Annotated in this window: 48 protein-coding genes (1 of these 48 only partly in view); 40 read left to right on the top strand and 8 right to left on the bottom strand. The window is 36.8% G+C overall.

Annotated elements, in window-relative coordinates; translation table 11 throughout:
- The first annotated feature begins 162 nt into the window (after positions 1–162).
- The 6 genes from ACK4M9_RS11495 (at position 163) to ACK4M9_RS11520 (ending at position 5,982) form a co-directional block, all read left to right on the top strand.
- Positions 163–1,620, top strand: a complete 1,458-nt coding sequence (locus ACK4M9_RS11495) for an ABC transporter permease (protein WP_409850512.1) — start codon at positions 163–165, stop codon at positions 1,618–1,620.
- Between the two features lie 16 nt (positions 1,621–1,636).
- Positions 1,637–2,308: an ABC transporter ATP-binding protein gene (locus ACK4M9_RS11500; protein ID WP_409850514.1), complete on the top strand. Its 672-nt coding sequence runs from the start codon at positions 1,637–1,639 to the stop codon at positions 2,306–2,308.
- Entirely contained in the window at positions 2,301–3,752 is a 1,452-nt protein-coding gene (locus tag ACK4M9_RS11505; RefSeq protein ID WP_409850516.1) for a PASTA domain-containing protein, read from the top strand. The genes ACK4M9_RS11500 and ACK4M9_RS11505 overlap by 8 nt, the downstream gene beginning before the upstream one ends.
- 116 nt (positions 3,753–3,868) lie before the next feature.
- The gene (locus ACK4M9_RS11510; protein WP_409850518.1) at positions 3,869–4,216 is read left to right on the top strand and encodes a PadR family transcriptional regulator; all 348 of its coding nucleotides are present in this window, start codon (positions 3,869–3,871) and stop codon (positions 4,214–4,216) included.
- On the top strand, positions 4,194–4,883 hold the full coding sequence (locus tag ACK4M9_RS11515) for a DUF1129 family protein (RefSeq protein ID WP_409850520.1): 690 nt from the start codon (positions 4,194–4,196) through the stop codon (positions 4,881–4,883). Before ACK4M9_RS11510 ends, ACK4M9_RS11515 begins: the two co-directional genes overlap by 23 nt.
- A gap of 325 nt (positions 4,884–5,208) precedes the next feature.
- Positions 5,209–5,982 carry an alpha/beta hydrolase family protein gene (locus ACK4M9_RS11520; protein ID WP_409850521.1) on the top strand — a complete coding sequence of 258 codons (774 nt, stop codon included), beginning with the start codon at positions 5,209–5,211 and terminating at the stop codon, positions 5,980–5,982.
- A gap of 176 nt (positions 5,983–6,158) precedes the next feature.
- Here the strand turns inward: ACK4M9_RS11520 and ACK4M9_RS11525 are convergent, their stop codons facing one another.
- Positions 6,159–6,881: a SurA N-terminal domain-containing protein gene (locus ACK4M9_RS11525; RefSeq protein WP_409850523.1), complete on the bottom strand. Its 723-nt coding sequence runs from the start codon at positions 6,879–6,881 to the stop codon at positions 6,159–6,161.
- Between the two features lie 196 nt (positions 6,882–7,077).
- On the opposite strand from ACK4M9_RS11525, the gene ACK4M9_RS11530 reads away from it, so the two are divergent.
- Positions 7,078–7,590, top strand: a complete 513-nt coding sequence (locus tag ACK4M9_RS11530; RefSeq protein ID WP_409850525.1) for a zinc ribbon domain-containing protein — start codon at positions 7,078–7,080, stop codon at positions 7,588–7,590.
- Positions 7,591–7,706: 116 nt separating this feature from the next.
- Positions 7,707–8,126, top strand: coding sequence for a DUF1801 domain-containing protein (locus tag ACK4M9_RS11535; RefSeq protein ID WP_409850527.1), 420 nt, complete (start codon positions 7,707–7,709; stop codon positions 8,124–8,126).
- Positions 8,127–8,221: 95 nt separating this feature from the next.
- Here ACK4M9_RS11535 and ACK4M9_RS11540 read toward each other — a convergent pair whose 3' ends face one another.
- Positions 8,222–8,971: an AraC family transcriptional regulator gene (locus tag ACK4M9_RS11540; RefSeq protein WP_409850529.1), complete on the bottom strand. Its 750-nt coding sequence runs from the start codon at positions 8,969–8,971 to the stop codon at positions 8,222–8,224.
- Positions 8,972–9,297: 326 nt separating this feature from the next.
- Here ACK4M9_RS11540 and ACK4M9_RS11545 point away from each other — a divergent pair, with 326 nt between their 5' ends.
- The 7 genes from ACK4M9_RS11545 (at position 9,298) to ACK4M9_RS11575 (ending at position 16,153) form a co-directional block, all read left to right on the top strand.
- Entirely contained in the window at positions 9,298–11,577 is a 2,280-nt protein-coding gene (locus tag ACK4M9_RS11545; RefSeq protein ID WP_409850531.1) for a glycoside hydrolase family 65 protein, read from the top strand.
- Between the two features lie 161 nt (positions 11,578–11,738).
- Positions 11,739–12,305, top strand: a complete 567-nt coding sequence (locus ACK4M9_RS11550; RefSeq protein ID WP_409850533.1) for a GNAT family N-acetyltransferase — start codon at positions 11,739–11,741, stop codon at positions 12,303–12,305.
- A 262-nt stretch (positions 12,306–12,567) separates the two neighbouring features.
- A complete protein-coding gene (locus tag ACK4M9_RS11555) occupies positions 12,568–13,143 on the top strand; it encodes an RNA polymerase sigma factor (protein ID WP_409850534.1) in 576 nt (191 codons plus the stop codon).
- Complete coding sequence (locus ACK4M9_RS11560; RefSeq protein WP_409850536.1) at positions 13,140–13,571, top strand: anti-sigma factor family protein; 432 nt, start codon at positions 13,140–13,142, stop codon at positions 13,569–13,571. Before ACK4M9_RS11555 ends, ACK4M9_RS11560 begins: the two co-directional genes overlap by 4 nt.
- Positions 13,572–13,584: 13 nt before the next feature.
- Positions 13,585–14,670, top strand: coding sequence for a hypothetical protein (locus ACK4M9_RS11565; protein WP_409850538.1), 1,086 nt, complete (start codon positions 13,585–13,587; stop codon positions 14,668–14,670).
- Positions 14,667–15,581, top strand: a complete 915-nt coding sequence (locus tag ACK4M9_RS11570; protein ID WP_409850540.1) for a LiaI-LiaF-like domain-containing protein — start codon at positions 14,667–14,669, stop codon at positions 15,579–15,581. Before ACK4M9_RS11565 ends, ACK4M9_RS11570 begins: the two co-directional genes overlap by 4 nt.
- Positions 15,582–15,868: 287 nt before the next feature.
- Positions 15,869–16,153, top strand: coding sequence for a DUF6407 family protein (locus ACK4M9_RS11575; RefSeq protein ID WP_409850542.1), 285 nt, complete (start codon positions 15,869–15,871; stop codon positions 16,151–16,153).
- Between the two features lie 168 nt (positions 16,154–16,321).
- On the opposite strand, the gene ACK4M9_RS11580 is transcribed toward ACK4M9_RS11575, so the two are convergent.
- Positions 16,322–17,362: a D-alanyl-D-alanine carboxypeptidase family protein gene (locus ACK4M9_RS11580; protein ID WP_409850544.1), complete on the bottom strand. Its 1,041-nt coding sequence runs from the start codon at positions 17,360–17,362 to the stop codon at positions 16,322–16,324.
- Between the two features lie 272 nt (positions 17,363–17,634).
- Here ACK4M9_RS11580 and ACK4M9_RS11585 point away from each other — a divergent pair, with 272 nt between their 5' ends.
- The 7 genes from ACK4M9_RS11585 to ACK4M9_RS11615 all read left to right on the top strand — a co-directional run bounded on the left by ACK4M9_RS11585 (position 17,635) and on the right by ACK4M9_RS11615 (position 28,304).
- Positions 17,635–17,850 carry a hypothetical protein gene (locus tag ACK4M9_RS11585; protein ID WP_409850546.1) on the top strand — a complete coding sequence of 72 codons (216 nt, stop codon included), beginning with the start codon at positions 17,635–17,637 and terminating at the stop codon, positions 17,848–17,850.
- A 184-nt stretch (positions 17,851–18,034) separates the two neighbouring features.
- Positions 18,035–18,724, top strand: a complete 690-nt coding sequence (locus ACK4M9_RS11590) for a response regulator transcription factor (protein ID WP_409850548.1) — start codon at positions 18,035–18,037, stop codon at positions 18,722–18,724.
- A complete protein-coding gene (locus tag ACK4M9_RS11595; protein WP_409850550.1) occupies positions 18,724–20,151 on the top strand; it encodes a sensor histidine kinase in 1,428 nt (475 codons plus the stop codon). The genes ACK4M9_RS11590 and ACK4M9_RS11595 overlap by 1 nt, the downstream gene beginning before the upstream one ends.
- Before the next feature lie 304 nt (positions 20,152–20,455).
- On the top strand, positions 20,456–22,216 hold the full coding sequence (locus ACK4M9_RS11600) for a GAF domain-containing sensor histidine kinase (RefSeq protein ID WP_409850552.1): 1,761 nt from the start codon (positions 20,456–20,458) through the stop codon (positions 22,214–22,216).
- A 20-nt stretch (positions 22,217–22,236) separates the two neighbouring features.
- On the top strand, positions 22,237–22,881 hold the full coding sequence (locus tag ACK4M9_RS11605) for a response regulator (protein ID WP_409850554.1): 645 nt from the start codon (positions 22,237–22,239) through the stop codon (positions 22,879–22,881).
- A gap of 134 nt (positions 22,882–23,015) precedes the next feature.
- Entirely contained in the window at positions 23,016–25,451 is a 2,436-nt protein-coding gene (locus tag ACK4M9_RS11610; protein WP_409850556.1) for a S8 family serine peptidase, read from the top strand.
- 363 nt (positions 25,452–25,814) lie between these two features.
- On the top strand, positions 25,815–28,304 hold the full coding sequence (locus tag ACK4M9_RS11615; protein WP_409850558.1) for a S8 family serine peptidase: 2,490 nt from the start codon (positions 25,815–25,817) through the stop codon (positions 28,302–28,304).
- 172 nt (positions 28,305–28,476) lie between these two features.
- On the opposite strand, the gene ACK4M9_RS11620 is transcribed toward ACK4M9_RS11615, so the two are convergent.
- Positions 28,477–28,680: a hypothetical protein gene (locus ACK4M9_RS11620; RefSeq protein WP_409850560.1), complete on the bottom strand. Its 204-nt coding sequence runs from the start codon at positions 28,678–28,680 to the stop codon at positions 28,477–28,479.
- Positions 28,681–29,062: 382 nt separating this feature from the next.
- Between ACK4M9_RS11620 and ACK4M9_RS11625 the strand changes: the two genes are divergently transcribed.
- The 4 genes from ACK4M9_RS11625 (at position 29,063) to ACK4M9_RS11640 (ending at position 32,489) form a co-directional block, all read left to right on the top strand.
- Positions 29,063–30,049, top strand: a complete 987-nt coding sequence (locus ACK4M9_RS11625; protein WP_409850562.1) for a CAP domain-containing protein — start codon at positions 29,063–29,065, stop codon at positions 30,047–30,049.
- Positions 30,050–30,298: 249 nt separating this feature from the next.
- The gene (locus ACK4M9_RS11630) at positions 30,299–30,769 is read left to right on the top strand and encodes a hypothetical protein (protein WP_409850564.1); all 471 of its coding nucleotides are present in this window, start codon (positions 30,299–30,301) and stop codon (positions 30,767–30,769) included.
- Positions 30,770–30,872: 103 nt separating this feature from the next.
- Entirely contained in the window at positions 30,873–31,922 is a 1,050-nt protein-coding gene (gene rlmN / locus ACK4M9_RS11635) for a dual-specificity RNA methyltransferase RlmN (protein WP_409850566.1), read from the top strand.
- Positions 31,923–32,087: 165 nt separating this feature from the next.
- Complete coding sequence (locus ACK4M9_RS11640) at positions 32,088–32,489, top strand: hypothetical protein (RefSeq protein ID WP_409850568.1); 402 nt, start codon at positions 32,088–32,090, stop codon at positions 32,487–32,489.
- 23 nt (positions 32,490–32,512) lie between these two features.
- Here ACK4M9_RS11640 and ACK4M9_RS11645 read toward each other — a convergent pair whose 3' ends face one another.
- Positions 32,513–33,238, bottom strand: a complete 726-nt coding sequence (locus tag ACK4M9_RS11645) for a DUF421 domain-containing protein (protein WP_409850570.1) — start codon at positions 33,236–33,238, stop codon at positions 32,513–32,515.
- 360 nt (positions 33,239–33,598) lie between these two features.
- The gene (locus tag ACK4M9_RS11650) at positions 33,599–34,849 is read right to left on the bottom strand and encodes an erythromycin esterase family protein (RefSeq protein ID WP_409850572.1); all 1,251 of its coding nucleotides are present in this window, start codon (positions 34,847–34,849) and stop codon (positions 33,599–33,601) included.
- A 142-nt stretch (positions 34,850–34,991) separates the two neighbouring features.
- On the opposite strand from ACK4M9_RS11650, the gene ACK4M9_RS11655 reads away from it, so the two are divergent.
- The 11 genes from ACK4M9_RS11655 to ACK4M9_RS11705 all read left to right on the top strand — a co-directional run bounded on the left by ACK4M9_RS11655 (position 34,992) and on the right by ACK4M9_RS11705 (position 54,138).
- On the top strand, positions 34,992–35,108 hold the full coding sequence (locus ACK4M9_RS11655) for a DUF6254 family protein (RefSeq protein WP_409850574.1): 117 nt from the start codon (positions 34,992–34,994) through the stop codon (positions 35,106–35,108).
- A gap of 480 nt (positions 35,109–35,588) precedes the next feature.
- A complete protein-coding gene (locus tag ACK4M9_RS11660) occupies positions 35,589–39,821 on the top strand; it encodes a tetratricopeptide repeat protein (protein ID WP_409850576.1) in 4,233 nt (1,410 codons plus the stop codon).
- A 535-nt stretch (positions 39,822–40,356) separates the two neighbouring features.
- The gene (locus ACK4M9_RS11665) at positions 40,357–41,757 is read left to right on the top strand and encodes a Na+/H+ antiporter NhaC family protein (protein WP_409850578.1); all 1,401 of its coding nucleotides are present in this window, start codon (positions 40,357–40,359) and stop codon (positions 41,755–41,757) included.
- 1,139 nt (positions 41,758–42,896) lie between these two features.
- Entirely contained in the window at positions 42,897–43,346 is a 450-nt protein-coding gene (hutP, locus tag ACK4M9_RS11670) for a histidine utilization transcription antiterminator HutP (RefSeq protein ID WP_409850580.1), read from the top strand.
- 198 nt (positions 43,347–43,544) lie between these two features.
- The gene (gene hutH / locus ACK4M9_RS11675) at positions 43,545–45,062 is read left to right on the top strand and encodes a histidine ammonia-lyase (RefSeq protein WP_409850582.1); all 1,518 of its coding nucleotides are present in this window, start codon (positions 43,545–43,547) and stop codon (positions 45,060–45,062) included.
- Positions 45,063–45,076: 14 nt separating this feature from the next.
- Positions 45,077–46,741, top strand: a complete 1,665-nt coding sequence (hutU, locus tag ACK4M9_RS11680) for a urocanate hydratase (protein WP_409850584.1) — start codon at positions 45,077–45,079, stop codon at positions 46,739–46,741.
- A gap of 2 nt (positions 46,742–46,743) precedes the next feature.
- Positions 46,744–48,000, top strand: a complete 1,257-nt coding sequence (gene hutI / locus ACK4M9_RS11685) for an imidazolonepropionase (protein ID WP_409850585.1) — start codon at positions 46,744–46,746, stop codon at positions 47,998–48,000.
- A complete protein-coding gene (gene hutG / locus ACK4M9_RS11690) occupies positions 47,993–48,952 on the top strand; it encodes a formimidoylglutamase (RefSeq protein WP_409850587.1) in 960 nt (319 codons plus the stop codon). The genes hutI and hutG overlap by 8 nt, the downstream gene beginning before the upstream one ends.
- Positions 48,953–49,276: 324 nt before the next feature.
- Complete coding sequence (locus tag ACK4M9_RS11695; protein ID WP_409850589.1) at positions 49,277–51,616, top strand: bifunctional diguanylate cyclase/phosphodiesterase; 2,340 nt, start codon at positions 49,277–49,279, stop codon at positions 51,614–51,616.
- A 290-nt stretch (positions 51,617–51,906) separates the two neighbouring features.
- Positions 51,907–53,463, top strand: coding sequence for a tetratricopeptide repeat protein (locus ACK4M9_RS11700; RefSeq protein ID WP_409850591.1), 1,557 nt, complete (start codon positions 51,907–51,909; stop codon positions 53,461–53,463).
- Between the two features lie 12 nt (positions 53,464–53,475).
- On the top strand, positions 53,476–54,138 hold the full coding sequence (locus ACK4M9_RS11705) for a GGDEF domain-containing protein (RefSeq protein WP_409850593.1): 663 nt from the start codon (positions 53,476–53,478) through the stop codon (positions 54,136–54,138).
- A 323-nt stretch (positions 54,139–54,461) separates the two neighbouring features.
- Here ACK4M9_RS11705 and ACK4M9_RS11710 read toward each other — a convergent pair whose 3' ends face one another.
- Positions 54,462–54,656 carry an alpha/beta-type small acid-soluble spore protein gene (locus tag ACK4M9_RS11710; RefSeq protein WP_409850594.1) on the bottom strand — a complete coding sequence of 65 codons (195 nt, stop codon included), beginning with the start codon at positions 54,654–54,656 and terminating at the stop codon, positions 54,462–54,464.
- 190 nt (positions 54,657–54,846) lie between these two features.
- A complete protein-coding gene (locus ACK4M9_RS11715) occupies positions 54,847–55,041 on the bottom strand; it encodes an alpha/beta-type small acid-soluble spore protein (RefSeq protein ID WP_409850595.1) in 195 nt (64 codons plus the stop codon).
- Positions 55,042–55,374: 333 nt separating this feature from the next.
- On the opposite strand from ACK4M9_RS11715, the gene ACK4M9_RS11720 reads away from it, so the two are divergent.
- From ACK4M9_RS11720 to ACK4M9_RS11730, 3 genes are all read left to right on the top strand, one after another.
- Positions 55,375–56,364: a sodium-dependent bicarbonate transport family permease gene (locus ACK4M9_RS11720; protein WP_409850597.1), complete on the top strand. Its 990-nt coding sequence runs from the start codon at positions 55,375–55,377 to the stop codon at positions 56,362–56,364.
- Positions 56,365–56,517: 153 nt separating this feature from the next.
- Complete coding sequence (locus tag ACK4M9_RS11725) at positions 56,518–57,447, top strand: histidine kinase dimerization/phospho-acceptor domain-containing protein (RefSeq protein ID WP_409850599.1); 930 nt, start codon at positions 56,518–56,520, stop codon at positions 57,445–57,447.
- Between the two features lie 10 nt (positions 57,448–57,457).
- Positions 57,458–57,671, top strand: partial view of an ATP-binding protein gene (locus ACK4M9_RS11730; RefSeq protein WP_409850601.1) — the start only. 269 nt of this gene lie beyond the right edge of the window; the window shows 214 of its 483 coding nt (coding positions 1–214); its start codon is at positions 57,458–57,460; its stop codon lies beyond the right edge, outside the window.

A 57,671-nucleotide genomic window follows, 5' to 3' on the forward strand; every position in this document is an offset into this window, starting at 1 on the left:
TGCTAAGGGTATGGTTGTAACACTATAATGAATTAATAAAAGATTAAGAGAATAATAGAACATATTAATAATAGTTGAAGTTGTTTCGGTACTTAGTATAAAAGTACTCGTACATACATAAAAACTTAGTATTGGTATGGATTTATTAAGAGGAGGATTGTGATGAATTTTATTAAACGAGGCTTGTTAAGTGTAGTAAGGAAAAAAGGGAAATCATTAATTTTGCTAGCTGTCATCTTTATTTTAGGGAATTTGATTTCAGGGGCAATCTCTATTCAACAAGCAACAGGTAATGTTGAAAAAACGGTCAAAGAGAGGCTTGGAGCTACGGCAACTCTTGAAATCGATTATGAGGCTTGGGAAAAGCTTCCCGAGGAAGAACGATGGGAATTTGAGTTTAAACCTTTAGAACTTGACGTGATTAAACAAGTTGGTGAGCTATCATATGTAAAATATTATGATTACAACACGATCACACACTTAGGTTCTGATAGTTTAAAAAGCTATCAGGGCGAGGGTGTTGAATACGAGGTTCATGGACCGAGTATGGATTTTATGTTAAAAGGAATTAATTATCCTGCTGTTCTAGATATTGAGGAACAAAAGGCTAAATTAGTTGATGGCCGCGTCTTCACCACAGAAGAAATAGAAAATGGTACACTCACTGCTATCATCTCGAAGAAATTAGCAGATAAAAATAATCTTCTTGTTGGCGATACATTTGCATTAACAAACGCTGTCTACGATTATCGAGAATATGATGGTACTGAAGACAAACTATTTGCTTCACGTGATCTTGTCTTAGAAATTATTGGATTGTTTGAACCGACAACACTTAAAAAGGAAGATGGTGAACAGTCGCAAGATGGCATGTTTGATTATATGGATATCCAACTTCAAAATACTGTCTACGTGTCAAATGATGTTGTCTTAAGCGAAATGAAGTATCAGTTTGAACAATGGGCGAAGCTTGATGATGAATTCAGAGAACGAATGGAAAGTGAAGAGTATCCAAATTATTATACTCCAATGTATGTGTTGAATAATCCCGAAAATGGTGAAGCATTCAAGGAAGAAGTAGTTCCATTGTTACCAGAACTTTACACAGTTCGTTTAGCGACAGATCAATATGATAGTATTGCTGGACCAATGAAGTCGATGTCTAAGTTGTCTGGGTATGTATTACTAGTTTCTGTCATTGCAACGATATTGATTATTGGCTTAGTAGTATTATTGTTCTTACGTGACCGCAAACGTGAACTAGGCATTTACTTATCATTAGGTGAACGCCGTGGACGTGTTGTTGGACAGATTCTTATTGAAGTAATGGTTATCGCCGTAATTGGGATTACACTTTCCTTGGTTACAGGGAACTTATTAGCACAAGCGGTATCAGGGACAATGATTGAGTCTCAAAGTGATGATTTCAATGATCCATATAGATATTATGACCCTTCAATTACTGTGACAACAGATGATGTTGTCGAATCGTTCGAAGTTAAACTTGATGGAAAATATATCTTAATGTTCTTTGGAGTGGGCCTTTTAACAATCCTAATATCAACCATAATTCCGTTAATTTATATTGTACGCTTAAATCCAAGGAAAATAATGATGTAATAGAGAGGTGATAAAGATGATCTTAGAGGCAAAAGATTTAAACTACTACTATCAAGACGGTGAAAGCCGACGTTACGTCTTAAAAGATACAAGTGTTGCTTTTGAAAAGGGTAAATTTTACACGATTTTAGGTCAATCTGGTTCTGGTAAAACAACGTTACTCGCTTTATTGAGTGCACTAGATACTCCACAAAGTGGAACGGTATTGTTTGATGGCAAAGATATAAAGCAAATTGGCTATGAGAATTATCGCCGCAATAATGTCGGAATTATTTTTCAAAGCTATAACTTAATTCCGACGTTTACTGCAGTAGAGAACGTATTACTCCCAATGTCGATTACCGAAAATGAGCTTCCGGAGGATAAGAAGTCTGTTGCGTATAACTTACTAGATTACATCGGTATTGGAAAAAGCAAAGCAGATCGCTTAGTCAATAAACTATCCGGGGGGGAACAACAACGTGTTGCGATTGCCCGAGCTTTAGCAACGAATGTTGAGTTAATTCTTGCGGACGAACCTACTGGGAACCTTGATGAGGAAATGGAACAAGAAATTATCGAGATTTTCAAAAAGTTAGCATACGAACATCAAAAATGTGTAATTGTCGTAACCCATTCCAATGAAATTGCTCAACAATCTGATCAAACCTTCAGTCTTAAGAAAGGAAGTTTGACTCCATATGAGTGATTTTTTATCAAAATTTAACAAAGATAAATACAACGATTTGGTTGACGATAAAAAAACTGGGTCAAGCGAAAAAGAAAAGCCTGAAACGAACCAACAAGCTGACCTTGATAATGTTCAGCAAGGATCACTTGAGGGAAATAGTACTAATGGAGTGGCATCTACTGAAACTAGGTATTCGCCTACAAGTGGAAGTCGTCGAATTGAAACGACAGAAGAAGTAGAAATAGATCCAACATACCAAAAGAAGAAGCGTCGTAAATTATTGCTAACTATTATTGGAGCGCTTTTAGCGATTGTTGTAATCTACTTCATTTACCATAATATGGTTCATGTTGAGGTGCCAGATTTCACGGATCAACCGGTATCTGAGGCACGTTCTTGGGCTAAGGATCATAAACTAGAACTAGAATTAACACAAGAATTTAGTACAGAATATGAAGCAAATCGAATTTTTTCTCAAAGTATAACTGCAGGTGAAAAAATTCGTAAAGGTAAAACGATCAGTATTGTTAGTAGTAAAGGTCCTGATCCAGAAGAAATGCTTCCACTTCCAGATTTTTCAGCAATGAATCGATACGAGATTGAGAGTTGGATCCAGGAAAATAAGGCAAACAATATCAGTTTTATTTCAGAATATAGCGATGAAATTCAAGAAGGAGAATTTATTCGCTTAGTATTTAGAGATAGCAGTGTCACTGAGGCTGAATATCGTCGAAGAGACAATGCAACGATATATTTTTCAAGGGGGAAAGAAGTCTTTGAAAAAAATATTACGGTGCCTAATTTTGTAGGTAAGTCAAGAGCAGAGGTAGAGCAATGGGCAGAAACGAACTCTATCGAAATGACCTACGAAGAAGAAAACTCTAGTAGTGTTGATGCTGAGACGATTATGAGCCAAAGCGTATCTCCTGACGAAAAAGTTGCAAAAATGGATAAGATGAAAGTTGTTGTCTCTTTAGGAAGAGCGATTATTGTTCCGAATTTTGGATCGCTTTCAATGGATGAAGCGATGGCCCAAGAAGATTTAATGGTGACAGTTAAAAAGCAATTCCATTCACAAGTCCCTTATGGTGGTCTTATCTCGCAATCTATTAGTGCAGGTACGAAGCTAACGGATAAAGATAGTACTAATATTACTGTCATCTATTCAGAAGGACGTCCGTATTTAAAGGATTTCCGCGGCCAACTGGAAGGAGACTTACCAAGCTTGTTTTATGACGAGTATCAATCAAAAGGCGCCAATATTAAATACACCGTTAAGGTTGTTGACTCTTCTGAGACAAAAGGAACTGTAGTCGGAATGAGCAAATACAATGAATTTGTTCCGATGAATTATACAGTTGAAATTAGAATTAGTAATAATAAAGCTCAACCACCAGCTCAACCGGAACCACCTGTAACTGAGGAACCTACTGAAGAAGAACCGGTTGATACTGACAAATAATCAAAAGCTTAACTTGTAGCTACTGCAAGTTAAGCTTTTTTACTTTTTACTATTATGCATTGCAAGGTAGGGTTTTTTTTGGTATGCTATTTTGTATAACAAGGTAGGTGTTGAAGTTGTCGATACGAAGTCAATTATTAAAAGGAATTCTAGAAGGATGTATTCTTGCCATCATTTCACGTCAAAGTGTTTACGGCTATGAACTTTCAATGAAACTTCAAAATTATGGACTTGATGTTAGTGAAGGATCTATATACCCAATATTATTAAGGCTTCAAAAAGAAAAACTGATCAGAGGAGAAGTAATCAAGTCACAAACTGGACCGGATCGTAAATATTACTTTCTTACGGAGAAAGGAATAAACGCGCTAGAGGAGTTCCAAGTCCATTGGACCGAAATTAAAAAACCAGTTGATCTGTTATTAAAAAAGGAGGATGAAAATGAATGTAAAAGAGATGATTGAAATAAATAATGCGAAACGCAAGCAGTTATCAGAAGAAAATCGTAAATATTATGAAGAGATGTTGGTCTATATACGTCTCTCTTATAATAAATCCGAAGTTGAAACGGAAGAGATCTTATCAGATATGCTTAACCATTTATTAGAGGCACAGCTAGAGGGAAAGAACGCGACAGATGTTTTTGAGGATAATCCGAAAGCATATGCTGATGAAATTATTGGAGAACTTCCAAAAATGATTACGAAAGAACGATTTCTCCTTAGTACCATGGGAATTTTATATTTTATTGGGGTTAGTACGTTCTTATCGGGAGTATTTAGTATCATTAGCCATTATGTCTTTAACTTTGGCGCGATATATAGAGAATTTCATCTCGTATCAGTAATAATTAAAACGATCGTTTCAATCCCGATCGCGTTTATTTTACTGTATATCATTCTACAATATTTACGTTGGGCTTGCTTTAAGAAGGTTAATAAAATAGCAGAATTTTTTTTCTTTTGGGTATACGGGATGTTATCTATTGGTATGTTTCTCGTAATTTTTTTAGTAACTCCTGATGTAGGTCGTGTTGTTGAGATTTCAATGTTCGTTATTATTGTGATAGGTATCGTTTTGTATCTGTTTGCAAATATGATTAAGAATAAGTTAGACAACGAAGAAGTTTAAAATAATTACTAATTATTGAAAAAAGGCGTTATACCACTTGAAGAGTCCTTGCCTCCTCGTGTGATATAACGCCTTGCCTATTATTATAGTAACGTATTTAGTAGAGTCAACTCAAGTTTTTGAAGATTCCAATATATGGAATTATTTTGATTAGTCAAGTGAGAGCTGAAAAAATTATATATAAATTTTCTAGCAATCTTCATGCTTTTGACAAAAATTTGAAGGGGTATAGCGATAAAAGTAAATTATAATCAATGTAATTATGAAATTTTTTACATTTAATAATCCTAAAAATGAATGTAAGTATAAAGGAGAGAAGTATAAGATGGTGGAAATTATTACAGAAGTCAATCGTTTGGGAGAAATTCCCTATATGTTTTATTACTCCAAAGCTGATGATGCCGCTAAACGGCCGCTAGTTATTTATAGTCATGGCTTTAATTGCAATCAATACTCGGGTGCATCATTAGCATTGCAGCTCGCTCAAAAGGGGTTTTGTGTTGTCACTTATGATCTTAGTGAACACGGTGCACGTTATAACGGATTTATGGAACGTATTGAAAGTGACACAGATATTGGAAATTCTATCTTCAGAATTTTGGAGTCATCATATTTAGATTTAGAGTCACTCATCGAACACTTTTCCGACGATCCAAGAATTGACGCTTCAAGAATTGGGATCACTGGTGGGTCTCTAGGAGCGAAGATTTGTTATTATGCATTAACAAGAAATCGTTCAGTGAAAGTTGCCGTTCCAATCATTGGGTCACCTAATTTCGTCGAGCAAATAATATACAGTATGGAGAAAGAAAATGAACTACAATTTGAAACACTAGCTGAGTTGGCACTTTTAGAAACTGCGAAACGGTTAGATCCATTCGAGAGTTTAGTTGCAACGGAAAACAGACCGCTCCTTATGATCAATGCGTCTAAGGATGACGATGTGCCCTATCAGTATGCTGAAGGGTTGTATGAACGTTTGAAAGAAAGGTATCATCAAAGTGGCACTCCGCTTGAATTTTATGTTGCGGATGAATTTCATTTTTTCAGTGATGACATGATAGAACGTGCCATCGGGTGGTTTGAGAAGTATCTTTAGGAGTTTTTGTGAACGAAATAATATAGGATTTGCAGTTTTAATTAAACGTTTGATTAACATTATAAAGACCATCGTTTTAGCCTACAAAATGATGGTCTTTTTTGATTACATTATTAATATTTGCGAAAGGCAACATAACTGTGTAGTGTAATGGACTCGCTTTTATGGAGAAGTGCTTATATTAGAATATTGATCTCACTTGCTTGTTTTAGCTTATCAACAAGCTCTCCAATGGAGGCTTGATTTTTCTCTTGTTTAATCTCTTCGGCAAGTAGTCCTTCTACTTCTTCAAGCTCAGGCATCTCATCAGTTTGTTGTTTATATTGCTCATACCTTTCGATGATTTCTTCTTGAGAAACGGAAGGTTCTTTAATTTCACTTTCTAAATATTGATTGATAGTTAATTGTATCTTAACTTCTTCTTCGAGTTTAGCTAGAGTTAAATTGTTCTGTTCAAGAATTTCATTCAATTCTTCCTCACTACCGTACTGCTCTTTTATCTGATCTAATTGTTCTTGGACTTCTTCATTTGAAGGTGAAAATCCGCCCTTTTCAGCAGCCTGTAGTATTAGTGTTGTATTTACTAGTTGATCAAGTACATAGTTTTTAATAACGACTTCGTTTTCTCTATCAATCTCCACACCTTGTTGTAGGTAGGAAAGTTTTATTTGTTCATATTGATCGGTCAATTCTTGTTGCAAAATTTCTTTACCATTAACTATTGCAACAGGCTCATGCGGTTCGAGGTCCATCATTGAGTCTTCATTTTCTACTAAATTTTCAGTGTCTTCGCCTACTGGCATTTTCTCTTCTTGCGCCTCATCATTCCCGCTACAAGCAGCTAGTCCAAGCGAGAGAAGTAAAACAGAACTGAATAGGGTCAACTTTTTAATTAACAAAATACCACTCCTTTTTTTGAATTCAAAGGTAATTGTAACAAACACAATTTCACATGTAAAACGGTAAAATAGCAAAGCTAACTTCTCCTAAATTAGAAAATTAACTGTCACTTATCGGTACAGTAACTTAAATTATGAAACTAATAATAGTATAGGAACGTATATTTTATTAGTAATGACAGAAAGGATGACATTGATGGGACAAGAAAAATTTATACCTGAGCAACACTTAAAAAAGCGTTCACTCTTTCGTTTTCTGGGACCTATATTTCTTCTTATTGGACTAGGTTGTATGATTATCGCCTTTATAGACTTTTTTACACTGCAAGGTTTTGAGGAACCGAAATACTTTTGGTTATTTTTTGTAGGTATGCCGTTTCTTTTTGTTGGATTTAGCATGTCAGGTCTTGGCTATGGTAGTTCTGTTGCGAAATATCAGAGCAGAGAATATGCGCCTGTTGTAAAAGATACGTTTAATTATTTGGCAAAGGAGACGACTTCAGGAGTGGTGGAAGTCTCTAAAGCCATACAGCAGGGAAGCAGCTTTACACAATCAACAATCTGTCATAGCTGTCATCAACAAAATGACATTCATGCAAAATTTTGCGTTGAATGTGGCGAAAAGTTGGCTAAAGTTTGCAGTAGGTGCAAAAAAGTAAATATAAATGAAGCACGTTTTTGTAATGAATGTGGGAACTCAATAGAATAACGCTACTTACTGTATAACTAACAGATAACTGTTTTGAGTAAAAAATCATCGAAGTAAATGTATATACAGCTTGATTTTGACAATAAAGTTACTAGTATAAAAAAAGGTGGAATTCTATGTATGAATTAAAAACAAAAGAAACTGATCATAGTGTTGTTGAGTTTATTGAACAAGTTGAAAATCCTAAAAAGCGAGAAGATGCATATAAACTATTAGATATTTTTACTGAAACTACAAGTTTTAAAGCGAAGATGTGGGGAACGAGTATCATCGGGTTTGGAAGCTATCATTATAAGTATGAATCGGGGCACGAAGGTGATGCTCCTCTAGTTGGTTTCTCTCCCCGTAAAGCAAAAATTAGTTTGTATTTCGCAACTGGTGATACTAAACGAGAAGAACTACTAAAAACCTTCGGAAAACACACGACAGGAAAAGCTTGTGTATATATCAATAAGTTAGCCGATATTGATGTTGATGTGTTAAAGGAGTTAATTAACCAATCGGTTATATTCTTAAAAGAAACCTATCCAAATTAGGAAGAGTTTGAATTAGGAACCAAGCCTTATAGGCTTTGGTTCTTTTCTTTTAGGGTGCCAGGCACCTCACACAAAAGGTGCCAGGCACTTCTTGGTTATGATGATACTGAAAATTTGTTAATTCTTCGAAATTCTTTCGGTGTGAGCCCGATGTAGCGTTTAAATGTAGCTGTGTAGTAGCTCTGATTGCAGAAACGGAACAAAATAGCAATATTAGAAATTGGTGTATTCGTATGCAGCAAGAAATACTTTGAATCTTCGACTCTTTTTTTATTGATGAATGTTGTTAGACACATACCGACTTCTTTTTTGAAAATCTGAGATAAATAGTTTGGATTAACATAAACGTGTTCAGCAATGATTTCTAACGATAAATCATCAATAATATGTTCATGGATGTAGGTAATTGCTTGTTGGATCGTGTGTTTATATGTTTGCTTAACTTCTTCGTTTAATGCTGTAATAAAATGATGAAGCATTTGATATTCAAGTTCTGCTAATTGTTTCATATCATCACTTTTTTCAATTTGATTAATATAGACGTCACTTAAATTGAAGGCTATTTCTGGAGGCATTCCTCCTTGAATGATTGCTCTAGTAAACAATGTACATAGGCAAATATAAGAATTCTTTAAAGAACGAAGTGGTGTTTCTGCTAATGTCGGACGATCGATCTGATTAATCTCATTTAAATACATTGTTGCCTTCTCAATGTTCCGTTCACTAATAGCACTTAAAACTTTTTGTTCTAGAAAAAAAGGCGGATGAAGATAAAACTCGGATTGGTTCTTAATCCGCTCTAAAAAAAATTGTTTAATCATTAAAGGGTTAATTGAATTAGACATTTTAAAATCATTCCTTAAAATTTTAATAGGAATCTGAAAATATTAATATAAATGGCTGTAAACGGTTGTTAGAATGTTGCTAAAGATAGGTTGTTATTAAAATCTGCTTTTAAAAATAAATAATATCGTTTTAAAAATCATCAACATAAATATACTGTAAATTCGTTGTAAATGCTTGAATAATATTGTAGTTTCCATTTTTGTACAAATGATTGTTAGCACACATGTACATAATATCTTTGTTAGCGTCACTAACCGATTGTATGATCAAATGCAACTATGGCTTACTTCTGCTGTTAGATATGATAAAAATATGAGGTGAAGAAATGACTTGGAAAATACGAAATAATGAACTTGGGGAACAACAGCTTCTTGTTAATGAAAGTCTATTCTTTAACGGAAACGGCTATTTAGGTGTGCGCGGTAACTTTGAAGAGGGATATAATGAAGACTTGAAATCAATTAGAGGGACGTATATAAATGCGTTCCATGACATCATTGATATTACATATGGAGAAAAGTTGCATGCGTTCCCTGAAACGCAGCAAAAACTGTTAAACGTTATCGATGCTCAAAGCATTGAACTGCGATTAGGAGATGACCAAGAACCTTTCTCTCTATTTACTGGCGAAGTCCTATCATACGAGCGAACGTTGCATATGGATAAAGGATATAGTGAGCGCATAGTCCATTGGCGTTCTCCAAAAGGCAAGGAAGTAAAACTGACGATTAGAAGGTTAGTTTCATTCGTTCACCCTGAATTATTTACGATTGACTATAAAATTACTCCTGTCAACTTTCATGGGAAGCTGACAATCATTTCAACCGTTAATGGTGATGTTTCAAACTTTGTTGATCCGAATGATCCCCGTGTAGCTTCGGGTCATGCAAAACGCTTAAAAACTTGTTTCATTGAACAAAATGGCGAGTTTTCTGCGATTGTAAATGAAGCCCAACGATCTAGGTTAAGGGTAGCATGTGTGACAAACTATCTTTTACCAAAAGATATAAAAAGAGAAGACGAGGTAACTGAACGAGCAATTAAAACGATTTTGACAACCAACCTAATAGAAGAAATTAACGTAACGAAGGTTAACATCTTAACAGATACGCTAAGACATGAAGATGTTATTACAAGTGCTTACAATATCCATGAGCAAATCGCTAATCAAAATTTTGAAACGATGCTTGCTGAGCAAAAACACTATTTAGATGACTTTTGGAAATATGCTGATATTGAAATCAATGGTGATGAAGCACTTCAACAAGGAATTCGTTTTAACCTTTATCACTTATTGCAATCAGTTGGAAAAGACCGCTATAGCAATATTGCAGCAAAAGGGTTGTCTGGTGAAGGATATGAAGGACATTATTTTTGGGACACGGAGATTTATATTTTCCCAGTGTTCTTAATGACCAATCCAAGTTTGGCGAAAAATCTACTCCTTTACCGCTATTCAATTTTAGATGGGGCACGTGCGCGTGCAAAGGAAATGGGACATAGTAAGGGCGCGTTATTTCCGTGGCGAACGATTTCGGGTACCGAGTGCTCTGCTTATTACCCTGCTGGAACAGCTCAATATCATATCAGTGCTGATATTGCTTATAGTTATATCCAATATTATTTAGCGACGAAGGACGAAAAGTTTCTCCAACAGTTTGGTGCTGAAGTATTATTTGAAACTGCAAGGCTTTGGATCGATGTTGGCCATTATTATAATGGACAATTTAGAATTGATGCGGTCACAGGCCCTGATGAATATACGTGTATCGTAAATAATAATTATTATACAAACGTTATGGCCAAGTATAACTTACACTGGGCAGGGAAGGTCTTTGAGCTATTGCAAGAGCAGGCACCTGATGTTTTTGCTGCTTTGAGTGAGAAGTTACAGCTATCTGAATCAGAACATACAGAATGGATTAATGCTAGTTCTTTAATGTATCTACCATATAACAGTGAGCTTGACCTCAATCCTCAAGATGATACATTTCTCCAAAAAGCTGTTTGGGATTTTGAGCAAACGAAGGAAGATCAATATCCGTTATTGTTGCATTATCATCCATTAACTTTGTATCGCTATCAAGTATGTAAACAAGCAGATACAGTGTTAGCTCACTTCTTATTGGAAGATGAGCAAAGTATTGAGACGATTAGAAATTCATATCATTATTATGAAAAAATTACGACACATGATTCCTCATTATCTTCTTGTGTCTTTAGTATCATGGCAGCAAAATTAAATGAACAAGAAAAGGCTTATGATTATTTCACCGAGACGGCACGATTAGATATTGATAATACCCATGGTAATACAAAGGACGGCTTACATATGGCTAACATGGGTGGAACATGGCTTGCAATTGTGTATGGCTTTGCAGGGGTCCGTTTAAAAGAAGCTGGTCTGTTTTTAGCGCCTAGTTTACCGACTGCTTGGAGCGGTTATTGCTTCTCGATGTACTACCAAGGTAGTGGTCTTAAAATAAGTATTGATGCCGAACTTGTCGAGATCGAATTGATTGAGGGAAGCGAGGTTACTGTTCATCTTTATGATAACGAAGTAACAGTAACAACAGAACCAATTAAAGTACAATTAAGACGGTAAATTAAATAAGCATAAGACTCCGCGTAGGTTAGTTACACCTTGCGGAGTTTTTGTATATTTAGGTACATATTCAAAAAAATGTAATCACGTGCTATTAACTATGATAAAATCAAATTGAAATTACTAGAAACTTAGTATATTAGAGGAGAGGGAATGTCCTGATGAATGAGTGTTTTGCATCGTTTCCTAGATTAGAAACAGAAAGATTAAGTCTCAGCCAGGTTCAGTATAAAGATACCGATCAGTTATATGAAATCCTAAGTGATCCAGAGGTAGCAATGTTCGATTACTTTTATCCAGTTACATCAAAGGCAGAAGTGACTAAATTTATCGATAGATACAAGAAAGAATATGAGAAAAATGAAGAGATTACATGGGGGATTAACCTAAAGGAAACAGATCAATTGATTGGAATATGTTGCTTAGGATCTTTTGATGAAGGTGCTAGAAGAGCGGAATTAGGTTATGACATTGCCCAAGCAAAATGGGGCAAAGGATATGCAACAGAAGCGATAAGAGCTGTTATTGATTTTGGGTTTAATAGTATGATGTTAAATAGAATTGAAGCTACAATAACTCCAGGGAACGATGCATCTGTTCAAGTATTGAAAAAACTTAACTTCATTCAAGAAGGAGTGTTCAGAGAAAGAGATTTAATCAAAGGTAAGCTAGAGGATGGTATATTAATGTCAATCCTTAAGAGAGATTACATAAACGAAACGCCTTAAACAGACTGTCCCATAAGTGTCAGCATGTCTCGAAGTGATACTATTTATAGGAGTGTATGGGTACACATTCTATTTCTAGTAGATGAGGTGACTGATACTTTGCTTTTGGGGCAGTCTTTTTTCGTTTTTTTGTTCATTCTAGTACAGAAAAACGAAGCGTAGCCTTCAAAAATCAGCGGCCAAACTGTATACAGATTAATTTTGAAAAAAATAATTTTTTTTTATATTAGTGTAATCTTTAGTTGATGAAGTGTCGTCTATTATGCAGAGACGAAAAAAGGAGGGGAGAGAGATTAACGATGAAGCATTGCTTAAACAAGTGCTGCGTGGAAATAACCATGCCTTTCGTTTATTCATTGAGAAGTATCGAAACGACATTTTTAAAGTAGCTTACTCAGTGTTACGAAATGAAAAGGATGCAGAAGATGCAGCTCAGGAAATTTTTGTGAAAATTTATTACTCTCTCCCTAAGTATGAAGGTAAAGGCTTGAAGACATGGATGACCCGGATTGCAGTCAATCATTCGATTGACATCAAACGTAAAAAAGAACGCAGACGTGAAGAGGTCACAGAAGATCTCAGTTTGCAGCTAAAGCCTACCAACTTCGAAGGCGTTGAGGGAGAGCTAATTAAAAAAGAGAAGCTACATCTTGTGCAAAGAAGGGTAAATGAGTTGCCTGAGAATTATCGAGCTGTTGTCCATGGCTATTACATACAAGAAAAAAGCTCGCAACAGTTAGCAGTGGAATTGGATGTACAGGAAAAAACGATTTTAGTAAAGTTGCACCGTGCTAGAAACTGGATGAAGAAACGTTGGAAGGAGGAGGATTTTGAATGAAGCATATTTCTAGTGAAGAATGGATGCGCTATGTAAAGGGTGAGTTAACAGATGAACTACGTGACAGCTATGAAGCGCATTTATACGAGTGTGAGGAATGTATGAATTCATATCTCAAAGCGATGGAAGCTTCTGAGTCCTCTTTACCACTATTAAGCGAAGGTAGCCAATTGACAGATACAATTATGAAACAAATTGGTGAAGTCGATTTAACGAGAGGTGCAACGAACCAGCGCCCATTTTATCAACATACGTTGTTTCATTATGTAATTGCTGCAGCCATGACGCTTGTTCTGATGTTTTCTGGAGTGTTTCACTCAATTACTACCTATGTTGATGATGTTCAGAGTACAACATTGTCACAACAAACGTCTATTACTGAAAAAATATTAGAAACTAAATTCACGAAAATAAATGATGAGAAATAAGGAGGCGAAAACAATGAATAACCATAGACATCCATTAGTTGGATTTATGCTCTCGGTGTTTCCTGGAGGTGGGCAATTTTATTATGGAAATACGTATCGTGGAGTTTTTTATTTAATGGCCACAATCGTACCAGTTATATTGGCTTTTATCCTAACAATCTTAAGCGGAGATGAGGGGTTTTTACTATTCGCACTAGTAGGGTTATTCTTTTATCTCGTTAGTTTTATCGATACGATTATCGTTGGTGCACGAAGACCACGAGAAATTATCGTTCAAAGTAATGAACTACCACAAGCAAGTAGAAATGTAGAGTCTGAACGCTTTTTCACAATTGTATTGTCATTTATTCCGGGCGTCGGTCATTTTCAGCTAGGACTAATGAATCGAGGTTTTACATTTTTAACAGCGTTTTTAGGTACAGGGATCATGATCTTTTTTACGGCTGTGATGTTAAGACAAGATGCGTTTCTCATTTTTATGGCATTTTTACCAGTCGTTTGGGTGTACAGCTTTTTTGATGCTATCCAGCAATTAAATAAAAAGCAACGTGGCGAAGAACTTGATGACCGTTCTATTCTCGATGATTTAGAAAAAAGTCGTGAAGATGGTCGTAAAAGTAAAGCAATTGCTACATTATTATCAATTTTCCCTGGTGCTGGGCATCTTTATTTAGGATACCAACGCCGTGGAATTCAATTGATGGCAGCATTCTTGTTTGCCCTCTATATTTTAGATGTGCTTCGCTTAGGGATCTTCTTGTTTTTAATCCCAATCATTTGGTTTTATAGCTTTTTTGACGGCTTACAAAAGGCGAGTAGACATAATGGAGATGAATTAATCGAAGATGTGCCTGTGATCAATTACCTTGTTAATCATCAGCGTTGGGTTGGAATAGGGCTTATTGTCTTAGGAGCATATTATATGCTTGACCAGGTGTTTATCCCATCAATCGCTCCAAAACTGACAGAATTTCTGCAAGTTGACATTCGACGGTTTTATTACGATTATTTTCAAACGATTATCGTCTGTATTCTACTAATTGGTGGTGGCTTTAAGTTAATGATGGGAAGCAAAGCGAAAGGAGAAGATGCCTCGTGAGGACATGGAGAGTAGGAACTGTATCGATGGGAGCAGCCCTTGTTCTACTTGGAGTATTGCTGCTTTTATCTAGAGTGTTTGCATTTGATATTTACACGATTATGCTGTCATGGTGGCCGGCTATTTTAATTGTTTTAGGAATTGAAATTATCGTCTTTCTTTTCATAACTGGAAAAGAGAAAGCTGTAGTTAAATATGATATTTTTAGCATTATCTTCATCGGGTTTATTGGAACCGTTGGAATTGCCTTTGCTTTAGTAAGTTCATTGGGAATCGTTGATGAAGTAAAAGATCAATTCACACGGCAGGAAGAAACGAGAGATTTACCAATGTTGCTAGAGCAGCTTCCAACTAGCGTTACAAGAGTTGTAATTGAAGCTGACCGTACCCCGTTAGTCATTGAAGAAACTACGTCTCGTGAGTATTCGATTTTTGGAACGTACAGAACACAATTTTCCAAAAACGATACTCAGATTCTTAAAATGACTGAGGAATATGTTACTACTCACCAAAAGGGAGAAACACTATATGTAACCTTAAAGCGGTTGCCTGAACGAAATAACTGGAATTATAGTTATTCGACGATGGCAGTAACGATGCTTGTGCCATCTAACGTGAATGTCGAGGTCAGAAAATCGCAAGAGGTCGTATTACGTCCTCGTACGATCAATGCCGATTTCCTGATAGAACAGGTGTCTGACGTAATAGTCCATTTACCGGTTGCCGCCAGTGATGTACTACTACAAGCAATAAATGTTCACCAGTTAAACGGTTCAGACCTTGAATGGGATGTGACACCGATGGAGGATACGTCAGATGAGTGGGGACCAAAGAATGCTCAAATCCAGTTAGGAGAGGGCACAAATAAAATTACCATACTAAATTCACATAGTGTAAGTTTCTATAATTAATTTGTGGAGATATCTTCATGGAGTTTCAGACGCTAATGGCGATAAAATACCTAAAATTTCAAGAACCCAATTTCGGGTTCTTTTTCTTTTCCCCCCTAAAAAACAATCAATCATCCGTATAGAATAACTAAGAAAAAGTTTCATATTGAGTTTTATTTACAGGTAAAAGAACTTATTTGATAATCACAATGTAAGTGAGATTATTCGTTTTAGGCAAAGCAACCAAGACTATAGAACAGACACTTCTATTTGATCTAGGAAAAAAATAAATCAAAAGGAGTCGGGATATGACATTAAAACAATTTGTTCTAAATAAAATTGAAAATATTAATGGTTTTGATACGGAAACTAGTAACTGTATTAAAAAAGTAATCAGGTCAACGATCAAAGATTTCGAATTTAGGAGTGTTGTAAAAGTGGAAGAAACGGAAGCGGGAAGGTGTGAAATTTTATACCTAGCTTCTGCTGTTGAAGAAAAATTGCTGTCTAAGATAGCGGAGTTCGCCATTGGTACTGAAGAAGAAACAAGTATTGAGTCAATCTATGAAGGTTACGTAGTGAGAAATTATTAATGGTTTCTAAAAGCCCTTAAAAAATATGGTTTATTACTCTTAAGGAAAAGAGACTGTCCCACAGTGGCAGTTCACCTCGTTTTGATATGATCTGTAGTGTTTTAAAGCAAAACTCTACAGATTGTGCCTGGGGTGACTGTTACTTAGCATTTGGGACGGCCTCTTTTTTTAATTGGCAACTTTACTAAGATACTCTTCTAAGGTTATTCCTAATTCATAGATTACTTTGGCAGGTTCTTTTCCAACATAGCGTAAATGCCAAGGTTCAAATGTGTAACGGGTGATATTTTCTTTCCCTTCGAGATAACGAATAATATAACCATATTTATGGGCGTTTTCTTTAATCCAGATGCCTTCTTGTGTATTTTCAAAGTCTGTTGTTAATGCAAAGCTGACTTTTCTAGAGGTTAGATCCATTGCTAGACCAGTTTGATGTTCGCTTTCCCCTGGAAACGCACTAAAATCATTTGCTTGGTCATACCCTACGCGTAAAATATTGCTACAGAATAATTGTCGCTGTTTAGCGAAGCTACGAAAGCCGGAAGCAGCAACCAAATTGATACCTTCTTGCTTACTTTGTTCAAACATTTCTTCCAAGGCGGTAGCCGCTTCTTTTCGTAAATATTTACTTTCTGACTCTCCTTCAAAAGAAAATGGTACATCAACAACAACTAAATCCTCTGGCTTGTAATCATCGGGTAATACATATTGTTTATTAACTAATACTAATAGATCATCTGGATCCTCTATTTCTTGTTTTTCACTTGAATCATAAGGGATTTCTTGAATTCTTGATTGGGATACCCAGCCTTCTGTTCCTCTGTAGTGTACGAAAACCCAGTCACCTTCAGTATCGACAGCAAAGACATGTGCCCCAAAAAGCAAGGTGTCTATTTTATTCGATTGAGTTGTTGGTTGCTCATATAGATCTAATCCAGAGCTAGTGATGACCAATGCTTCAAAAATTGCCTCTACTGGCAATTTCGTTTTTAGTTGACTTTCTTCAACAGTAGGAGCACTTGTATCACCACTATCTGTAATTTCATCTAGCTCCGTGCTTTCAGTGTTGTCAGCCTCACGATCTTTGCCATCCGTCGTTTCAGAAGAAATAAGCTCTGAATCTTTCATAATCGAAGTCTGTTCGCCACTTGAAGCGCAGCCTACCATTAAAAGGGTTGGGATGATAAAAGTAAGAATATATTTAAACATGTTACCTCCACTAATTATTTATATATTAATAGATTTACTAAATAAAGCATACTATAGGCCTCGTAACTATGTAAACCAATCCCATTAATTTATATTTTTCATATTAGGGTAAAATTAGATCTCTTTACAAGAGTTGCAATTAAACTAAAATTTTTCATATTTAATTAATAAACAGTTCTTACTTCGGTCATAATTTGGTCACATTTTTCCTGTAAATTGTAATTAGATCCAAACAGGGATCAAATACAAATCAAAGAGAGGGGCTTTTTAAAATGAAAAAGAAATTTTTGTTAGTTTTATCGAGTATATTATTCTCTATAGGTTTATTAGTAGGTTGTACGGAGGGTGAGCCTGGATTTGAAGAAGAACAACCAGGGAATTATATGGAAGGCGAGACTGATCCAACTGAAACAGACGTTGATGTAACAGAAGACGGAGAAAATTTCGATGACGAAATGGATGAAGAAGAGGAAGATGAAGAAGTTTAAAAGGTAAGTTGGTTTCCCAAGGTTAAAATTTATATAGATTAGAAGACTGATTTCTCACTGAAAGTAACGTGAGAAGTCAGTCTTTTTTATATACCCTTTAAAAAATACTTGTTTAAACGTATAGTTATATCAGGGAAATAAAACAAATAAAATAAATACGGTGTTGGTGAGAGGTGTTGATATTATGCAACGTTTTAAGGTGCTAGTTGTTGATGATGATCCCAATGTTCGTGAGATTATCCGTATTTTCTTTAAGCAACAACAGATTGATCTAGTCGAGGCTGATGATAGCTTATTGGTGCTTGAATTAGTTGAGAAGGAAATGCCAGATATCGTTATATTAGATGTAATGATGCCTAACAAGGATGGCTTTGACGTATGTCGTGAAATTCGAAAAAAATATGATATCCCGATCATTATGTTGACGGCAAAAACAGAAGAATTTGACCGCGTCCTAGGTTTAGAGCTGGGTGCTGATGATTATGTGACGAAACCCTTTAGTCCTAGGGAATTAATTGCCCGCATAAAAGCAATTTTTCGGAGGATGCAACCAAAAGTTAGTAGTAATGAAAGTGAGAAGACCTCGTTCACGTTTGCTGAACTTTCCATTCATATTGATCGCAGAGAAGTACTACTTAATGATGAAAAAATAATATTACGACCTAAAGAATTTGACTTATTAGTACATTTAGCCAAATCAACCGGAAACGTATTTACTAGAGAACAACTTTTAGAACAAGTATGGGGTTACGATTTTATTGGAGATATCCGCACAGTAGATGTCCATATTAAAAAGTTAAGACAAAAGTTAAAACAAAAAGATTGTATTCAAACAGTTTGGGGTGTTGGGTACAAATTTGAGGTGGACGTATAGTGTTAGGTACGAATAAAAGTATTTTTCGACGCCTCATTATAAGCTATATGCTTACAATTGTAGTGGGGATTGGCATTGTTGGAGCCCTAATGTTTTATTTTGCGAATAGCTATATATATAAAACGAAGCAAGAAGAGCTACTCAGACAAGGCCGAACAGTTAATGCTAATATTCAAGAAACAAACATTATCAATGAAGAAAAACAAGACACATTACAATTCCTTGATCATTCATTTGATGCGAGATTATGGGTTTTTAACGCAGATGGCAAAATAATTGCGACATCTACAAAAGATGAAGTCTCAATTGGAAAATCGGTAGCATCTTCAATTGTAGAAAAAGTAATTCGAGGTGAGAATGCCGTTAATCGTCTAGCTTTTGAGGGATTAACAGAACCGATGTTATCAGTTGTGGTTCCCTGGGGGAAAGAGGATGAAGTATATGGTGGTATCATTTTACACTCACCCCTGATCGGCTTAAATACTTTTGTTGGGAAAATTAGGGAAACGATCCTTTGGGCAGCTCTTTTTGGAATTTTATTTTCGGCAGCAATGGTTTCTTACCTCTCTTGGACGATTTCTCGCCCTTTACAACAAATAGATCGTGCAGCTGCAAAAGTTGCAATGGGTAACTATGTTGAACGTATTCACCTTAAATCAGAAGATGAAATTGGAGATTTAGCTAACACAATTAATATGATGGCGACAAAACTAGAGAAAACGGATTTCGAACGCCAAAGAATTGATACTATTCGTAGTGATTTTTTAGCGAATATTTCTCATGAGTTAAGAACTCCTTTAACATCTATGCAAGGTTTTTTAGAAGCTCTTCAAGATGGACTAATAGAAGAAGAGGGTAGAAAAAGATACTATGATGTCATGTATGACGAAACGATTCATATGAATCGTCTAGTCGATGATTTGATGGATCTAATTAAGTTGGAAAACAAAGATATTACACTTACAAAATATCTTATTGACCCATTACCGATTCTCGAAAAGGAAAAGTTCAAGTTTGAAAGAGAGGCTTCAGAAAAAAATGTTAGTATAAATTTAATCACAAAGGAACCTTTGCCTAAAGCCTATACAGATCCTGTACGATTTGAGCAGATTATCAATAATATTTTAAAGAATGCAGTTAAGTTCACTGAAGAAGGTGAAATTACCATTGTTGCAGAGGAAGATGGACAATATCTTTTATTATCAGTCAAAGATAGCGGAATTGGTATTTCAGAATTAGATCTAGATTTGATTTGGGAGCGGTTTTATAAAGTCGACCGTGGTCGTTCGCGGAAAAATAAAGGAACTGGACTTGGTCTTGCCATTGTTAAAAAATTAGTCGAGTTGCATGAGGGTAAAATTACAGTTGAAAGCCAAATCGGAAAAGGTACGACATTTAAAATATGGATACCTTCATTCGTCGAATAAAGTATGGGGCTAGATTTTCATACTACAAAAGTACTAAGAGGATATATCCTATGATGAATTGTAATTAATAGAAAACTTAGGTTAAATTAAAGAAACGATAAAAATCGTTTTCCGGCAATTGGTTAGTGGGTTTCCCATTAGACCAGTGCCGGTTTTTTATTTTAATCGTATATTAGTGTGTTAAAGTGAGCAAATACATTCATAATATTCAATCTTTTCTGTATAATTAAAGTAGTTCAACTAGGGGGGATGTTCTATTACTCAGGCTAATTTACAGAAAAAAGAGCAAGTAGCGAATATTTATATGTCATCTGTCTCAGTATTAGGTTTCTTAGCCGTCATCATAAGTATGTATTATTTTAAGGTGACTGATCATTTTGTTATTTTCTTCTTGCTAGTTGCTTTTTTAGGAATTACCGAATACTATCCATTTCCAGTTTGGAGAGGCTATACTACCTTAAGTTTTCCGATTATTTTTACAATTGATCTTGTCTACGGTTTACCTGTATTAGTTAGTATTTATGCGTTAATTGTCTTAATTGTTAACTTAATTCATAAGCGCCCGTTTAGGGTTTTAGCGTTTAACCCGACCCAACTAGTCCTAAGCTATTTATCTGCAAAGGGATTAATGTTACTTTTTTTTGCAATCTTTCCAATGGTGACAATCTCTAACTATACTTTTCTAATCGAGATTATCATTGTAACTACTTTATTTTACATGATTAACAATACATTAGTAGATGTTGTTCTGTTGATTAGACCACAACCGTATCCAATGACGTTATGGAAGAAAAAGACATTTACAGAGTTTCTTAGTTTCCTTTTTTCGTTATGCTACGTCATTTTACTATATGTGCTCGGGGAGCAAAACCGAGGCATTGTTGATGGTTTTTCCTTTTTTTTCTTTTTTTCACCGCTGATCGGGTTATCTTTATTAGGGGCTAGTAATTCACGATTAAGAAAGGAAAAAAATCGTTTAAAGACGCTATTCTCAATTACAAAACAATTAAATAAACGACTTCCTTCAAAAGATTGGGTTCATTCCCTACAGTACGGGGTTGAAGAGTTATTAGGTGTAGAAGCAACGATGCTTTGGATCAACGATAAAGATAAATGGAAGTTAGTCCTCCTTGAAGGGCGAGTGGACAAGGATATTCAAAGTGAGTTTGATAACACCAATTTCGAGACGATCTTAAATACAACAGTTTTTCCTGATCATCGTAAAGAAATCGGTCCAGCAAGGAATTTAATTGAAGGAGGGTTAAAGGCATCTGTCTATGCACCATTATTTATTGAAAAAGAGCTTGTAGGGATGCTTGTTGTGGCAAGAAGTAGGACATATAGTTTTAACGAGGAAGATATTAATCTCATATCGGCATTAGCCAATCAGCTAGCAGTAGTCGTAAAAACTAGGCTGTTAATTTCTGAACAAGAAAAACGAGTTTTGCTCGAGGAAAGGAATCGAATTGCTCGAGAAATCCATGATGGTATTGCACAAACATTAGCTGGTGGCATTATGAAACTTGAAACAGTAAAACGAAAGTTAGAGTTAAGCCCCAAACAATCGTCAGTTATGATTGATGATACCCTTGAAAAACTTCGCCATAGTTTAAAAGAAGTAAGGGAAGTCATTTATGCATTACGTCCATACCCTACTGAGCATGTAAGCCTAGAACAGGCAATTCAAAAGCGAATTTCGATTTTGGAGGACGAGCATGGTCTACCTATTTCTTTCAATGTACACGGAGAACCGATCATTCTTGATAATGAAATCGAAAAAGTAATGTTCGATACTTTGCAGGAAAGCTTACAAAATGTCATAAAACATGCGAAAGCTTCAAAAGTAGAAGTTCATTTAAGTTACCAAACCGAGCATGTTCTTCTAAAGATCAAAGATAATGGTAAAGGTTTTTCTCTAATGGATGCAATGATTAAGGCACGTAACGGTTCTCATTTCGGAATTATTAGTATGAATGAAGAAGCTAAAAAAATCGAGGCGTCTTTACAAATTGAAAGTGGTCATGGAGAGGGAACGAACATCAAGCTACAAGTACCAAAACGTTGAACTAAAAGGAGGGCTTTCCATTGATTAAAGTCATGCTAATTGATGACCACACGGTATTAAGAGACGGTTTAAAAAGTATTTTTGAGATGGAAGAGGATATAATTGTCGTAGGCGAAGCAGAATCAGCTGAAATGGCCATTAAAGAAGTAGGATTGTTAAAACCAGATGTAATTTTAATGGATATTAATTTGCCCGATCAGAATGGTGTAGTTTTAACTCGGCAAATAAAAGAGCAATTTAAAGAGATAAAAGTTTTAATTTTAACGATGCACAGTCATGAAGAGTATTTTATGTCAGCGATAAGAGAAGGTGCTGATGGGTATCTTCTTAAAGATGCGCCGTCTGAACAAGTAGTAGGAGCAGTAAGAACGGTTATGAGAGGAGAAGCGGTGATACATCCTACAATGACGAAAAAGCTATTAACGTTTCATCAACAGCAAAATAATGGGGTGAAAGAAACGGAACTAACAGAACGAGAGAAAGAGGTACTTACCTGCTTAGTGCAAGGATTAAGCAATAAGGAAATAGCAAAAAATCTATTTATTAGTGATAAGACGGTCAAAATCCATGTAAGTAAAATTTTTAAAAAGATAAATGTTAAAAGTAGATCTCAGGCAGTTATTCACGCAATCCAGTATCAACTAGTTCCGACCCGAAATGAATAATACTTTGGTAGTAGTACAATACAGTACTTCTGCCTTTTTTTTTATAACTTCTGAGTAATAGTTTTGTCTTAAATAAAAAGAGATAATTAAGTTAACTTTTAAAATATTCAGATTTTATGAAGGGGGAGAACGTATTGAAAAAGTATTTTTCGAGAGTATTAATTTTAATGGTTGTTTTATCGTTATTCTCGTACAGTTTACCTCGTGAGGTAACAGCAAGCCAACAACAAGGAGCGGTAATTGACGTTGAACTAAAAAAAGTGTTTGAAAAAGTGACATCACCTGTGGAAGTCCTCGTTACATTTGCAGGAGATAGTGCGCCATCGAAGGGAAATCTTAATCTATTAAGAAAGGTTGGAATTGAAACCGGTGTTACTTTAAATAATTTTCCGATTGCTGGAGTTTTAGCAACGAAAGAACAAATTGAATTACTTAGTCAAGAGAAGGATGTTCGTTCTTTGTATTACAATAGTAAAGTTGAATTTGAAAACGCGGAAGCGAAAGCTTTAACAGGTGTAGATAAAGTAAGAACAAATGATGAAATGAGAAAATTGAATGGTGGTCTTCCTGTATCTGGAAAAGGTGTAACAGTTGTTGTCAATGACAGTGGTGTCGATGGTACTCATGATGATCATAAGTTTGGGAATCATCTCGTTCAAAATGTCTTGGCATCTACAAATTTAAATTCTTTAGTTGGTCTTTTGCCAATTACTTATGTAGAAGGTGTCCCAAATACCGATAATAGTTCAGGTCATGGGACTCATGTTGCTGGAATTGTTGGCGCAACAGGTGCTAAATCAGGAGGGAAATATGAAGGTGTTGCCCCAGGAGCCGGTTTGATTGGATATGGCTCTGGTGCTGGGGTAGCTATCCTAGATACAATAGGTGGTTTTGATTATGCACTGACAAACCAACTAAAATATAACATTCGTGTCATTACAAATTCCTGGGGAGCGACAAGTGATGCAGGAACTGATTTTGATCCCAACCATCCTGTTAACGTTGCAACAAAGAAGCTTTATGATCGTGGAATTGTAACGGTATTTTCTGCTGGGAACTCAGGACCAGGTGAATCAACAATTACAGGAAATTATAAAAAAGCCCCTTGGGTTATTACAGTTGCTGCAGGTACAAAGCAAGGGAAACTAACTAGCTTTTCATCTCGGGGCTTAAAAGGAAAAGGTGGAATTGTTACTGTTGACGGTGAACAATGGCGCTGGGAAGACAGACCGACGATTACAGCACCAGGTCAAGATATTGTTTCAACTCGTGTTATCTCGCCAACAATGGCTTTAGGTGCAACAAAGGATGCTGAATTAATTGATCTAGCGTATCTTCCTTATTATACAACAATGAGTGGGACATCAATGGCAGCGCCTCACGTAGCCGGGATTGTCGCTTTAATCCTTGAGGCAAACCCAAAATTATCACCATTAGAAGTAAAGCAAATTATTGAGTCAACAGCAACAAATATGCCAGGTTATGAGGCTTGGGAAGTTGGGGCTGGCTATATTAACGCCTATGCAGCAGTAGATCAAACGTTTACTAGTAAGGAATACGGTAAAACAGTAAATATGAATCAAACATTCCATGCAAATGCGACTATGGATACAACAAGAGAGTCATTTACGATTACTTATAATCCATTATTAGGAGGAAGTCTCACATTTGATGTAGCGAGTGGCTTAACAGAATTAGTAGCAAGAATTAATGCAAAGGGCTTACTGGATGAAACGGGAAACACAGTTAGGTTATCGTTAGTTGATCCTGATGGAAATGTTTATGGTTCAGGAATTCCGTTGTTATTTACTTTAACTACAAATCGAACCGTACAAGTAGCTGCTCCTAAACCAGGAAAATGGACTGTAAAGGTGGATGGATTAAACGGGATCGCTCTACCTGAGACAATCCTTGGGGAGTTAACATTTAAAAAGGCCGGTGAATTTTCGGGACTTGATGACATTGGTAATCACCCAGCAGCAGCAGCCATAAAAGTAGGTGTTACCCACCGTTTATTAGATGGATATCATAACGGAAAGTTCCGCCCAGATCAAAAATTAACTAGAGCAGAATTGGCCCAATACTTAGTCATGGGTACAGGTATCCGCCAAAGTTTATCGGAGAACATCGCTAATCCTTATGTGAGTGCTGTTGTTGCAAAAGGAGCTGCCTTGCAGGATGTATATCAAACGAACGATGGTGTAATGCGATTATCGGCAAACGGAAGTTTTAATCCAAACAATTCGGTAACACGAGCAGAGTTAGCTTACTCATTAGTCCAAAGTTTAGGGTTACAAGCTCAAGCTCAAAGTCACCAAGGTGATGTTACCGTTCAATATGGCGATAAACGAGTGAAAGTTGAAGATGCTGAGCGAATCCCTGCTGATTTGCGAGGCTACGTCCAACTTGCCTTAGATTTAAATATCCTTAATGCAACCTTTAATGTCAGCCAGGGAAGGTTTGACCTCCAACCAACAGTTCAAGCTGTTTTTAACCCAGAAGAAGCAATTAGTCGTGGAGATTTCGCAGTAGCAGTTACAAGGTATTATGCAACATATTTACAACCGTAACAATGTCTTAAAAAAAACTAAATGTTAAATACTGAAAAAGCTTGAGAGGAATTTCAAGCTTTTTTTACTTGGAGACATTTAGGGGTTGGTTTGACTGCTGACCATGTTTGGAGAGTCAGTGGCATTACAGAGTGCCTACTTATACATAAAATAAGTAAATGATTATCTTAGAGTGGTTTAGCTGAATTGACGTTAACAATCTAGCTCAAGCATATAGTACCTATACTTCTCAACAATAATCCTTTTGTACGAAAAGAAATAGTACTGATGCAATTTAGATTACAACCTTTGTGTAATAGTCAGAAATCTTCGAATTTTAGATAATAAATATAGTAACAAAATATTTATTAAGGGGATGAATATATGAAACGATACTTTTTGAAACTTCTTATCGCGATACTTGTCATTGCGCCTTTTGTCAACTTAACGGCGACTCAAACAAATGCGCTCGGTGGGCTCGTTGACAAAACACTTGGAAGTTTAAAAACGACGATTGATCCACAGTTAGAAAAAGTATTAAGTACAGAAGTTGGATTGGTAGATGTAATTGTCACTTTTCACGGGGATGGTCCTCCGAGTACAAAACAAATAAATTTGCTAGAGAAACTAGAAATAAACAAGGCACTATTGATGAAAAGTGTTCCAATTGCCGGCGTGCTTGCAAGTAAGAAACAAGTCGAACAATTAGCAAAAAGTGATGAAGTACGTTCAATCTATTTAAATACAAAATTAGAATTTCTCAATGCTGATTCAAAAGATTTGACCGGTGTTAATAAAGTTCGTACAAACGATGAAATTCGCAAAGAAAATGGTGGCTTCCCAGTTTCGGGGAGAGGAGTAGGAGTTGTTATAAATGATAGTGGCGTCGATGGAACACATGATGACCATAAGTTTGGTGAAAACCTTGTCCAAAATGTTTTAGGAACAACAAACTTAAATGCACTAAGTGGGGTACTGCCAATTACTTACACTGAAAATATTATTAATACTGATACAAATTCAGGACACGGAACACATGTAGCAGGGACAGTAGGTGGGACTGGTGCGAAATCAGGAGGGAAATACGAAGGTGTTGCACCTGGAGCTAGCTTAATAGGCTATGGTTCGGGAGGAGCATTATTTATATTAGATGGTATCGGCGGATTTGATTATGCGATAACAAATCAAGCGAAATACGATATTCGCGTAATTACTAACTCGTGGGGATCTTCTGGAGAATTTAACCCTGACCATCCGATTAACGTTGCAAGTAAGAAAGCATATGACCGTGGTATTGTTGTTTTATTCGCAGCAGGAAATGAAGGTCCATCTGAAAATACCCACAACCCATATGCAAAAGCTCCGTGGGTTATATCTGTAGCGGCTGGAGTTAAGGATGGGACATTAGCTAATTTCTCTTCTCGAGGTACAAAAGATAAGGGTGGTACATTTATCGCGGATGGTAAAGAATGGACTTGGCGCGATGAACCAACTGTAACAGCTCCTGGGGTAGATATCATTTCGACGAGAGTGGTTGCACCATTATCTGCACTTTCAGCTGATAAAGATATAGAACTAATTGAACCAGCTTACTTACCATATTACACATCAATGAGCGGTACATCGATGGCAACACCACATGTTGCTGGAATTGTCGCCTTAATGCTTGAAGCAAATCCGCGCCTATCACCTGATGAAGTAAAGGATATTCTGCAAAGAACAGCAACGAATATGCCTGGACGTGAGGAGTGGGAAGTAGGGGCAGGTTATGTAAATGCCTTTGCCGCGTTAGAGGATATCTTCTTCTATAATGGCCAATACGGAGTTACTTTAAATAGTAACCAAAAGTTTAATAGTAATGCTGAGGTAGCCGTCGAAAGAAGTGATTTCACTGTCTCTTACAACCCAGTTACTCTATCAGGTAATTATACAAACTTTGAAGTGAAAGATGGCATTTCTGGGATCGTTGCTCAAGTTGATGGGGGAGGGATTATGGATGAGACAGGTAATCCAATTAACCTTATCTTAATTGCACCAGATGGCACAGAGTATAGTTCAGGAATTAGCTTATTATTTACATTGGAATCTACTCGGACGGTATCTGTAAATAGTCCGCAACCAGGAACGTGGAAAGCAGAAATTCGTGGTCTTCGGGGGAATGAAGTTAATCCAATTGGGATAGGTGTTCCTGAGGAAGTAAAGGGCACATTAGCTTTTGCTACTGTAAGTGATTTCTCTGGTTTAGCAGATATCTCCAATCACGATGCAGAAATGGCGATAAAACTTGGAGTTAAGGAGCGGCTTTTTGATGGGTTACCAAATGGGAATTTTAATCCAGATGCAAAGCTTGAAAGAAAGGATCTAGCCAAATACCTTGTAATGGGGGCTGGTATTCGTCAATCACTAAATGAAGTATCTTTTCAGGATGTAAAAAGAGATGACTTGCCTTTTATCAAGGCAGTTACTGCGAAGGGAGCAACACTACGTGATAGTAAGCAAATCTCGAGCGGTGTTATGCTTTCTAAAGGAGGGAAATTTAACTCTAAAGGTGATGTTTCCCGTGAGGAGCTTGCTTATTCGCTTGTACAAAGTTTAGGGTTGCAAGATCAAGCGTTAAAACATAAAGGAGATGTAACTGTGCAATATGGAGATGAACGAGTACCTCTTGTAGACCAGCACCTTATTTCAGAAGACCTAAAAGGCTATGTTCAACTAGCGTTAGATTTAAATATAATAAATGCCTACTTTACAGTAGTCCAGAGAAAGTATGATTTAAACCCAACAATAGAAGCATCATTTAAAGCAGACGAATCAATAACCCGTGCTGATTTTGCAGTAGCAATGACTAGATTTTACAATGCATATTTAAATTAGGCAGGTTGATTAAAATATTTCTAAACAAGAGGCTCCCCAAAAGTAAAGGTAGCAGTCACCTCTTCTACTATAAATAGATCGAGTACCAACATCGATTCCTGTAATATAGTATCACTTTGAGGTGAGTGGCCACTTTTGGAACGACCTCTTTTTTTTATTAAATTATTATTCACTATGCGCGTTTGTTCATTTTTTTTCTTCTATTTAAAGCAGCTGAAAGGAAATCGGAAAATGCGATCTGATTTTCTGTTTTCGAAGATCCATTAGTACTATTAACTACTTGGTGACTCTGGCGGCGATCTGTGCCAGCATGGATTTGACTAGCTTTTGGAACAAGAGGTTGTCTTGGTATGTAGGTTACATTTGAGTTGATCATTATTGGTTCTCCTAACTTATTTTTTTGAAATTCTATTAAGGCTTTCGCCATTAGGACAAGTAGTTGCGCTTAGTGGTCTATACGATTTCCTGTATAGTTTTTAGAGGGGTTATTAAGCGTTAAACAATAGTTGAGACATAAGTAGTGTGTAAAAATAAAAATCAATGGACAATATAGGTAAATTTACCTTGTATAGCTAAGCCTATAAGCCCACTTGGAATGAACACCATCCAAAGTGGGCTTAATTGTTTCTTTCTATATACTCTGAAGATTATATATTTCCAGAAATTCTCTAGGTATTCTCATCATTTAGTAGCTATAGTTTTTAAACATTGGAGAAAAATAAGGATGGAAAGAAACAAATAACATATAAGGAGTCCCTATGATGAAAATAAAACAAATAAAATTTTATACAATCTGTTTGCTTTTACTAACGGTTGTCGGCTGTAACTTTAATCAGGCCCAAGATGAGAGGAATATGGAGCCATATGGTGGATTTGGTACTGGAGATACTCAAACCTTCGATGAGTATCGTTTGAACGAAGAAGAACAACTGATGGGTGGCGGCCAAATGGACGCACAAATCAACCCGTACGGATCAATTTCGAATGCCAATACGGATATTTCGAGTGATAAATATCCTCATACAAAGGCAATTCAAATTCAGCAAGCGAAGTATAAGTTTGTCGTAGAGGGCGGCGTAAGTGTTAAACATGGTACAGGTCAACAAACTGGACAAGTACCACCGACACCTCAGCAGAAGGAGACAGCGGCACCTCAGCCTGAGGCAGCACCACAAAAAGCTCAGCCAGCACCTCAACCTGTGCCAGCACCAAAACAAGAAGCTCAGCCAGCGCCAAAACAAGAAGTGCCAGAACAGCAACCAAAAGCACCAGTAGAGAAGCCAGAAGTTGCAACGCCAACACCAGCACCTCAAACGCCACAGACTGAGCAACAACAACCAAAAGCGCCGACTCCTGCTGCAGAGGGGATCAATAATGCAGCAGCAAAAGTTATTGAATTAACAAATGCTGAAAGAAGAAAAAATGGGTTGCCTGATTATCAGGCTGATACACAATTAAGTAATGTTGCTAAAGTGAAATCAGATGATATGCAACAAAATAATTACTTCTCTCATACAAGTCCAACTCATGGGTCACCTTTTGATATGATCAGAGACCACGGAGTAGCTTATAAATCTGCAGGTGAAAACATTGCCCAAGGTCAACGAACCCCTGAACAAGTCGTTCAATCATGGATGAACAGTGAAGGGCATCGAAAAAATATTTTAAGTGCAGACTTTACTCATATTGGCGTAGGATACAATGAAAATGGGCATTACTGGACACAGATGTTTATTAGAAAATAATTAAGATGGTGACTCAGTTGATGAGTCGCCATTTTTATCGTTATTTTCTAAATTAAAGTTCTGGTTATATTCATTCAAAGGGTTTATTTTTCTTCTTGTTAATCATAAGAGAGGAATATTTACCGATACGTATGAATAAGATTTTAGAGACACTCTAATTACGAAGACTAAATTCCTCTAAAGAATTACGAAGCTCCTGTCATGAATGTAACGTATTATACATGAAATTGATTTGAGGAGAGGATGTAAATGAGGTTTACAGTCCATTATATTGCCTTGAGTAAGATCAAGCCTGATCCGTCAATAAAGGTAACAACTCACATAAGGAAACTTCGTCGATTAATGTGGGACTGTATGAATATTTTAGTTGTAAAAAAAAATACTAAAGACGGCAGTTACACGATCTTAAGCGGACTTGATCGTTTTGAGTATTTAAAAAAGTATACAAAAAACATATATGCACCATGTATTATTGATGATAGCAATTACGCTGAAGTTAAATCATGGTTTAATCGTTTTCGTAAAAGACAACCTCTAGATGATTTCCCCATGGGCCTAAAAAGCTGGTCCATCGTTCGAGCTTTTTTAAAACAAGAGCCCCGCTTTCAAAAATTAAGCCGGATGCAACAAATAAAGGTTTTAATATTAGCCATTCGATATAAACGAACAGTGATATTCTCGATGAGAACTATGGTCGACCAAATATTGAAAAAAGAATAATTATTATTGCATACCGTTTGCTTGTTGTAATTCTTTTCAGTAGAATAGGGTAGAATCTGAACTAATTACAATAGCCATTAACATCTTGAAAAGAGGGTAAGCAATGATTAAACCATCCATTTATGGATTGACAATAGAGCAGTTGACAGCCTGGATAATTCAGCATGGCTACAAAAAGTCTCGAGCCTTACAAGTGTGGGACTGGCTTTACCGAAAGCGGGTAAAGGATTTTACGGAAATGGTCAATGTTCAAAAAGAATGTATTGAACTACTATCGGAGAATTTTGTAATTCAAACGATGAACGAACATATTAAACAAGAAGCATCGGACGGGACAATTAAGTTTTTATTTAAGCTCGAGGACGGCAACCTTATAGAGACAGTGTTAATGAGACAAAGGTACGGGGTATCAGTTTGTGTGACAACACAAGTAGGGTGTAACATTGGTTGTAGCTTTTGCGCGAGTGGATTGTTAACAAAAACGCGTGATTTAACAAGTGGTGAAATTGTCGAACAAATAATGAAGGTCCAACATCATCTTGATCAATTTGAACAAGGCCAAACAGTCACTCACGTTGTTGTCATGGGAATTGGAGAGCCATTTGATAACTTTGAGAACATGGTAAATTTTATTGAAGTTATTAAAGATCAAAAAGGCTTAGAGCTCGCACCAAAGAATATCACCGTATCGACGAGCGGTCTTTCTGAAAAAATCTACGAGTTTGCGGATTTAAATTTACAAGTTCATTTAGCAATATCTTTACATGCCCCCACCAATGAACTTCGAACAAAAATCATGAAGATTAACCGTGCTATTCCATTAGAAAAATTAATGGGAGCAATGGATTACTATATAGAAAAAACAAATCGACGCGTCATGTTAGAATATATCTTACTACGAGGAATAAATGATCAAAAAGAGCAAGCCCTTGAACTCGCAGAACTCATTGGCTCTCGTGGGAAAAAGGTATCGGTAAACCTAATCCCGTACAATCCAGTTGATGAGCATGATCAATATCAAAGAAGTGAGCGAGATGACGTATTTGCTTTTTACACAGTGTTAAGGGAAAAAGGTATTAATGCTAGTATTCGCAAAGAGCATGGTACCGATATTGATGCGGCCTGTGGGCAATTAAGAAGTAAACAAATTTAGAAAACGATAAAAGGATTTTAAAGAAGTGATTGCAACATAAGCAGTCACTCTTTTTGTTTATTTTTCTGAATATTTAATTTATATTGGCGCAAGACACTAATTTTGTCCATATATTGTACTAACAATAAATCAATTTATCTCCTGAAAAGAGAGGAGTGAAAAATTGTGCAAAACAGTATTGTATTTGGAATTGCGTTCCTCTTCAGTCTCACCATATATCTCTTCTTTGTTATGCCACTAGATTTCTTGCATATACAGCATCACACCACAGCCATGAAGCTAGGCTTACTAACCGTTATAGCAATATTTCCGCTAACGATAGCCGGGTTACTAATTTTTAAAGGGGTTGCTGTTTTCTTACTCTCAGTTTCATTCCACGTTGTCAGTTTAATTTTCTTATACCGGGCGTTTTATTTAGAAGATCAATTATCAGTGTTTCAATACCCATGGACTGAAAGTGGAGGATCATTGGCTGGTATAGAAAACTTCCTCATCTACATTCTTATCAGCTTGCTTGGAATTATAACTTCACTTTTTCTCCTTAGGTCGAAAAAGGAGGCAGAATAAGAAGCTAGGGCATTGTCTAGCTTCTAGTGTAGGATCGGAGGAACGATAATTTTTCGATCATCCTTTAAGGAAACATGTAATTCGAGATTGTGGTTTATTGAAGCGAAAAAGACGTCTTTGAGGTCGGTAATTCCTTGCTTCATTAGTTGCTCGTGTAGCCATTTTTCAGTTAAATGGAAGTCTAGTAACACTTTGGTGTAAACGGTCCCTTCCATAATAACCGGGAAGGTAATGACAGAGTTTGTATTAACGATATTTAGATTTTCTGGAGTTACAGGTTTCTTATTTGGCTTTTTTAACACACTCAAAGAACCATTGGCTTCAAGGATCGCAGTTTCTACTTCGTTAAGATCGAAAATGTCCTTTTCCCTAAGCATTTGCAGTATATTATCGATTGAATACCGATTTTTCCTTAGATTTTTATCTAGAAATTTTCCATCTTGAACAACAACTGTTGGTTCAAACGTAATTAATCTCCCAAATTTCCGATTAGATATTTTCCATTTAGCAACAACTCTCTGGAAAAGGCCAATAAAGACGATTGCTGCAGCAGTTGGGAAATGATGAATATTTGGATCGGCAATGTCAGCACCTACTACAGCGCCTAACGTAACAATGATTAAAAAATCAAAAATAGGTAATTCTCCAATCGCACGCTTACCCATAAAAATAGTGATTAATAACAATAATGGAAGGATAGTAATAATTCTACCAAATACAAGATATAAGTCCTTTACCGTTTCTAGCATGGTTAATCTCCTTTAGCAAAGCTTTCGCCTATTTTTCCCAAAGGAGTAAAAGAAAATGTTAGATAGCAATATAAATACAAAATTATTATGGGACTATGAAATGAAAATTAATAATACGTTTTTTAGAAGTCGGCTGAAATATTCATTCAGGGTTGAGATCGGGTGATCATGAATGTTGTATAAAAATAGCGAAAAATAGTTAATTAAACGTTTGATTAATTTTAATTGAAAGAGCTTGTGAGCAATGCAATGCCTCTTTTGTGACACGCACTCTCCTAGACGAGGTAAGTTTAATTTCAATCCAAGCTCTTTTCGTATCGGAATCACATTGTCTATTCTATTTATAGTTTTTGATTCAAGTTATAAAGGTGTTAATGCTTTCGTTTCCTCTACATGAATATATCCGTCATATCGATCTGAGACTCGGGAGGGTACGTAGTTACCATGGTGTTCATACTGTGGATGATACACAACACCAATCGCACGGTGACCGAGTATTTCATTAAAGTAGTTTTTGTTTTCTTCAGTAAACATGAAATATTTATTAAAAGCTCCTGCTTTATGAACCACTTCTTCCCAACTACCAGGTGCGCCATTTGGAATAGACATAACTTCTGCTTTTGCCCCCCATTTGTCGGCAGCGATAACCGTTCCTTTGTAGGTACCAAAGCCAATTGCATAAATGTCTTTTTCACCATATTGCTCTCGGGTAAGCTGCCCTACATTTACCATCCCTTCACTAGCCATATCGGTCGCCCTAGCATCACCGATATGGGTGTTATGCTCCCAAACAATGCCTTTTACGTCTGTCCCATAATGATTTCCAATATAGTGCAATACCTCAGTCATGTGACGATCACGGATATTCCAAGACTCGTTATGATTTGTTACCATCGTATGATAATAGTGCTCAGCGTTACTTGCAGCAATCGCATTAATTTTTAAGTTAAGTGAAGCTTCAGGATCTTCATCATAAGTTTTTTTATTGTGTTGGATGGTCTGCAATAGTTCGAGAATTTCACTCATACAATCTTCTCCGTAAAAAGCTGCAGAAATTCCATACTGCTCTGGCTTCCGTTGAAACGGTTCAAAGCACTCAATTGCATTCAATGCTTTTGCAAGGTTGGGTGACTTTATCTTTTCTAAATAGTCGACAATTGCTTCCATCGACTCCCATAAACTATAGACATCAAGTCCATAAAAACCAACTTTATCTCCTTCTAATTTTTCGTTGTATGAACGGAGCCATTCAATAAGGTCAACCATCTCTTGATTTGCCCACATCCAACTTGGCCAACGGTTAAATGATTTTTTTAAAACTTCTACAGCACTCGAATACTCTGATGTCATACCTTTTATGTAGCGATTTACTTCATAACAAGCAGGCCAATCTCCCTCAACTGCAATAAACGAAAAACCATGCTCTTTAATCAATTTTTTCGTCATTTCGGTACGTATTGTGTAATACTCACTCGTCCCATGACTTGCTTCGCCAAGTAAAACATATTTTGCAGTGCTTGCTTTGTTTATTAATGGTTGTAAATCATTTATGTCAGTAAAACGAATAGCGTGTTTACTGATCAGATCAATGAATTGGTTAGTTTTAATCATAGTAATCACCTCTACTTTAGTATGAACAGAAGTCCATAAAAGTCTCCTGAAATTGTAAATAAATGTTTGGATAGTATGAATTGCATTTCGGAAAAATAAGATGCAGTTCCGAAAAATCAAATTAAAGTAAGGTGGGTAATCAATGACACAATCGAAGTCACAAGAGGATCGCCAATTTCGAGCACGCAAAGAAGCGCAAAATCCTCATGGGAAAGTAAAGTCCTTCAAACGACTAGCTAATGAAGCAAAAAAAGGGTAGCGATAAAGAGGCTGAGACATAACAAAGTTTCTGACACCAATGAAAGTTCACTTTCACCAACACGGATGTAAATATGATCGACACAAAACATCCAGTCGAAGAAAGTGAACTTTCCTGTAGATGCTATTTACAGGGTAGACAACAATGAAAGTTCACTTTCACCAACACGGATGTAAATATGATCGACACGAAACATCCAGTCGAAGAAAGTGAACTTTCCTGTAGATGCTATTTACAGGGTAGACAACGCCAGGCACCTAATATAGACATATGATACATCTGTACGTCTATATTTAGTAGGATCCTTGTTGTGTCAGACACTTTTGTCCCAGCCTCTTTGCTTGCCGTTATCACGGCTTATATAAGCGCCTATAGTATTTGGTCTGAAGGAAAAAAATCACCATATAATGGTCTAATATAAAGTTTGTAAACATGCTATATTTGTTATATGAAAATGAAGTTAAAGGAGCTAACATTACGATGACTGAAAAACTAAGTATAGCTATAGATGAAATCGTCTCCCTTAGTAAAGAAATTAAATACGATCGCGCACTCTTGTTAGCTAACCAAAAAGTGTTGGAAATTCAATCCTATTCCCAACTAAAACAACTGGCAAAGTCAATTAAGGAAGAGGATTTGCTACCTTTGCTTCGCTTGTTAGATGCTAGCTTAATGAGTAGATATAGTAGTTTACTAGTGAAAATGGTAAACCGTTACACCAAAAGTACATTTACACAGGTATTACAATGTCATGAGCTAAATTATTCCGGGAAATTCCTAGAAGCCGATGAACAGTTAAAAGAAATGATTAAAACCCGACAATCGTCGTTAGATAAAAAAGTATTAGAACGAGCATATTGGGCACTTGCCCATGCGTTAATGGAGATGAAACGCTTTGGTGAAGCGTTTCAATATATGAAGTTGCTAGAAGAAATTGCCACTGAACCATTGTTTGACCGCTGGGGTTCCTATTACTATCAAAAAGGTGAATGGGAGACCGCTAAACAGTATTTTTTACAAGGAATTGAAGAGGATCCGAAACCTCAATACTGCTACAGCTTACTACAGGCTCTTTATTTGTCTGAAGGGAAGACTGAAGAGGCACTTGAAATAATTGAAAAAGGGATCTCCCATGTTCCATATTATTTACCGTTACGTTTGGAGAAGGCTAAAAGGTTAAAAGAGTTAGAGAAAAAAGACGAGTTTTTACATGAAATTTCTCAACTTGAACAGACAACTCCGTTTCATGATTACAGACATTATTTTCAGTATGCGAGAGCGCAAATTTATTATCATAAAGGAGATTATCAAGCGTTCGAAGAGATTGTTTCGAAGCAGCCGCAACTTTTTAAGCACGCATACCAAGTTTGTGACACGTATGATCAAAATAAGATCGTTCTGTTACCGACAAATGTAGTTGTTCAAAAATATAACTTTTGTGTTCCAGCAACTATTTCAATGCTTTTAGCTAGATACGGGATCGTCAAGGATCAAGAAGTAATAGCTGACTCGATTTTTCGGATTAATGGTTCAAGACTATCGGTTGCTATCGAGTATTTAAAAAAATTACAGATGACGGCTCAGTACTTTTTTGGCACAGTTGAGAATTATCAATCACTGACCGATAGTGGGGTTTCTATTATCGTCTGTCTAGATTACCCAAATTCATCTCACGTTCAATTAGTGAAGGGCTATGATGATAATCTGAAGGCATTTTATCTTCAAGATCCTAATTTCCCTGAACCATTTGCAATTACCTATTCTGAATTTGAAAAACATTATGGGAATAATCAATGTTTATCGATCGCGATTATTCCTAATGAGGAAGAAATGAAGCTCTCATCGCTAAACAGAGCAGAGGATGAACTTGTTCAAAAAATATATGAGTTTTCAGATCGCTTCGAGATAAATGAAGTGACTACTGTAAAAGAATTTGAAGCGTTCGCCGAAAACGAGCAATCATTATACGCGATGTCTTACGTCGTGAAGTTCTATTCGAAAAAAGATTTTGACATAGATCTGTTAATGAAAACATCTCAGAAAATTTTAGAAATTCAACCTGATTCAGACTACTTCAAGTTAATTATTGCCTATGCTTATGCTCGCGCGAATAACTATGATGGGGCGAAAGCAATTCTGTCTGACGTGAAAAATAAGCACGTCCACTTGTATCATTTTTTACTAGGAAGAATGGCATATGATCACGAAGAGTATTCAGAAGCAAGTGCGCATTTTTACGAAGCATTGAAGGTTGAGAATGATCACTACGATACGTGGTCGTACTTGTCGCTTTGTTCTTATTATGGAGGCGATACAGAGAAAGCAATACTTTACTCTGAGATTTCACTTGATATAAACCGGCATGATATTTGGAATCGGATGAATTATGGATATATTTTATTTAGCGAAGAACAGTATCAGGAAGCTATGAACTTATATAGTGAGTTGTTAAAAGAAGAAAAACGACATGGCCATGCTTGGTATGAGCGGGCTCGGTGTGAAGAAAAATTAGGAAGGATTCATCAGGCGTTAAGAGGGTTTCAAGTTGCGAAACAATTAGACCCACATATCCCTTTTCCTTACGTCGAGATTGCTAGTATTTATGCGTATACCTATGATGACTATGAAAAAGCGATTGCTGAAATTAACGAAGGGTTGAGCAATTCAAATGAGACAGATTTTTCGTTATTAATGACACTTGGTGATTTTTATATTGCTCAAGATAGGTTTAATGAGGCGAAAGCTTGTTATCAAAAAGTCATTGAACATCATCGAGACGAGGCAGCACCAATTTTAGAGTACACGAAGGTTGTTAATGAGCTAGAAGGAGCTGAAGTAGCTATTCGTTTCTTGAAAGAGGAGACGGAGAAGTTTTTAACAAATCCGGTATTTCTCATAGATGCAGGTGAATGGCTAATGCACCATTCTTTAGTCGAGGAAGACGAACAACAGGCGCTACAGTGGTTAGAGGCAGGACTATCTCAGGCACCACCAAACCTTGAATACAGTTGGAATCTTTATGTGAATTTAGTAGAGAACACTGCGTTCAACGAGAGAGGGCGGCTGTTTTTAGAAAGCCAGTTAGAAACTGAGTATCCTGGCGACACAAATCTAATCTGCTACATTGGATGTTTATATGAAACTGACGGACAATTAGACGTAGCTGAAAATTGGTATCGTAAAGCGTTACATGATCAAGGAAGTACGTTCCCTTTGTATCGACTCGGTGAATTGAGCTTCAATCAAGAAAATTACGAAACAGCAAAGCCTTTTTATCAAAAATGCTTAGAAGTTGACGAAGCTTTCACGGTTGCCTATATGCGCTTAGCGTACATAGAGCAAGTGGCTAATAATCCTGAGAAAGAGCATTATTATCTCTTTTTAGCGTTTAAACAATGTCCAGATGATTTGGATATTGAATATTTCTTGGAGTCATCTGATCAAGTGGGCAAGTTAAGTGACGTCGAGGAATATTTAGAAACCATTCAAGGGGAAGTAGAAGAAGTTTGGCGATTACAAACATTAGCGTTTATAGCAGAGGTGCAAGAGGACCTAAACCGCGAAGCTGTTTTAATCGAAGAGGCTTTAGCGATTGATCCCAAACAAGAAGGATTACTTCAGCATTATGCGAATGTCTGCTTCAAACAAGAACGCTATGAGCAAGCGATCGAACTCTGTTTAGAGCTCATCCAAGCGGATTTAGAGAACGAGCATTTATACAATATTTTATTGGGTTCGGTCATTGACAGTAGAAAAGTTAGTATCTGTAAGGAATTGTTAATCGATTTACAGCTGACAGATGAAGATAAAAGTATCGTAATGATGCATGCAGCAAATGCGTTGGTTCGCTTTTTAGCTGCGATCAAAGATGAAATAGCTACTTCAAAGGCACTGTTTAAATCGTTTATAACAAAAAAGCAGATTAAGCTCCTAGAGCCCAAGATCATTGAATTATTTAAATTGTCATATGAGCTCAATCCAAACAATGGCGTTGGAATTAATTGGCTTTGTGAGTACCACTGTCAGCATGGTGGTGGTATTGTGGTTGCCAAAGACGAGCTGCAGCATTATCTTCAAAAAGGTTGGAATTTTGATCTCGCGTTTTACCTTGGCTATTTTACGCTGGAACATTGGGATTCTTCAAATACTGAGTTGTATGAACAGGCAATTGATCTTTTAACTCGCTGCCTTGCAGAAGGAAAAGAACTTGCAGCGATACACAACAATCTAGGACAATTTTATTTAAATCTCGGAAAATTTGAAAAATCTATTTATCATCTAGAACAAGCAATTGAAAATGATCCACATCTTTGCAACCCATATTATTTGAAAAGTTGTTTGTATCAACAACTTGGTGACTATGAGAAGATGGAAGAATGGGCAGATAAAGCAATTCAAGTTGATCCTGAGTATATTGACGCCTACACGCAACTCAGCATTGCTGTTCATCTACAAGGCAGAACAGAAGAAGCCTTGCACTATACGGATCAGTTACTAGATTTAGATGAGGACAACGTAAATGGGCATTACAATAAAGCATGTTTCTTGTCCGTTATTGGCCATGTTGATGAAGCCTTTGAACACCTTCAATTTGCTATAACAAATGAATTTGAAGATCGCTATTACCGCAACTTAGCCGAAACAGATCCAGATTTAGAACCTTTAAAGACTAATCCGTTAATGGTTAAAAAAGTAAGGAAGTTATTGAAATAACAAACATACTAACATTAGTAGTACAGACCAAGGCCATGGTTTGTACTACTATTTTTTTATTGTAGAAGTGAAGTAAGCTTGAACAGACTCTTTGTCGCTTCTCCAGGAAATTGTTTCATAACCATAAAAAGGTGCTCGCACTGTTACGTTTGCCATTAATTTATCGTAACTAGCAGATGGATACCGCCCACCAATTTAGATACCGTATTCATTTATATATTAGGGAATTACAGTCGATCACATTTAGAGATTCATAATTAGGGATTCACAGTCGCATTCCATTTAGAGATTAATAATTAGGGAATTACAGTCGCATGCCATTTAGAGATTCATATTAGGGGATCTCAGTCGCATTCCATTTAGAGATTCATATTAGGGAATCTCAGTCGGATTCCATTTAGAGACTCATATTAGGGAATCTCAGTCGGATTTCATTTAATGATGCTTATTTAGTGACTCTCCTCAAATGACAATACATAATATCCCTCCGTATTCACATGCTAAGCAAATCATGTATTAATTAGGAGGATTTGGTATGGAAGCAAGTTGGTTATCCATTATTCCTTTTTTAGTAGTCATTCCAATTGCAATTTTTACAAAAGAAGTTCTGCCAGGCTTGATTGCTGGATTGTTAATGGGATGCTATTTACTATCGCCTACATTGCTCGGCGGAATGCAAACATTTCTTTTATATGTTGTTCAAGCTCTTATTGATGAAAATAATATTAAGATTGTTGTTTTTCTTTATTCGTTTGCCGGTTTAGTCGGCATGATTAAGGCAACAGGAGGAATTAAGGGATTTGTTGAAAAAGCTGCTGAAAAAATTACAACAAAAAAACAAGCGCTTACGATTACTTACATTTCTACGATCGGAACTTTTATTGCGCCGACCTTTCGCTTTGTAACGATTACGCCGATTATGAAGGCGTTATTGAAAAAAGTGCCGATGTCTACGAAAGAACTCGGTTTTGTCATTGAGTCTACAGCAACGCCACTGATTGTTTTGATCCCTGTTGCTACTGCTTTTGTTGGTTATATGGTATCGGTCATTCAAATTTCAGTAGAAAATGTCGGAGGCCAGTTTGAGCCTTACTCGTTATTTATTCAAAGTATTCCGTTTAACTTTTTTGCGATTACGATCATTTTAGTGGGTATTTATTTGAGTTTTTTTCATCCTTCACATACAGACGAGCCAACGATGATCGACGGAGAGGACCAAGAAGATTGGCATGACTGTCATCCGGCCGTTTCCAAAGATCTTCCGATAAAGCCATGGAATTTACTCGTGCCGATCGTGATTGTAATCGGTTTGACGTTATTTTTAACTTGGTGGGACGGAGCGCTACAAGGGTACTCTTTTTTTGAAGCGTTTATTAATGCGAATGTTCTTCAAGCAATGGTTGTTGCATTATTGATTACCGTTTTTCTCTCGATTGCCTTTTTTCTTTTTCAAAAATTTACATTATCAGGTTTAATCAATAGTTTTATTACAGGTGGAAACGATTTAATGTCAGTAATTGTGCTACTATCAGTTGTCTGGGGCTTGTCATCTGTAACTGATGATTTGGGTTTCACAGGCTTTGTTACAGCCCATACAAATTGGATTCCAACAATGTTTATTACACCATTAATGTTTGCATTTGGGGCCCTCGTCTCTTATTTTATTGGTTCAGCATGGGGAACGTGGGGGATACTCATGCCACTAGGTGTATCTCTTTCGTTAGCTGGTGATGTTTCACTACCACTTATTATTGGTGCAGTCTTTGCGAGCGGATCATTTGGCGCATTTGCCTCCCCTCTTAGCGATGATACAAACACAATTGCAAAAATATTAGGGTTGTCCGTGATGGATTACGCTCGTTTTAAATTGAAACCAGCCCTAATTGCCGCAGGAATTTCGGTAGTTTTGTATACTGGAATGTCATTTTTGATGTAGGTAGAGTGAGTCTATGGGGAGGAGAATATTAAATTAGTTCCACTGGACCGGATATTCCAGATATTAGGATTTAGTGTCCTTGAAAGACCGCATAGTGGACCAGGTATTCCAGAAATTAGGATTTCGCGTCCTTGAAAGACAGCTTAGCGGACAGGATATACCAGATATTAGGTTATAGTGTCCTTGAAAGACAGTTTAGCGGACCGGATATTCCAGAAATTAGGATGTGGTGTCCTTGAAAGACAGCATAGTGGACCGGATATTCCAGATATTAGGGATTAATGTCCTTAAAAGACAACTTAGTGGACTGGATATACCAGATATTAGGATGTGGTGTCCTTGAAAGACAGCATAGCGGACCGGATATTCCAGATATTAGGATCTAGTGTCCTTGAAAGACAGCATAGTGGACTTAATATTCCAGAAATTAGGGTTTAGTGTCCTTGAAGGAAAGCTTAGCGGACCGAATATTCCAGAAATTAGGGTTTAGTGTCCTTGAAGGAAAGCTTAGCGGACCGAATATTCCAGATATTAGGAATTAATGTCCTTGAAAGACAACTTAGTGGACTAGATATTCCAGATATTAGGATATAGTGTCCTTGAAAGACAGCATAGTGGACTGAATATACCAGATATTAGGATATAGTGTCCTTGAAAGACAGCATAGTGGACTGAATATACCAGATATTAGGATATAGTGTCCTTGAAAGATAGCTTACCGGAAAGGATATTCCAGAAATTAGGATTTGGTGTCCTTGAAAGACAGCATAGTGGACCGGGTATACCAGATATTAGGATTTGATGTCCTTGAAAGACAGCTTAGCGGACCGAATATACCAGATATTAGGATTTGGTGTCCTGCAAATTGATCTTACTAGAGGCGAAATCGGCTAGACTTTAAAATTTATTGCCGGGCCGAGAAAATGCATGTGAACCAGTGATAACAATGAAATTGTCAACAATATTGTCATAGTAAAATTAAGCGAAAGTAACCTACCTAATACAAAAATATAGTATGATTCCTCTCATTTTCTATAATTGTATGAATATTCATTGACTTCCAACTTTTAAGCGCTTACAATTTAAGTATTAGTATTTTAGTTGATTAGACAATTTAGACTAATGAGAGAGTTGTTAATATGACATCATTTAGTAAAGATCGCCGCATAGGGCGATTAGCGATCTTGCTTATCCTTAGTGAACAAGATCAAGCTGAGCAACAGAAGTTTATAAGTGAACTAGGCTGGAGAAGTTGCACTGGAAAGGTTGGTTCTATGGAAGCGAACAAAGTTGTCGCAGCCATCGAAACGGCAGCCAAGAAAAATGGGGTTATCAAAAGCGATGTTTACCGTGAGTCACACGCTTTATACCACGCTATTATGGAGGCTTTAAGTGGTGTTACAAGAGGACAAGTGCAAATCGGCTCTGTTTTACGTACTGTAGGTTTGAGCTTCTCAATCCTTCGTGGCAATCCTTATGAAAATGAAGCTGAAGGCGATTGGTTAGCGGTCTGCCTTTACGGAACGATTGGGGCACCTGTCAAAGGCTCCGAGCATGAAACGATCGGTTTAGGGATAAATCATATTTAGATCATATGCGTCGCCCTGTATAAGGAGATTTTCCGGTTGAGCGGGTAAGTAAACTTAAATAGTCTTAAGTTCCAAAACTTTATATAATGCCCATAGTAAATTAGTTATTTAGGGGGCTATATCAGTGAAATCAACGTGATTTCCTTGATATAGCCCCTTTTCTATTGTCACTTTAGTTTAGTAAAGGGGAGAAGGGTCTTGATCACATTAACAGGGCAAACGTTAACATTTTCGGAAATAAATAAAATTCTCTTTCACGGCGAAGAAGTCACAGCATCGACTGAGAGTATTGAAAGAGTAATCGCAAGCCGTAAAGCGGTCGAAAAAATCGTTGATGATGAAAAAATTGTCTACGGAATTACTACGGGTTTTGGTAAATTTAGCGATGTCTATATTGATAAGAAACATGTGGAATCACTCCAACTAAATTTAATTTATTCACATGCTTGCGGCGTTGGCGATCCGTTTCCTGAAGTTGTCTCTAGAGCGATGATTATTCTTCGAGCAAATGCATTACTAAAGGGCTTTTCAGGTGTTCGTCCAGTTGTTATTGAGCAGCTATTAAAGTTAGCGAATGCTCAAATTCATCCAATCATTCCCCAGCAGGGTTCCCTCGGTGCTAGTGGCGACCTTGCTCCGTTATCGCATCTCGCCCTCGCTTTGATTGGAGAAGGAGAAGTTATTTACAAAGGTGAAAAAACAACAGCGATGAAGGCATTAACAAATGAGGGGATTTTCCCAATTACTTTAACGGCTAAAGAAGGACTCGCACTCATTAATGGAACGCAAGCGATGACGGCGATGGGGGTCGTAGCTTATCTCGAAGCAGAGAAAATCGCCCATCAAGCAGAACTAATCGCCTCACTAACAATGGAAGGCTTACAAGGAATTATTGATGCCTTCGATGAAAATATCCATTTGGCTCGTGGTTATCAGGAACAAGTTGACGTAGCAAAGCGAATCCGAACTTACTTAGCAGACAGTAAGTTGACAACGAAACAAGGAGAGATCCGCGTTCAAGACGCCTACTCGCTACGTTGCATTCCTCAAGTTCACGGAGCAACTTGGCAAACATTAAATTACGTTAAAGAAAAGTTACTTATCGAAATGAATGCCGCCACAGATAATCCGTTAATTTTTGAAAATGGGGATAAGGTCATTTCGGGGGGCAATTTTCACGGTCAGCCGATTGCCTTTGCAATGGATTTCTTAAAAATTGCGATGGCCGAACTTGCTAATATTTCCGAGCGCCGGATTGAAAGACTAGTGAATCCACAGTTAAATGACTTACCAGCCTTTTTAAGTCCTGAGCCTGGCTTACAATCAGGAGCAATGATCATGCAATACGTTGCCGCTTCACTAGTTTCTGAAAATAAAACATTGGCTCATCCTGCAAGCGTTGATTCAATTCCTTCATCTGCAAACCAGGAAGACCATGTCAGTATGGGAACAATTGGTTCTCGACACGCCTACCAGATTATAACGAATGTTCGTCGTGTCCTAGCTATTGAAGCGATTTGTGCGCTGCAAGCCTGTGAAATTAGAGGAATAGAAAGAATGGCGTCAATGACGAAAGAATTCTATGATGGTGCTCGAAAAATTGTCCCATCAATTAAAGCGGATCGAGTTTTTGCAAAAGATATTGAAGCATTAAATAAATGGTTAAAAGAAGAGTCTTGTATCTTAGAAAATTTTGAAATAATTACTAACAACTAAAGGAGTGATGAAAAATGACAGAAACAAAGAAACGCGTCATAAGAGCAAACCGAGGAGTAGAGTTGCAGTGTAAGGGCTGGGAGCAAGAAGCAGTTCTAAGGATGCTTTGTAATAATCTTGACCCAGACGTGGCCGAGAAGCCAGAAGATTTAATTGTTTATGGTGGTATAGGAAAGGCGGCACGAAACTGGGAGTCCTTTGATGCGATCGTTTGTCAGTTAAAAAGTTTAGAAGACAACGAGACTTTGTTAATTCAATCTGGAAAACCTGTTGGGCGTTTTCGTACCCACGAACAAGCACCAAGAGTGTTGTTATCAAACTCAGTCTTAGTACCGAAATGGGCCAATTGGGAGCACTTCAATCACCTTGAAAAACAAGGGTTGATGATGTACGGGCAAATGACCGCTGGAAGCTGGATTTATATTGGAACCCAAGGTATTTTACAAGGAACTTATGAGACGTTTGCGGCAATCGCAAAAAAACATTACAACAATAGTTTAAGAGGGACGCTGACATTAACAGCTGGCCTCGGTGGCATGGGCGGCGCGCAAACTCTAGCAGTAACAATGAATGATGGTGTTGTTCTTGCTGTAGATGTTGATGCTACTCGAATTCAAAAAAGACTTGATACGAACTATTGCGATCGGATGACGAGTTCATTAGACGAAGCACTTGAGTGGGTGCTTCAAGCAAAACAAAGTGGGATACCGCTTTCGGTTGGTCTTGTCGGAAATGCCGCAGAAGTTCATCATCAAATATTAGCTCGTAACATAAAAATTGATATCGTCACAGATCAAACATCTGCTCATGACCCGTTAAATGGTTACATTCCAGTAGGGTATACAGTTGATGAAGCCGATCAATTGCGATTGAGCAATCCAGAGCTTTATGTCCAACTCGCCAATCAAAGCATGAAAACCCATGTCGAAGCAATGCTTCAGTTCCAAAAGAGAGGCTCGATTGTTTTTGACTATGGAAACAATATTCGCCAAGTCGCCAAAGATGAAGGGCTAGAAAATGCTTTTGACTTTCCTGGTTTTGTTCCTGCCTATATTCGTCCACTATTTTGTGAAGGGAAGGGACCGTTTCGTTGGGTAGCTTTATCCGGTGACCCAGAAGATATTTATCGGACAGATCGGTTAATTAAAGAATTGTTCCCAGAAAACGAAGCTCTATGCCGTTGGATTGACATGGCTCAGGAGAAAGTTGCTTTCCAAGGTTTACCGTCTCGAATTTGCTGGTTAGGTTATGGTGAGAGAGTAAAAATGGGGCTTGCCATGAATGAACTAGTTCGTAATGGCGAGTTAAAAGCACCGATCGTAATTGGACGTGATCACCTTGATTGTGGCTCCGTTGCTTCACCAAATCGTGAAACAGAAGCGATGCTAGATGGAAGTGATGCTGTTGGAGATTGGGCTATTTTAAATGCTCTAGTTAATACATCTGCAGGTGCAAGCTGGGTATCTGTTCACCATGGTGGCGGAGTTGGAATGGGTTATTCGCTTCATGCAGGAATGGTTGTTGTCGCTGATGGAAGTGACCGTGCTCGGCAACGACTTGAGCGTGTATTAAACACAGACCCAGGTATGGGTGTCATTCGACACGCAGATGCAGGTTATGAACTTGCCAAAGAGGTAGCGAAAGAAAAAAATATTGTGATACCAATGGATCGGAGGTAACTATGACTATACATGTAGATTTACTTTTAAAAAATATCAGCCAATTATTAACGATGCGGTCTTCCGGCCCTCGATCTGGCAAGGCGATGCAAGAGCTTGAAGTTATTGAAGGTGGCGTGCTTGGGATTACTAATGGAAAAATAGCTTTTATCGGCAATGATTGTGCCGAAGTAGAGGCTACTATGATTATAGATTGTGAGGGTAAGTTAGTAACACCTGGGTTAGTTGACCCTCACACTCACGTTGTCTTTGGTGGTTCGAGAGAGCATGAAATGGCGTTAAAGCAACAGGGTGTCCCTTATTTAGAAATTTTAAAACGTGGTGGTGGAATTCTTTCAACCGTTGAAGCAACGAGAAAAGCGACGATGGAGGAGCTATATGAAAAAGCTAGTTTTCACCTTGATCGAATGCTAAGCTTTGGTACGACTACAGTTGAAGCAAAGAGTGGCTATGGTCTTGACCGAGAAACGGAAATGAAACAGTTAAGAGTAGCGAAGGAACTCCAAAAAAACCACCAAATCGATCTAGTTTCAACCTTTCTAGGAGCGCATGCGATTCCTTTAACACATAAAGAGGATCCAGAGCAATTTTTAGAAGAGATGCTGGCATTATTAGATGAAATTAAAGCAGAGCAACTAGCTGAATTCGTTGACATTTTCACAGAGACTGGGGTATTTACAGTCGAACAGTCGCGTCGATATTTACAAAAAGCTAAAGAGAAAGGCTTTGACTTAAAGATACATGCCGATGAAATTGATCCACTTGGCGGAACCGAAATGGCAGCTTCACTAGGTGCTATTTCTGCTGACCATCTTGTTGGTGCCTCAGATGAAGGAATCCAACAGTTAGCCCAATCAGGAACGATTGCCGTATTATTACCGGGAACTACATTTTATCTAGGAAAAAGCTCCTTTGCTAGAGCAAGGGAAATGATTGAACGAGATGTGGCAATCGCTTTAGCCACCGACTTTAATCCTGGAAGTTCGCCAACCGAAAATTTACAACTAATCATGTCGATAGCCGCATTACAGTTAAAAATGTCTCCTGAAGAGATTTGGAATGCGGTTACCGTAAATGCAGCATATGCCATTGGCCGAGGAGAGCAATCAGGGCAGTTAGCTGTAGGTCGAAACGCGGATGTTGTGATCTGGGATGCTCCAAACTACTTATATATTCCATATCATTATGGGGTTAATCATGTAAATAAAGTAATCAAAAATGGAAGGGTTGTTACTGAAAGGGTGGAAATCCGTGAGTAACTATCAATATCTGAAGCCAGCAGGTTCTCCTTTTGTTGATCGCAATGTGACGAGATTTTCCGATATTGTTAAAGCGTGGGATGGAAGTGATATTAGAGGTTTTGGCATTATTGGTGCCCCTCTTTCAAAATCGTCGATTAGTCATTCGGGGGCACACCTTGCCCCTGGGACAATCCGAAAGTCATTTTCGGCATTTACAACCTATTCTATTGAGGACGATCTAGATCTACACGATTGTGATATACAAGATCTTGGTGATATCGTCATGCACGTAACTGATGTTGTTCAATGTCAAGATCGCATACTCAAAACTCTTTCAGAGGTGTACGCCATAAACCGAAACTTCATCCCCATTATTCTTGGTGGTGACAACTCGATCACATATCCAAGTGTTAAGGCGTTTGCTCGTGCAAAAGGGAAAATCGGAGTCATCCAATTTGATGCTCATCATGACGTCCGCAACCTAGAAGATGGAGGACCTACGAATGGAACACCATTTCGAAGTTTGCTAGAGACGAAAACGATTGACGGTAAAAATCTAGTACAAATTGGTATTCGTGATTTTTCTAATAGTAAAGTATATCGCACCTATGCCGAGAACAACGATGTAACAATATATACAATGAAGGCTGTTCGAGAGCAACCTATTGAATCCATCATCAATGGAGCGATCGAACTATTGAAAGGGAAGGTAGATGCTATCTATGTTTCTCTAGACATGGACGTAATCGACCAAGCAGAGGCACCTGGCTGTCCGGCAATCGGGCCGGGTGGGATGAGCGCTGCTACCTTAATAGAAGCGATGAAATTATTAGGTGAACACCCCATGGTTAAAGGACTTGAAATCGTTGAAATCGATCCAACTGTAGATTTTAGGGATATGACTAGTAGATTAGCGGCTCATGTAATTTTACATTTTGTAAAAGGAAAACAAAAAGCAACACAACTATAATGAGCTAGCAATTGTGGTGATGGGCTCATACCTATAAATGATCGAGTATAAATCTGATTGGGTTTATATTCGTTTTTTTATGAAAACAAAAAAGCAGTTTCTTTCCAACGCAGAATGTTTTCGACACAAGTTCACTTGTCTTAGCAGGATGCTTGGGTCTACCTTGATACAAGAGATTGAAGTTGTCGAAATTTAAAAAATGGTAAATTACACAAATCGACATTTTCCTACAAAATTCTAGTATAATGTAACTAAATCACTCATTTTTAAATTACTGATAAGGTTACGATACATAGTTCATCATTCGATTGGGGAGAATGCGGCATGAATACTAAATCAATTAGGACTCAAATGTTAATCTACTTGTTAGTTGGTTTGTTTGCTTTATTTGGCATTCTCATGTTTGTAATTGATAAAGAGTTGAATAAGCTGCCAGAGAATATGAAGTTGCAATACCAAGAAATTACAACTGCTAGGGCAAATGAGGTTAGTAAAGAACTAGAAAAGTTTGTTCAAGAAACAAAGTTGGTATCGCAATCCCCTGTTATTCAGTCGATGGATCTCGAAAAAATCAAGGATTATTTACCTCACTTTGTCATAGAGGGACAACATCGTAATATGACGTTTGCTACCTTAGACGGCGCTGGCTGGACAACCTTAGGAGCATATATCGATATTTCAGAACAAGAACAATATCAAAAGATCATAGTGGAAGGCTATCCTTATTGGATTTCCCAACCTTTTATTAGTCCTTATGCTGATAAAGACATGCCAATTGTAATCATTTCCCATGAAGTGAGAAAAGAAGAGGATGTTCTTGGATTAGTTAATATTGTTATTAGTAATCGATTTTTAAATAATGTCACAGGTAATATTAACTTAGGTAATTCAGGAGTTGCCTGGATTGTGAATAAAGATGGCAAAGTCGTAGCGCATCCAGATGCCTCAAATACCGTTAATAGCCATATCTCTGACCTCCTTCCTATCATTGATAGCGATTTTCAAATATTTAGAAAAGACAATAGTATTGGCTGGTTAGAACATAAGTCTAAAGAAGGGGAGGATCTCCTTACTTTTTATAAATCAATTGAAGGCTCGCCAGGCTGGGCGTTAATGTTGACCATTAATACTGAAGAGGTATTGGGGGAAATTAGTAATGCTCGCTTAAAAATTATTCTTTCTTTAATTTTTGGCATTCTTTTAATGAGTGGTTTTGCTTTTTACTATGCTAATTCGATTTCGAAACCAATCTTAGAGCTGAAGAATGTTTTTGAGGAAGCGGAAACAGGTGATTTAGAAGTTGCTGCTGATGAAACGGTAAAGAACGAAATAGGCGCAGCTGCAAAGAGTTTTAACAAGATGCTGAGGCAGATTAAGAAATTAACCTATCATGACCCGTTAACGAACCTATATAATTTAAATGGCTTTTTATTGGAGCTACCTCACAAAACTAAGAGGTTAAAAGAGAAATACCCGGTGATGGCTCTTGCTGTCATTTCTATTGATGATTTCACACGAATAAATAGTATAAGTGGTTATAAAGGTGGCAATGAAGTCCTTCAAAAATTAGCTAATCAACTTCTGCAATTCGTTGACCAAGAGGAAGGGATAGGCAGATACTTTGGTGATGAGTTTATTTTACTGTTAAAAGGAAGAACGAATGAAGAACTAGAGGAACGGATCCGTCTTCTGTGGAAACAATGCAGTACTGAAATATTGATAAAAGAAAATGAGTTTCGCTTGAAAGTTTCAATGGGAGTTACAATTGCTTCAAGTACGGAAATTATCGTTGATGAGTTTCTAAACCAAGCAAATATAGCTAAGCTTCAAGCCAAAAAAGATGGTGGAAATCGCTACCAGTATTATGATTCGAAAATTAATGTAGCTTTTCAAATTGAGCAAAAGATTGAAAATGCACTTTACTATGCGATTGAAAAAAATGAGTTATATTTGGCTTTTCAGCCAATTGTTGACTTAAAAACGAACGCAATTAAAGGAACTGAAGCATTAATTCGCTGGAATAACAAAGAATTTGGAACGGTATCACCACTTAAGTTAATTGAAGTAGCTGAAAAGTCAGGCCTCATCATTGATATCGGCAAATGGGTATTAAAAGAAGCATTAACTCAAAATAAAAAATGGCAACAACTAGGATATTCGACGATGTTTGTTTCTGTTAATATTTCTGCTATTCAATTTGAACAGCCTAATTTTGTGGACATGGTTAAGAACGTGTTAGAAGAAACTAACCTGGATCCACAATTTCTTGAACTTGAAATCACTGAGTCAAACGCGATGTCTATGGTTGAAGAGAAGTTAGCGAAAATGAGGAAGTTGAAGGACATGGGAATTCGCATTGCAATCGATGACTTTGGCACTGGTTATTCATCTTTAGCCTACTTTACAAGACTTCCGATAAATACACTTAAAATTGATCGATCGTTTGTAAACGAAATTTACAAGGATGATAATGCCAAAACGATTATAACAACGATTATTAATATGGCTAGAAGCATTAATATCACAACTACCGCAGAAGGGGTAGAGAACCTAGATCAAGTAAAATTTTTAGAGGAAAAGGGATGTGACAAAATACAGGGGTATTTAATAAGTCGACCTGTTGATCCTGAGCAAATAGAAGTATTATTTAAGATGCTACGATAGGCAAGATTGAGTATTTAGGTTGAATATTCCCCTTTAATAGAATTTATAAATAATTTAAAATATTTAACAATATAGGTCAAAAGTTTAGTATAATAAGAATGGACAATTTGAACAATTATGTATTTTATAATAATGAATTTCATAAATCATTATTTTCGCTATTAAGTTCTAAATGTAGTTGCGCAGAAACCATTCGCAACTACATTTAGTTTGATATAGCTCGACTAAGGTAATTATGAAATTCACTCATATAAAGTTTCTTTATTAGAGTATGAGGGGGGAGAAGACTTTTGAAGCAAATAGTAAAGGAATATGAACCCTTACTCGTTGATTGTTGTGTTAATGAAGATAAAATTAGGATTTTGAATAAGCTTTCAGAAGACCTTGAGCGAAGAAAGCCACTTCATGCCCTAGCGTTATCAGAAGAAGCTTTTGAAATGGCAATGGCAGATAATGATGAAAAAGGTATAGTCAAAAGTCTACTTCATATTGGTAGGAGCTTGTGGTTAACGGGAAATTTAGAAAAAGCATTAGAGAGGCTTATCGATGGATTGTCAAGGGTCAGGAAATTGAATGAACTTGAGTATGAGGTAGAATTTCTTAATGCTCTAGGAAATGTGAACCTTTACTTAAAAATATACGACCGTGCCTTGGAGTACTATGGACAGGCCTTAAATTTAGCGAAAGTGATAAAGTACAATAAGTTAATTGCAGGGCTATTAAACAATATTGGTGAAATCCACTACCGTCTTCACGATTACTCGATTGCATTAGGTTACTATGAGGAAAGCTTGAAAAAATTTGAAGAACAGGATGAGGAAGCTCCAAAAACGGTTCCATTAATTAATCTTGGTGCTGTTTACTTAGCGCTAGAAAACTTCGCTGAATCTGAAAAATATCTGCGAAAATGCTTAAAGATCAGTCAGACTGAGAAAGATGCCATTGGTGAGTCCGGTAGTTTACACTTTTTAGGTAAATTAGCCTACAAAATAGGTGATAAAGATGCGGCAATTGGCTTCTATGAAAAATGTTTATTAGTCAATCGAGAAGTTGGTGATGTCTTCTCAGAAGTTGAGTTGTATATCGACTATTACTATGTAGCAAAAGATAACAATGAGATCGAAAAAGGGATTGCTTATTTAAAAAGAAGCCTAGAATTAGCTGAAAAAATTAAAGCAAAAGATTTTATCTGTCAAATTTGTTCATTATTAGCTAGTAGCTATGAGCTAAAAGGCGATGTTGAAAAAACTATTTTTTACTATAAAAAATTTCATGACCAAACAAATGAAGTTACTGGATTTGAGCAGGAAAGTAAGTTAAGGGGAATTGCGATTCAAATAAAGGCTGAAGAAACGCAACGGAAAAATAAGGCTTTTGAAATTCTGACTGAAGAATTAGAGCGAAAAACCCAAGAATTATCGAGATCATACTCTCAAATGAAAGTAATTAGCGAAATAGGTCAAAGTATTACAGCTACTTTAAGTTTAAAAAAAGTCTTTAGGCGTATTTACGAAAACGTTAATAACTTAATGGATGCTACTGTTTTAGGGATCGGTATCTATAATAGAGCAAAAGATGCCATTGAATATAAGCTTTATATTGAAGAAGGCGAAAATGCCCCTGTTTTTGATATTCCTCTATGTAGCAGATCAAGTTGGGCTGTCTGGTGCTTTAAGAATAAAAAAGAAATAATGATCAATGACACAGAGAAAGAATATCCTAAGTATTTAGAAGCCATAAAAAGTACGTATGGTACGATGAGGCCGTCGATCATTTTTTGTCCGCTTATCCTTGAAGACGAAGTCATTGGCGTCGTAACTGTGCAGAGTAAAGAAAAAAATGCCTAGGATCAGTATGCGTTGGACTCAATTAGAGCGCTTGTTTCTTATATTGTAATTGCTATTAACAATGCCGAAAAATCAGAAAAGCTTGCTGAAGAGATAGCGATTAGAAAGCAGTCGCAGATCGAGCTTGTCAAGTTAAACAATCAGCTCATCAAGCTATCTGAATTAGATGGCTTAACTGAGATTGCCAATCGTCGCAGATTTGATCACCTTTTTCATGAAGAATGGGAGAGAGCTAAAAGAGATCAACTACCGCTTTCAGTTATTCTCATCGATGTTGACCAATTCAAAGAGTACAATGATCATTATGGACATCAAGAAGGAGATCATGTCCTCTGCGAAGTAGCAAAAACATTGCAAAGTATTCCTAACCGTCAAACTGATTTTGTGGCGAGATATGGTGGAGATGAGTTTGTTGTAGTTCTTCCCAATACAGATGAGTTTGGAGCGATCATAGTAGCGGAGAAAATGCGAAGCCATATTGTTTCATTACAGATTGATCATCGCTTCTCAGAGATTGCAAATCATATTACCTTAACAATTGGAATTGCGACGCTTACGCCACAGAGTGGGATGGACCGTGAAGGGTTAATTCGCATGGCAGATAAAGCATTATATAAAGCCAAGGATAAAGGTCGTAATCGGGTTGAACACTTTAATGAGCTAGTAAATAAATAGGTGAGAAGCTGAAGGGTTGATGTTCTCCTTTGGCTTTTTTTCTTGTTCGTAAGAATTTTTTCCCTGTTATGACGGGGGGGTTAGTCTCTACTATTGTGGCGTGGCCATACTAATATGGTAACGAGTATAAAAATAAGAGGCTGTCCAAAAAGTGTTGACACTTTTGGAAAGCCTCAATTTTTTAGCCAGAGGTGACTCATAAGTGTCTGCTCATCTCAAGTTATTACGATATATAGATAGGGGATCTATATCCACAATCTAATATTGCACTTGAGGTGCCTTGCCTATGAGTCGTCCTCTTTTTTGGAGGTAGGTAGAATTTATTAACGTCCTAACTGTTGCTCAGCCATTTGTACAAGGCGTTTTGTGATCTCTCCACCAACTGAACCGTTTGCACGTGCAGTAGCATCTGGTCCAAGTTGAACACCAAATTCTTGAGCAATCTCATACTTCATTTGGTCAAGTGCTTGCTGTACTCCAGGAACAAGAAGTTGATTGTTATTAGAGTTGTTTTGCATGTCTTATGACCTCCTTTCGCATGTTGTGAGTTTAGAATGCTTTTATACTAAAATTCCTAAAGATTTTAAAACAGTATTTTTTTATAAGAATTAAAGTATAAGAAATAGCGAGTTAAAAAGAAAAGTAAAATTTGTAACAGAGGAATGGATAGCTTATTATCTTTCCTCTTTTGGCAGTAGTGAGAAATTATTAGCGTCCTAATTGTTGTTCAGCCATTTGTACAAGTCGCTTTGTAATTTCTCCACCAACAGAACCATTGGCACGTGAAGTAGCATCTGGTCCAAGTTGAACACCAAATTCTTGAGCAATTTCATACTTCATTTGGTCTAGTGCTTGCTGTACTCCAGGAACAAGAAGTTGATTGTTATTAGAGTTGTTTTGCATGTCTTATGACCTCCTTTCGTATGTTGTGAGTTTAGAATATGTAGACAGTGAGATTCTATACACAGAAATAGTCATTTGGCATTTGGAAATTGTTACATAATTATAGTTACGTAGTTAAAATGTAGCTATCATTAATTTAAAAAATCAATATAGACGGAATTATTGTATAAATGTTATTGTTGTAATAAGATTTTTTTAGTAATGTTTTAAAGTATTAAAGTTTTACAAGCTAGAGTTATATTGCGACGCGTTAAACGACTTAAACAGGTTGATAACTAGGCAATAAACCACGGTTTTTACCATGGGAAATATAAAAATAAAAGAGGTGTTAAGATGGGACAAATTGTTGAAATTGCTTACGCGAATTTATTATCACCAATGATCTTATTTTTCTTACTTGGAATTGTTGCGGTTTTAGTTAACTCGGATTTAAAAGTTCCATCAGCGTTTTATACTGGCTATACAATGATCATTCTTTTTACGATCGGGATTAAAGGTGGTGTCGAGCTAAGGAGTGTTTCTTTTTTAGACATGTTACCAACAATTATTGCGGCACTTATTTTAAGTGTAGCAATGCTCTTTATTGCTTACTTTTTAGTGGCAAAGATCTTTAAATTTACCGTGATTGAATCGTGGGCAGTAGCTGCTCATTACGGTTCTGTAAGTGCTGTAACTTTTATTGCAGGTTTAGCGTTTTTAGACAAAATTGGTGTGTATTACGAAGCTTATATGTCAGCAATTCTTGTTGTTATGGAAGGACCAGCAATTATATTAGCGATCATTTTTTATAAGATGTATTCTCAAAAACAGGGAAAAGCGACAGATAATCCTAATGCGAGTTTGAAACACGTGATGAAAGAAGCCTTTTTTGGGAAGAGCATATTTTTATTACTAGGCGGAATTTTCATCGGTTTTGTGGCACATGCAGAGGGCTTGTTAAAAATCAAACCATTGTTCGGTGATTTGTTTTACGGATTACTTTGTATCTTTTTATTACATATGGGGATGATAGCTACCCAAAGTATTAAAAAAATTGAGAAGTTGAAACTCTCGTCGTTTTTGTTCGCATTTATTTTACCAGTAATCGGTGGGACAATAGGAATTTTCGTTGGAGATATTATTGGTCTGTCGATGGGTGGAGCATTTATTTTAGCAGTTTTAACAGGAAGTGCTTCGTATATAGCGGCGCCTGCAGCTGTTGAACAAGCAATTCCTGAGGCGAATTCGGGCATTTATTTAGGCTCATCGCTCGGTTTGACGTTACCATTTAACTTGGTTATCGGTATACCTTATTACTACTGGATCGCCACACTTCTATATTAATTACTTTTGTTTGGTTTGGGATACAACGCCCAGACCTTTTTTAATTGGAGCTCGTTATTATTCGCAGAAACAAGCGAATTACTTATGGAAACATGCCAATCAATATAGTACATTAGTATTACAAAAGTAAATTACCAAGAAAGAGTGTATCATATGAGTGTAGGGTATTTATTGTTAGTTATTGGCATCTTACCTATTGTAGTCGGCTTAGCTTTGCTGAGGCTTTATGGGGTTTCTCGCTTAACGATTTGTATTTTCTTATTTATGTCATTTATAGGAATTTGGCAGATTGATGTTGCAGTTCTTTATTTTAAAGGGATTTTGCCAGAAGAAACGATATTAATTTTATTTAAAATCTTTCGAGTTGCAGCTACATTTGTAGCACCATTAGTTTTTTATATCATTTTAAGCATGGTTGACAAGAAGAAGTTAGAAGCTATCGGAGGATGGAAAGAAAGGCTTATCTTAGCAATTGTCAAAAAGTGGGTTTTAGGATTGTTAATAGTTTTGAGCACGATTGTTTATGTTGTCCATTTAACATCATACGGAATAGCTGGACTTACAATTAAGACTACCGAACATCTTTCTTTTTATTTCCCGATATATGGGCCATTATCTTTCTTGTTCATAATACATATAGCAATCTTTGCAATGATTGTCTTACTTTTAACATACTGCATTCGTTATTTGACCGATCAATACATAAAACGATTTATGAAGACGTTTTCGATGTGTGCGATATTATTATTCATACCAGGGTTTTTCAACTTTCAACCTAACACGGGTCTAATGGTTAGTAGTATAGCGGTTATTTTTTATACGATGATTATTTTAGTAGCCTATATTCAAATGTATAATGATGTGATGAAAAATTACCAAATAGTATCAGAACGTCAGCAGAAACTTAATTCAATTGGATTACTATCTTCCACCTTGGTTCATGAAGTTAAAAATTCCTTGACGATCATTAAGGGCTATACCGATCTGTTATTAAAAGATGAGAAATTGAACGATAAACAAAAAGAAATGCTAGGCTTTGTAAATTTAGGTGGAGAACAACTAAATTCCTTTGTAAAGAGTTAATTCTTCATTTATGAAAAGCAATCAATTGACATTTAAAATGACTGACGTAAAGGGGCAAATTCAAAATATAGTGACGATGTCAAAAGAGCAATTCAAAGAAGTAGACTTTAACTATAGATGCAAAAATGAAACGGTAAACGGATATGTAAGCCAAGCTGCCCTCTATCAAGTAATTGTTAATTTGATTAAAAATAGTGTAGAAGCAATTAGTGAGCAAGAATTTC

Source organism: Anaerobacillus sp. (genome assembly GCF_046314235.1).
Classification (GTDB): Bacteria; Bacillota; Bacilli; order Bacillales; family Anaerobacillaceae; genus Anaerobacillus.

What these genes read in the sequence shown, in the direction of transcription:
- ACK4M9_RS11665 (WP_409850578.1), top strand. Translation starts at nt 40,357, where the DNA reads ATGGAAGCAAGTTGGTTATCCATTATTCCTTTTTTAGTAGTCATTCCA.
- ACK4M9_RS11725 (WP_409850599.1), top strand. Translation starts at nt 56,518, where the DNA reads ATGAGTGTAGGGTATTTATTGTTAGTTATTGGCATCTTACCTATTGTA.
- ACK4M9_RS11650 (WP_409850572.1), bottom strand. Translation starts at nt 34,849, where the DNA reads ATGATTAAAACTAACCAATTCATTGATCTGATCAGTAAACACGCTATT.
- ACK4M9_RS11535 (WP_409850527.1), top strand. Translation starts at nt 7,707, where the DNA reads ATGTATGAATTAAAAACAAAAGAAACTGATCATAGTGTTGTTGAGTTT.
- ACK4M9_RS11710 (WP_409850594.1), bottom strand. Translation starts at nt 54,656, where the DNA reads ATGCAAAACAACTCTAATAACAATCAACTTCTTGTTCCTGGAGTACAG.
- ACK4M9_RS11550 (WP_409850533.1), top strand. Translation starts at nt 11,739, where the DNA reads ATGAATGAGTGTTTTGCATCGTTTCCTAGATTAGAAACAGAAAGATTA.
- ACK4M9_RS11620 (WP_409850560.1), bottom strand. Translation starts at nt 28,680, where the DNA reads ATGATCAACTCAAATGTAACCTACATACCAAGACAACCTCTTGTTCCA.
- ACK4M9_RS11530 (WP_409850525.1), top strand. Translation starts at nt 7,078, where the DNA reads ATGGGACAAGAAAAATTTATACCTGAGCAACACTTAAAAAAGCGTTCA.
- rlmN (WP_409850566.1), top strand. Translation starts at nt 30,873, where the DNA reads ATGATTAAACCATCCATTTATGGATTGACAATAGAGCAGTTGACAGCC.
- ACK4M9_RS11715 (WP_409850595.1), bottom strand. Translation starts at nt 55,041, where the DNA reads ATGCAAAACAACTCTAATAACAATCAACTTCTTGTTCCTGGAGTACAG.
- ACK4M9_RS11630 (WP_409850564.1), top strand. Translation starts at nt 30,299, where the DNA reads ATGAGGTTTACAGTCCATTATATTGCCTTGAGTAAGATCAAGCCTGAT.
- ACK4M9_RS11540 (WP_409850529.1), bottom strand. Translation starts at nt 8,971, where the DNA reads ATGTCTAATTCAATTAACCCTTTAATGATTAAACAATTTTTTTTAGAG.
- ACK4M9_RS11660 (WP_409850576.1), top strand. Translation starts at nt 35,589, where the DNA reads ATGACTGAAAAACTAAGTATAGCTATAGATGAAATCGTCTCCCTTAGT.
- ACK4M9_RS11575 (WP_409850542.1), top strand. Translation starts at nt 15,869, where the DNA reads ATGACATTAAAACAATTTGTTCTAAATAAAATTGAAAATATTAATGGT.
- ACK4M9_RS11585 (WP_409850546.1), top strand. Translation starts at nt 17,635, where the DNA reads ATGAAAAAGAAATTTTTGTTAGTTTTATCGAGTATATTATTCTCTATA.
- ACK4M9_RS11695 (WP_409850589.1), top strand. Translation starts at nt 49,277, where the DNA reads ATGAATACTAAATCAATTAGGACTCAAATGTTAATCTACTTGTTAGTT.
- ACK4M9_RS11505 (WP_409850516.1), top strand. Translation starts at nt 2,301, where the DNA reads ATGAGTGATTTTTTATCAAAATTTAACAAAGATAAATACAACGATTTG.
- ACK4M9_RS11590 (WP_409850548.1), top strand. Translation starts at nt 18,035, where the DNA reads ATGCAACGTTTTAAGGTGCTAGTTGTTGATGATGATCCCAATGTTCGT.
- ACK4M9_RS11500 (WP_409850514.1), top strand. Translation starts at nt 1,637, where the DNA reads ATGATCTTAGAGGCAAAAGATTTAAACTACTACTATCAAGACGGTGAA.
- ACK4M9_RS11720 (WP_409850597.1), top strand. Translation starts at nt 55,375, where the DNA reads ATGGGACAAATTGTTGAAATTGCTTACGCGAATTTATTATCACCAATG.
- ACK4M9_RS11625 (WP_409850562.1), top strand. Translation starts at nt 29,063, where the DNA reads ATGATGAAAATAAAACAAATAAAATTTTATACAATCTGTTTGCTTTTA.
- hutP (WP_409850580.1), top strand. Translation starts at nt 42,897, where the DNA reads ATGACATCATTTAGTAAAGATCGCCGCATAGGGCGATTAGCGATCTTG.
- ACK4M9_RS11655 (WP_409850574.1), top strand. Translation starts at nt 34,992, where the DNA reads ATGACACAATCGAAGTCACAAGAGGATCGCCAATTTCGAGCACGCAAA.
- ACK4M9_RS11580 (WP_409850544.1), bottom strand. Translation starts at nt 17,362, where the DNA reads ATGTTTAAATATATTCTTACTTTTATCATCCCAACCCTTTTAATGGTA.
- ACK4M9_RS11600 (WP_409850552.1), top strand. Translation starts at nt 20,456, where the DNA reads ATGTCATCTGTCTCAGTATTAGGTTTCTTAGCCGTCATCATAAGTATG.
- hutU (WP_409850584.1), top strand. Translation starts at nt 45,077, where the DNA reads ATGACAGAAACAAAGAAACGCGTCATAAGAGCAAACCGAGGAGTAGAG.
- ACK4M9_RS11520 (WP_409850521.1), top strand. Translation starts at nt 5,209, where the DNA reads ATGGTGGAAATTATTACAGAAGTCAATCGTTTGGGAGAAATTCCCTAT.
- ACK4M9_RS11565 (WP_409850538.1), top strand. Translation starts at nt 13,585, where the DNA reads ATGAATAACCATAGACATCCATTAGTTGGATTTATGCTCTCGGTGTTT.
- ACK4M9_RS11545 (WP_409850531.1), top strand. Translation starts at nt 9,298, where the DNA reads ATGACTTGGAAAATACGAAATAATGAACTTGGGGAACAACAGCTTCTT.
- ACK4M9_RS11645 (WP_409850570.1), bottom strand. Translation starts at nt 33,238, where the DNA reads ATGCTAGAAACGGTAAAGGACTTATATCTTGTATTTGGTAGAATTATT.
- ACK4M9_RS11495 (WP_409850512.1), top strand. Translation starts at nt 163, where the DNA reads ATGAATTTTATTAAACGAGGCTTGTTAAGTGTAGTAAGGAAAAAAGGG.
- hutI (WP_409850585.1), top strand. Translation starts at nt 46,744, where the DNA reads ATGACTATACATGTAGATTTACTTTTAAAAAATATCAGCCAATTATTA.
- ACK4M9_RS11560 (WP_409850536.1), top strand. Translation starts at nt 13,140, where the DNA reads ATGAAGCATATTTCTAGTGAAGAATGGATGCGCTATGTAAAGGGTGAG.
- ACK4M9_RS11555 (WP_409850534.1), top strand. Translation starts at nt 12,568, where the DNA reads ATGCAGAGACGAAAAAAGGAGGGGAGAGAGATTAACGATGAAGCATTG.
- ACK4M9_RS11515 (WP_409850520.1), top strand. Translation starts at nt 4,194, where the DNA reads ATGAATGTAAAAGAGATGATTGAAATAAATAATGCGAAACGCAAGCAG.
- ACK4M9_RS11615 (WP_409850558.1), top strand. Translation starts at nt 25,815, where the DNA reads ATGAAACGATACTTTTTGAAACTTCTTATCGCGATACTTGTCATTGCG.